The sequence below is a fragment of the Paeniglutamicibacter sp. NPDC012692 genome, assembly GCF_042901625.1.
Classification (GTDB): Bacteria; Actinomycetota; Actinomycetes; order Actinomycetales; family Micrococcaceae; genus Paeniglutamicibacter.
Genome location: NZ_JBIBDE010000008.1, coordinates 1 through 57,290 on the forward strand (window position 1 = coordinate 1; position 57,290 = coordinate 57,290).

Consider the following 57,290-nt stretch of genomic DNA (forward strand, 5'->3'; position numbering starts at 1 on the left):
AACCCGGAAGCTAAGACCCACAGCGCCGATGGTACTGCACTCGGGAGGGTGTGGGAGAGTAGGACACCGCCGGACAACCTGTCCCGGAACCCCCAGCCGTTGGCTGGGGGTTCCGATGTTTAACCACCCCGGTTCCCCGGCACACGCCAGGGGCCGGTTCATTTTCTCTTAGCGGCGTTTTACTGCCATTCTTTAGATATGGCAATAGGACTCACACCCATGGCTGTTTCGGAGTTGCCGGCTTGGCTGGCCTCGGTCAAGGCCGAATACGTCGAAAGTCGCATCCGAGCCGGCGAATCCCGAAATGAATCTCAAGCCAACGCGGATGCCAGCTTCAATAGATTCTTTCCTGGGGGAGTACCGGTTGAAGGACACCTGATATTCCGTGTTTGCCGCGAAGACGAAAGCGTCGGATATCTCTGGATAGGACCCCAGCTCGATTCCGGCCCGGACAAATGGTGGGTGTGGGATATCGAAATATACAAGCAGCATCAACGTCATGGATATGGCCGAGAGGCCATGATTCTGGCTGAGCGGACCGCAAAGCAGCTCGGTGCGAGCGAACTTGGCCTCAACGTCTTTGGATACAATACGTCGGCGCGCGCACTCTATGAATCACTGGGCTACGAGCCGACGTCCATCCGTATGGCGAAGGCACTCTGAGGGCCCGGCCGATAGTGGTGACGGGCATCACGGCGCCAATTGACCCCAGGATTCGCCCTGCCGCGATATCTCGGCTATAGTTGTAAACGAAGAACCACAGCATCAGTTGTGACTCACTAAAGCTACCAACAGCCTGAATAAGGAATGTTAGGTAATAGAGTTACGGCGGTCATAGCGTGGGGGAAACGCCCGGTCCCATACCGAACCCGGAAGCTAAGACCCACAGCGCCGATGGTACTGCACTCGGGAGGGTGTGGGAGAGTAGGACACCGCCGGACATAATTGTCCCAGAACCCCCAAGCCTCAGGCTTGGGGGTTCTGATGTTTAACACGGGTCGCCGAGCCTGCATCCAATTCTGTGCAACCGTTACTGTTGAGTCATGGACGGACTCTTTTCTCATGCTGCATCATCCGGTGACGACTCCGAAGAATCGGTGCCGCTCCCGGAACTCATCCATTCCATTTCAGTCCCGGTGCCGGTCGACCAGGCGTTTGAGGGATTCACCGACTACATCCACCTCTGGTGGCCCGTAAACGTCTACTCCCACTATGGTCCGGGTAGTCATGTGTCGTTTTCCCAGGGGCAACTCCTGGAGGAGTCGGAAGAGGGCCAGCAGCATCTTTGGGGATCGATCGTCGACCTCGAAGTGCCGGAGCACATCGTCCTGGATTTCAGCCTGGGGATGGAAAACTTCGCTCCAACCAGGCTCGCATTTGAATTTGCCGATTCGGGAACCGGAACTGCGGTGACGGTGCGACACGGCGGCTGGGCCCGGGGTTCCGCGGGCGAGGCGCAATATGAGCGTTATGTACGGTGGCCTGAAGTTATTGCATACTATGCTCGCTTCATGGGCGCTCAAGGCTGACCTCATCATGATGGGTCAGGCTGGTGCGTCGGACAAAACGAGAGCCACCGACCACTACTGAAGGGCTGACATGAGCCTGGCATGCACCGATGATGCATTGATTGAAGACCTGATCCAAGAAATCGGTTCGGGATCCGTGTCCACCGACCCCGAAGTGCTTGCCGAAAGCAGCCACGACTTCGGCAAGCTCACCTCCGACTACCAATTGCCACTCGCGGTGGTCTTCGCGGAGCGCGTGGAGGACGTCCAGGCGGCCCTGCGCCTTGCATCGGCGGCGGGAGTCAGCGTTGTGCCTCGCGGGGCCGGTACGGGCGTCTCAGGGGGCGCTAACACGATCACCCGGTGCATCGTGCTCTCCCTCGAGCGTATGAACCGGATTCTGGAGATCCGGGTGGACGACGAAGTCGCCGTCGTGGAACCCGGCGTCGTGAATGCGGACCTGAACAACGCCGTTGCCAAGCACGGGCTTATGTACGCACCCGATCCGGCCAGCTACCAGCAGTCGACCATCGGCGGAAACGTTGCAACCAATGCGGGTGGGCTGCGCTGCGCCAAGTACGGCGTCACCACGGACTCCGTCCTCGGACTGGAGGTGGTGCTTGCCGACGGCACGCTGATCTCCACCGGGCGCAACACCTTCAAGGGTGTTGCGGGCTACGACCTGACCTCGCTGCTGGTCGGTTCCGAAGGCACGCTGGGCATCGTGGTCTCCGTGACGGTTCGCCTGCGTTACCTCAGCGAGAAAACCTGCTCGATCGCGGCCGTGTTCACCGATGTGGCCCAGGCCGCCGCCGGCGTTGTTGCGATCGCCCGCGTGCGGGTTCAGCCGGCCATCCTGGAGCTGCTGGACATCGGGACGCTGCGCGTGCTCGATGCGATGTACGGATCGGACCTGAGCGCGCGCGGCGGGGCGCTGCTGCTGGTGCGCACCGATGGGCACGGGGCCGAGATCGAGGCCGCCATCATTCGCTCCGCCTTGGAGAACCTGGGTGCCCAGGTCACCGCCGCGGGCGACGAGCAGGCCGTCAAGCTCATTGAGATGCGGCGCGCCAGCCGCGGCGACGGGCAGGACGACCAGTACCGGGTGGGGGAGGACGTCGCCGTGCCGCGCTCGGCCATGGTCGAGTTCATGCGAACCCTCGGCCAGATCGCCTCACGCAACCGGGTGATGGTGCGCATCGTCGCCCACGCGGGCGACGGCAACCTGCACCCGACCTTCTGGGTGGATCCCGAGGACGGGCCCGCCGGCGTGGGCCGGCTTGATGCGGCGCTGGAGGAATCGGTGCGCGCGGCGCTGGCCGTCGGCGGGACCATCACCGGCGAGCACGGCGTCGGCACCGTGAAGCGCGAATGGCTGGGCTGGGAACAGTCGCCGGAAGTCGTTGAATTGCAGCGGAAAATCAAGGCAGTTTTCGATCCGCAGGGCATCCTGAACCCGGGCAAGGCCATCGTCTAAAACGGTCTGGTTGATCTCGATTAGGTGTTGGGGGGAAAAGTAGGTAAACTTTTTTCTCGTTGGTACAACACCGGGATATGGCGCAGCTTGGTAGCGCGCGTCGTTCGGGACGACGAGGTCGCAGGTTCAAATCCTGTTATCCCGACCAATGTGAGCCCCGCAAGAAACTTCGGTTTCTTGCGGGGCTCGTCCCATTTAACGGCCGCGTGCGGGCCTGGATGGGCGGGTGTGGCGCCGGCGCTGTCGGTGTTGTTCCCGTGGTGCATCCACGAACCACGCGGGTCTCATTGCGTGCCGCTGAACAAATCCACGTCGCCGCTCCACCTGATGTCGGGCCAACGCCGGGTGATCTCCTCGAGTTCGGGAGCATCCAAGCGGATCCCGGCCGGACCGGGTTCGGCGATGTCGCAGACCGCGATGTCCAACGCCACGGTTGCAAGAGTTGCGCCGGTGTCGAGTGCAATGGCGTGATCGATGTCGCGGATGGTGCCTTCGGCGGGATAGCCGTCGGAATCAACCACCAGGGCCACGATGCGAGGCGCCTGTGAAATCACGAAAATCTCCACCGGGTCGGTAAACAGCTGCGACTTAAGCCCGTCCATGAGTTCGCGGCGAAATTCCTCCAGCCATGGTGGCGGTGATGTCACGTTCGTGTTCATGGTTAGGGATCCTACCTGCCGGAGGGAAGCTCGCGGTGCCAGGGGCGTGGCGGAGGGGCTGGGCGAGCGTGTCGCCCCGCTGCACTCCTGTCGGCGGTTAAACGGCTGTGGGACCCGGCAATGCCGGGTCCCACAGCCGTATGAAGACTTGTTGCGGCGAAGTGGCTACTTCACCAGGTAGGTGCGCAGGTCGTCGAGGACGATCGAGGCGCCGGTCGGGCCGAGGCCCAGGAACCAGACGTCGTCGTTCACGCGCTGCACGTTGCCGGCCTTGACTGCCTCCAGCTTGCTCCAGATCGGGCCCTCGAGCGCGGCCTTCTCGCCGGTGGCCTCCGGGGTGCCGTAGGAGGTGTAGAAGATCCAGTCGGAGTCGGCCTCGGCCAGGTTCTCCGAGGAGATCTCGACGGCCAGGTCCTCGATGTTCTGGTTCTCCGGGCGGGAGAGGCCCGCGTCCTTGAGGATGACGCCGATCAGCGAGGCGTTGCCGTAGAGGCGGATCTTTTCCGGCAGGAAGCGCAGCAGCGAGATCTTCGGGTCGCCCGGGACGTCCTTGCCCAGCGCGGTGGCCTTGTCCTGGTAGGCGTTGAGCACCTCGACGGCCTTGGTTTCCTCGCCGAGCGCGGAGGCCGCCAGGCGGAAGTTTTCCTTCCACGGGAAGCCCGGGCGGATCGAGAAGACGGTCGGCGCGATCTGCGACAGCTGCGGGTAGAGCTTGTCGGCGCGCAGCTGGGAGCCGATGATCAGGTCCGGCTTCAGCGCGGCGATGGCCTCCATGTTCAGCTCCTGGATGGTGCCCACGGTCTTGGCGTCCTTGACGGCGTCGGCCAGGTAGCTGGGGATCGAGTTGGCGCCCTCGGTGGAGGGGATGCCGATGGGCGTGATGCCCAGGGAGAGCACCGCGTCGAGCTCGCCGGTGTCCAGAACGACGACGCGCTCGGGCTTCTTGGCGATCTCGGTCTGGCCGTTGGCATGGGTCAGCGTGCGCGGGAAGACGCCCGGTGCGACGTTGGCGCCGAACTTGGCGGTTTCCTCGTCGGCCGTGGAGAAGCGCTCGCCACCGATCGCGACATCTTTGTTGCCTGCGGCGGTGTCGGCGGCGCCGGTGGCACCGCATCCCGCGGTGAGGGCGATCAAGAGCAGTGCGGCTGTGGCCTTGGCCGCGCCGAAGCGGGGCTGGCGTAGGGAAGAAGTCAATTTCACCACGTAAATGTATCCTATTCTTCTTGCGTTGGCCTAAGCCGGTCGGGGTTCTCGTCCCGCCGCACCGAGCCGGCGCGGTAGTGTTGAACGGTTCAAAGCTAAGGAGGATGATTCGTGGCAGGCCCCACCTCCGCTGCGGCGAACCCCGAAAAACCCCAAGACGGCGCCGAAATGGCGGTTGCGTCTGGTGCCGCCGCGCGGGATGCGAAGGCACCCGCCGGCACGCCGTCTGCCGAGGGAGCGCGCACCAAGGTGCGACGCGCGTCACTGCTGGCCGGATGCGTGGTCGTGCTGGTCCTGCTGGCGCTGGCATCCCTGGCCGTGGGTTCCAAGCACATCGACCTGTCGACGGTGCTCGGTGCGCTGCTGCACCCGGACGACTCCGCGGACCACGCGATCATCCGCGAGTCCCGCGTGCCGCGGGCAGTCCTGGGCGTGCTGGCCGGAAGCGCGTTGGGCATCGCCGGGGCGCTGGTACAGTCGATGACCCGCAACGCGCTGGCGGAGCCCGGCATCCTGGGCGTCAACGCGGGCGCCTCGCTGGCGATCGTGATCGCCGTGGGAACCTTCGGCGTCAACGGCTTCGGCGGCTACGTGTGGTTCGCTTTCGGCGGCGCGGTGCTGGCGACCGGCGCCGTGTACCTGGTGGGCATGGCCGGGGCTCGGTCGAACGATCCCGTGCGGCTGGTGCTTGCCGGCGTGGCGCTGGGCGCCGTGCTCTCCGGGATCGGCACGGCCCTGGCGCTGGTCCATCCGGAGGCGTTCGACCAATTGCGGGCCTGGACCATCGGCTCGCTCGAGGGACGCTCGGCGGACGTGTTGGCCCCGCTGGCGCTCGCCGTGCTGGCTGGCGTCGTTCTTGCGGCCTTCACCGGCCGCTCGCTGAACGCCCTGGCGCTCGGCGACGACACCGCCCTGGCCCTGGGCTACAAGGTGGGCCGGGCGCGCGTGCTGATCCTGCTGGCCGTCACGGTGCTGGCGGGAGCCGCGACCGCTGCCGTGGGAGCCATCAGCTTCCTGGGACTCATGGCCCCGCACCTGGCCCGGCGGTTCTCCGGGCCGGACGCCCGCTGGATGCTGGCCTTCACCGCGGTGCTGGCCCCGATCATCCTGCTGCTGGCCGACGTGCTGGGCCGTGTGATCATCCCCGGCGAGCTCGAGGCCGGGGTCGTCTGCGCGTTCGTCGGCGCCCCCGTGCTGATCATGCTGGCCCGGCGCCGGAAGCCGGTGGCCGTATGAGCGCGGGGCCTGAAACCACGGCAGCGCACGACCGCAAGGCCAACGCCAGGCATGGCATGCGTTCCACGGGGCGCGTGCGCCGCGGCGGGCGCGAGATGCTGCTCTGCCTGGTACTGGCCGGTCTCGCCGCACTGACGGCCCTGCTGGTCATCGGCAGCGGCGACTACCCGATGGGTCCCGGGCAGATCCTGAACGTCCTGTTCGGCGGCGGGCAGGGCCTGGAAAACACGATCGTCTTCCAGTGGCGCGCCCCGCGCGCGGTGGCGGCGTTGGTGTTCGGCGCCGCGCTGGGCGTTGCGGGCGCGGTCTTCCAGTCGCTGACCCGCAACCCGCTGGGTTCGCCGGATGTCATCGGCTTCTCGACCGGAGCCTACACCGGCGCGCTGCTCGCGCTGACCCTGGTGGGCGGAAGCTTCGTCGCCACCTCGATCGGCGCGCTCGCCGGCGGGCTGCTCACGGCCCTGGCCGTGTACCTGCTGGCCTGGCGGCGAGGCTCGCACGGGTTCCGGCTCATCCTGGTGGGCATCGGCATCTCGGCGATGCTCGCCGCGCTGAACCAGTGGCTGGTGCTGCGCGCCGAGATCGAGGTGGCCATGGCCGCGGCGGTCTGGGGTGCCGGAACCCTCAACGGGGTCGGCTGGTCCACGATTCTGCCCGCGACACTCGTCATCCTCCCGGTGCTGGCCCTCACGCTGGCAGGCGGCAACCGGCTGCACATGCTGGAAATGGGCGACGACACCGCAACGGCCCTGGGCGTGCCGGTGGAGCGGACCCGGCTGGGCATGATCGTGCTGGCGGTGCTGCTCACCGCGGCCACCACGGCGATCGCCGGGCCGATCGCCTTCGTCGCGCTGGTGGCGCCCCAGCTGGCCAAGCGGCTGACCCGGGGCGCGGGCATGCGGCTGGCGCCGGCCGCCTGCATGGGCGCGCTGCTGCTGGTGCTCAGCGACCTGGTGGCACAGCGGCTCTTCGCCCCCGTGCAGCTGCCGGTGGGCGTGGTGACGGTGAGCATCGGCGGGATCTACCTGATCTGGCTGCTGGCCCGCGAGGGCCGCTCCCGCGGGCGCTAGGCCGGGCGGGAACGCCACGCGAACCCGGCTCAGGCGCGAATGATGCGCTTTTCGATCGCCACGGCCACCGCACCGGCGCGTGAATCCACGCCGAGTTTGGTGTACACGTGGGCCAGATGGGACTTCACGGTGCCCTCGGAGACAAAGAGTTCCCGGGCGATGTCCTTGTTCCCCAGGCCATTGGCCAGCAGGTCCAGGACCTGGACCTCGCGTTCGGTGATGCTCGCCCCGTTGTTGGAGGTGCGCCGGACCAGGGCGGCGGCGACGGTCGGTGCCAGCACGGTTTCCCCGCGTGCGGTGGCGCGGATGCCGGCAAACAGGTCGTTCGGAGGGGCGTCCTTGAGCAAGTAGCCACGGGCCCCGGCCTGCAGCGCACGCACGATGTCGGCCTCGGTGTCATACGTGGTCAGCACAAGCACCTCGGGCGCGTGCTCGAGCTCGCGCAATGCGGCGGTGATCTCGATGCCGCCCAGGTTTTCCGCGCCCAGATGCAGGTCCATCAGGGTGACATGCGGTTTGAACTCCAGGGCGGCGGCAACCGCATCGGCGAGGTTGCCGGCCTCCGCCACGACCTCGAGGTCCTCCTGCGAGTCGATCAGCGCACGCAATCCGGCGCGGACCACGGGGTGGTCGTCGACAAGCATCAGCCTGATCATGATTCCTCCAGGGTAAAGCGGACCGAGACGGTGGTGCCTTCGGCAGGTGCGGAGTCCATGTCAAAGATGCCGCCGAGCGACTCGACACGTTCGCGGATTCCGCGCAGCCCGTGGCCGCGCAGCCCGTGGCCGCGCAACGCGGGGATCGCCATGGACGCGGGGTCAAATCCGATTCCGTCGTCGCGAATGTCCAAGAGGATCTCGTCGCTGTTGTACGTGACGGTAACGGCCACGCGACTGGCGCGCGCATGTTCGCGCACATTGGCCAGGGCGCCGCGGGTGGTGAAGACCAATGCCTCGGTGACCTCGGGGGACACGGCCGGGGCCGTTCCAAATGCGTGAAACTCGACCGGCGTTTCCGGAATGGTTGCCGCGATTGCCTGCCTCAGTTGGTCATTCAGCGGGATCCCATGAACTGGATCCCCGTGCGCCGAGTCGGCGAAATCGCGCACCAGGCGGCGGATCGAATCCAGGCCCTCGCGTGCGGCCGCGGCCGCCATCGACACGTTTTCGCGGGCCTCCGTGGGGCGGGCCTCCCACGATTGATGTGCCGCCTGAAGCAGCAGATTGATGCTGGAAAGATCCTGTCCCACCGAATCGTGCATGTCGCGGGAGAGCCTGGCCCGCTCGGTGAGCGCCCCGGCACGCCGTTCGGCGCGGGCAAGTTCGTGCTGGGCCTTCGTCAGTTTCTCCAGCAGGACCTCGCGTTCGCGGGTTTGCCGCGTGAGCGCCCGAAACGACATGACGGTCACCAGCGCAACCCCCAGCGGGCCGACGATCAGCGTTGGATCGAGGTCGGTGCTGATGCGCGCCCAAGACAGTGCGATGGTGAGCATCATGGCCGCGAGCGTACCCATCGCCCACCCTTCGGGCAGCACGCTGAGTACGGCAAAGGCCACCGGTACCGCGCACCATGCGAAGGAAGGCGCGGCAACGGTCAGCGCCGCCCAGAGCAGCACCGTGGAGCCGGTCCACGCAATGAGCCACCCGGTGCGCCCGCGCGCCAGCGGTCGCATGGCGTAGAGGGCGATGAGGGTCGCGGCTCCGAGCACGATCGAGACGGCGTTGTCCGCCAGCCCGTGCCGTTCCAGGTAGCGCCAGGTGCTGGTCGCCACGAGCGCGAACAACACCAGATGCAGCCACGGCGCCAATAACGTGGCGGGGGCCAGGATGCCGCGCATTCCTTGCTCTGCGTGTGTACTCATGATTCCGTCCAGCCTAGAGGGGGAGCGGCGGCTTCGGCATCATCCATTTGGCTAGTCCACGCTGCCCGTATGCCGGATGCCGCAGCGGTGTGCCCAAGGGAAAACTGGTTGGTGAACGACGAAGAACTCGAAACCACGATTCTCAAGGAGAGAACATGTCGAAGAAATCCACCGGGCTGCTGGCTTCCGCGATCCTGGCCGGCACCATCCTTGCCGGGGGCATCGGCTCGGCCGCACTGGCGGCCCCGGCCAACGCCGCCCCGGACCACCGGGCAAAAACCTACACGATGACGGGCGACGAGGGCGGCTCGAAGTTCGAGGGCATCGGCGCCGACCAGCGACGTGGAACCTTCTACGTCAGTGAAGTCACCGGCGGGGAGATCCACCGCGGGGTTTCGGGCACGCCGCAGATGCGCGAATGGCTGGGCGGCAACGGCACCGATGGCCGCTTCACGGCCCGCGGCATCACCGTGGACCGCGCGGGCAACATCTACATTGCCGGAGGCCCCAACGGCATCGGCAACGACCGGCCCGACCTCTGGGTCTACAACGCCAAGGGCGAGCTGCAAGCCGCGCTGAAGGCCCCGGGCACGGACGTGTTCCTGAACGACGTGGTCATCGGAGCCGACGGCGCCGCATACTTCACCAACTCGAACGACGCGCAGATCTTCCGCGTGGCCGCATCCGGCGGCGAGTACAAGGCAACACTCTGGGCAGATGCCGGCACGACCATCGAACGCAAGGACGGGTTCAACCTCGGCGGGATCGAGCTGACGGCCGACAGGTCGGCCTTCGTGGTGGCCCAGGGCAACGCCGGCACGCTGTGGCGCTTTGACATCAAGACCCGCAAGGCCGCGGCCATCGACACCCTGGGCATCGACCTGGTCAACGCCGACGGGTTGCTGTTGCGCGGCAACACCCTCACCGTGGTGCAGAACTTCACCAAGAAGCTGACCACCTTGCGGTTGAGTGCCGATGGAAGCAGCGTTCGCCTGCTCGGCCAGCGGGCCACGGATCCGGATCGGGTGCTGACCACCGTGGCCCGGTTGCGCGGGCAGATCCTGTTTGTGGACTCGAAGTTCGACGAACAGGTGGCCTCCGGCCCGTACGAGGTCGTCACCAGCCCGCTGGCGCGTTAGCCACGGCCGTGCTCCCGTTGGCCCGCCACGTCGAGCCAACGGGAGCTTGGTCCCCGCCGGGGCGGAGTCCTCCTCGCCCGGCAATTCCATGATGCGGGGCACCGCCCGCCTGCCGTCGAGTTTCGCGACGGCGAGCGGGAGAATGTGGAGCATGACCGGGCATTCGAGGCACCGGGGGCGCTGGACGCCCCGCGTCGCACGGACGGCCAACGCCGGGCTCGACGTGGTCGCCGAGGCCATGCGCTGGAAGCGGACGGAGATCAACGTCCTGCGGATGGCCGTGGCCGGAGTATCGCTGGGGCTGCCCGTGACGATCGGCCTGCTGCTGGGGGAGCGGAACGCCGGGGTGCTGGCGGCGCTCGGGGCGCTGCTGGTCGCCGGCAGCGGGCACGTCGGCAACCTGCGAAGCAGGGCTAACGACCTGCTGGCCACGGCGGTGGTCGGCTCCGCGAGCCTCCTGGCGGGCATGCTGTGCTCCGGGGGAGGGCTTGCGGGAAGTGTCGTGGTCATCGCCGTCGCCGCGATCGGCGCCGTAACCGGCACCATCCGCACGTCGGTGGCCAAGGCCGGGACGCAGGCCGCGGTCTTCCTTATCATCGGCACCTCGCTGTCCGCGGGGGCCGAGCCGGTGGGGGCGCTGCTGGCGACGTTTGCCGCCGGCGTGCTGCTGGGCGCCGCGCTGACGCTGCTCAGCTACGGCATCGAATTCCACATCCTGGGGCGCAGGCCCCGCCCGCCGGTTGGCGTGCGCCCCTGGCGCGAGGACCTCGCCGCATGGCGCCGGGGCCTCTCGGGGCTGGACGGGTGGCGGTACGCGATCAGGCTGGCCTCCTGCATGCTGGTCGCCGAGCTCTTTGCGCACCTTGTCTCCGGCCGGCACCCCTATTGGATCCTGATGACCGTCGTCCTGGTGGTGCAGCGGGACCGTTCCGCGGCGCTCGTGCGGACCACCGAGCGCGCGCTGGGGACGGCGCTGGGCGTTCTTGTGGGTTGGTGGCTGCTGGGCCCGGTTCCGCCGGTGCTGCTGGTGGGCGTGGTTGCGCTCATCGGCGCCTGCAGGATGTATCTCAAGAGCGCCAACTACACGGCCTACGCGCTGGTCATGACGCCGCTGATCATCGTGCTCGGCGGCTCCGGGAGCCATCCGGACGCCGCGTTCCTGCGCGAACGCCTGGCGGACACGCTGATCGCCTGCCTGATCTCGCTGGTCATCGGGACGTTCCCGTGGACACGGTTCGGGCCGGAAGCCTCCCGTGCCCGGCACGCGGCCTAGGGTTCCGCTTCGGAAGCCGAGGGCGCGGGACTAGCCGGTTGCGGGCGGCGCGGTGGAGGTGCGCAGCACGAATTCGGTGGGGAAGAACTCCGGCGCGCTGCCGGCCGGGGCGGTGTCCTCCTCGCCCAGCAGTTCCATGATGCGGCGCACCGCGGCCTCGCCCTGGGCGTGCGGGTGCTGGGCGATCGTGGTCAGCCCGAAGAGGTCGCCGAGCTCGTGTCCGTCGATGCCGACCACCGAGAAGTCTCGGGGGACGTTCAGGCCGAGGTCGCGGGCGGCCATGATGGCGCCGAAGGCCATCTCGTCGGAGGCGCAGAGCAGCGCGGTGGGCCGTCCGCGCGGGTTGGACAGCAGGCTGCGGATCTTTTGGTAGGCGCCGGCGGTGGTGAAGTCGGCGTTGAGCAGCCACTGGGGGTTCACCCGGATCTCCGCCTGGTCCAGCGCGTACTCGAACCCGTCCAGACGGGCCGAGGGCAGCCGGAAGTCGATGTTGAATTCGTCGCTTCCGCCCAGGAAGGCGATGTCCCGGTGCCCCAGCGAGATCAGGTGCTCGGTGGCCAGGGCCGAGATGTTGAAGTCGTCCACCCGGATCGTCTGCACCTGCGGCAGCAGGCCGCCCAGGGCCACCAGCGGTTTGTTCACGGCCTGGAGCTGGTGCAGCTCCGGTGCCGTGAGCTTGAGCGTGACGGTGATGACCGCATCGAGGCGTTGGCGCATCAGCAGGTCCTGGAAGACCGCATCGCGGTGCCGCTGCTCGCCGCTGGTGTTGTACAGGGTCAGGTCGTAGCCGCGCTCGTTGAGCTCCTGGGTGGCACCCTGGAGCACGTTGGCGTAGTACCAGCGGGAGACGGTCGGCATGACCATGCCGATGTTGCGGCTGCGCCCGGAGGCCAGCGACGAGGCGTTGTAGGACAGGACGTAGCCCAGTTCCTTGGCGGCCTGGTGCACGGCGTCGCGGGAGGCCGCCGACACCTTGCCGTTGCCCGAGAGCGCGCGGGAGACGGTTGCCACCGAAACGCCGGCGCGTTGGGCCACGTCCTTAATGCTGGACATCTTCGCGCGTCTCCCTTGTTGCTCGCATGTTTGTGGTCTTGCTGCCTGTCGTACTGTTTGTCTTGCCCGGGGCACGGCGCCGGCCCGTCACGCGGGCAGAAGCCACACCGTCGAATCGGGATTCAACAACCGCCCCGTGGCATCGACCGCGGTGGCGGAACTGGCCTGCAGCACGGTTCCTTCCGGCAACGTGAACGGTGCGTTCCCCAGGTTCATGATGACCAGAAGGCCGCCGTTGGCGAAGCCAAGCACCTGCGGGGCTCCCGTGCCCACTAGCCAGCTTAGATCCCCGAGCCCCAGATTGCGGGCCCGACGCAGGGCCAGGGCGTTGCGGTACATCCACAGGGTCGAATCGGGATCCAGTTCCTGGGCCTCGCGGGTCAGGAACTGCCAGCTCGCCGGCTGCGGAAGCCAGGCCTCGGCGGCATCGCTGAATCCCAGCGTGGAGTTCCCGGTGTTCCAGGGCAGCGGGACGCGGCAGCCGTCGCGGCCCAGGCGCTCGCCGTTGGTCCGTGCGTAGGTGGGGTCCTGCCGAAGCGGGTGGGGGAGCTCGGTGTGGTCGCCCAGACCCAGTTCTTCGCCCTGGTACAGGTAGGCTCCTCCGGGCAGGCCCAGCATGAACAGCGTTGCGGCGCGGGCGCGGGCGCGGCCCAGGTCCAGGTCGGGTTGCGGGTCTTCCGGCCCCAGCCCGTCGCCCGGACGCGTTGCCGGTGCGACGGCGCCGAAACGGGTGGCGTGGCGGGCCACGTCGTGGTTGGAAAGCACCCAGGTGCTCGGCGCCCCCACGGCGTCGAACGCGTTCAGCGAACGGGTGATGATTCCCTTCAACGCCTCGGCGTCCCACTCGGTGTGGAGGAACGGGAAGTTGAAGGACTGGTGCATCTCGTCGCCGCGCACCCAGTCGGCCATGGCCTCGATCGGGCGGACGTTGGCCTCGGCGCACAGCACGCGCTCGCCGTCGTACCCGTCGCAGATTTCACGCCAGCGGCGGAACACGTCGTGAACCCCGGGACGGCCGAACATGGGGGCGTCGGAGAAGGGGAACCCGGGGGAGGGAGTGCCGTCGGGGGTTCCGCCCCAATCCGGGAGTGCCGCGTCCTTGACCAGGGCGTGGGCCACGTCCACCCGGAAGCCGCCCGCGCCGCGGTCCAGCCAGAACCGCAGGATGCGCTCGAATTCGTCGCCCACGGCCGGGTTGTCCCAGTTGAAGTCGGGCTGGCTGGAGTCAAAGAGGTGCAGGTAGTACTGGCCGGGGCTTCCGTCGGCTTCCGTGACGCGTGTCCAGGCGGGGCCGCCGAAGTGCGATTGCCAGTTGTTTGGCGGCATCTCTCCGCGCTCCCCGCGCCCGTCGCGGAAGATGAACATCTCCCGTGCTGCCGATCCGGGTCCCGCGGCAAGGGCCTGGACGAAGAGCCGGTGCTCGTTGGAGCAGTGGTTCGGTACGATGTCCACGAGGATCTTGACGCCCAAGCGGTTTGCCTCGGCGACGAGGTCGTCGAAGTCGCCAAGCGTCCCGAACAGGGGGTCCACCGCGCAGTAGTCGGAGACGTCGTAGCCGGCGTCGCGCTGCGGGGACGCGAAGAAGGGCGAAAGCCACAGGGCATCGACGCCGAGCGAGGCGATCTTCGGCAGCTCGCGTGTAATGCCCGGCAGGTCGCCGATGCCGTTGCCGGTGGTGTCCCGGAACGAGCGCGGGTAGACCTGGTAAATCACCGATCGGCGCCACCATTCATCATGCGTCGAGGCGTGGTGAACGGGCGATTCGAGCCGATGGTGCTGGACGGGCGGGGCGCTCTCGGCAAGCTCAGGAGTCTGTGGCATGCGCTCCATCATAGCGACGAAAACAGAAAAAGTGGAAGCGTTTACTCTCTTGCAGTGTTGTCGAAAGGAAACCGTGCGGACCCTGCCTGCGCTTCGAATACCCCTAATTCACGGCCAAGTAGACTGCCACGACCGAAGGGAGAAGGGGTGGCGTGGCGCGCGATGAAACCTATTTTTAACGTGATGTAGACGACATGAGTGGAAACGTTTACACTAAATTCACGATACAAGCGCCGATGGCCACAACGACCCCACGGGGCGAGGCGCGCGAGACTTGAAAGAGGAAGATCATGACGGGAACCACCAAACCCGGTGCACACTTCACGCGCCGCACATTCACCCTCGGAGCAGTGGGCGCGATTTCCGCGCTGGCCCTGACCGCCTGTGGCGGCGGCGGGGCTCCGGCAGCCAGCTCCGGCGCAGCCGCAACGAGCGCAGCCAGCAGCGCGCCTGCAACGACAACCAGCCTCACCATGTGGGTCGATGCCGAACGCGCCCCGGCGCTGAAGGACATCGCCGCGAAGTTCAAGGCCGAGAAGGGCATCGACGTCAAGCTGGTCGTCAAGGACTTCGCCGCGGTCCGCGACGACTTCATCACCCAGGCGCCCACCGGCAAGGGGCCCGACGTGTTGGTCGGCCCGCACGACTGGCTGGGCAAGCTGGTCCAAAACGGCGTGGTGGCCCCCGTGCAGCTGGGCGACAAGGCCAAGGACTTCGCCGAAAGCTCCATCAAGGCGGTGACCTACGACGGCCAGACCTACGCGGTGCCGTACTCGATCGAAAACGTCGCACTGATCCGCAACACGGCACTCGCGCCCGATGCCAAGACGACCCTCGACGAGGTGCTCGCCGAGGGCAAGAAGGCGGTCAGCGCCGGCAAGGCCAAGTTCCCGTTCCTGGTGGGCCTGGACCCCAAGCAGGCGGACCCGTACCACCTCTACCCGTTCCAGACCTCGATGGGCGCCCCGGTCTTCGCGCAGAATGCCGACGGCAGCTATGACGCCAGCAAGCTCACCATGGGCAACGAGGGCGGCCAGAAGTTCGCGCAGCTGCTTGCAGACCTGGGCGACAAGGGCGACAAGGTCCTCAACTCCAACATCACCGGCGACATCGCCAAGGAGAAGTTCCTTGCGGGTGAATCCCCGTACTTCGTGACCGGGCCGTGGAACGTGCCCGACATCGAAAAGAAGGGCATCAAGTTCTCCATCGACGCGCTTCCCACCGCGGGCTCGGATCCGGCCCAGCCGTTCATCGGGGTCAACGGCTTCTTCATCTCCGCCAAGTCCACCAACGCACTTGCGGCCAACGAATTCGTGGTGAACTACCTGTCGCAGGAAGCGGCACAGGAAGCGCTGTTCAAGGTCGGCGGACGCCCGCCGGCACTGACGGCAGCCTTCGACAAGGCTGCCAGCAACCCGGTGGTCAAGGCCTTCGGCGAGATCGGCGCCAACGGCGTGCCGATGCCGGCGGTTCCGGCCATGGACGCCGTCTGGGCCGACTGGGGAGCAACCCAGCTGAACCTGATCAAGGGCAAGGAATCCGATCCGGCTGCGGCCTGGACGAAGATGACGGCAAACATCGAGAAGAAGATCGCCGGCGGCAAGTAGTCCCGCAGCGTATCTTCACCACCGTCGGGGGTGATGGCGTGAAACCCGCCGTCACCCCCGACGCGTACCCCCATCCGTCGCACACCGGCGGGAAAGCATCAAAGGAAAGTTGTCGGATCCATGGTCGAAATCGATGAACAGGTGAACGTGGCAAAGCCGCGGCGCCAGGCGCCACCGCCGAGGAAAAGGTCCCACGGACCCGATTCCCTGGGCGGGACCCTGGCCAAGATCATCCTGCTGGGCATCACCGACGCGGTGGCCGCCTTCGTGCTTTTCCAATTGGCGCTCAGCGGGGAATGGCTGATCTTCGGGATCTCGCTGCTCACCACGCTGGCCATCAACTGGATCTACCTGCGCCGCGGCGGCCTGCCCGCCAAGTACCTGGCGCCGGGCGTGATCTTCCTGATGGTCTTCCAGGTCTTCGTGATGATCTTCTCCACCTACATCGCTTTCACCAACTACGGCGACGGGCACAACTCCACCAAGGCGGACGCGATCGCCTCGATCCAGCTTTCGGCCTCGGAGCGAGTCCCCGACTCCCCGCAATTCCCCACCTCGGTGCTGGAAAAGGACGGTTCCTACTTCCTGCTGGTCACGACCCCCGAGGGCGGGGCGAAGCTCGGCGGCACCGACCAGCCGCTGGCAACCGTCACCCCCAGCACCAGTTCCCCGACCGGGGCCGCGACAGGCGTCGAGGGGTACACGACCCTGGACTTCGCGACGCTGCTCCAGCACCAGGCGGAGATCACCGCCCTGAGCGTCCCGATCAGCGCGAATCCCGAGGACGGGTCGCTGAAGACCGCCGACGGGTCCACCTCCTACGTGTACACCCCCAAGCTGAAGTACGACGCGGCGGCGGACACCTTCACCGACACCCAAACCGGAGTGGTCTACTCGGACAACGGGCGCGGCTCCTTCGTGGCGCCGGACGGGACCAGCCTGAACACCGGGTGGAAGGTGAACGTGGGACTGGAGAACTTCCAGCGCGCCTTCACCGACCCCAACCTGCAGGGCCCCCTGGTCCAGGTGGTCCTCTGGACCTTCGCCTTCGCGATCCTGTCGGTGGCCACCACCTTCGCCCTCGGGCTCTTCCTGGCGATCACCTTCAACAAGGCGGACCTCAAGGGGAAGAAGCTCTACCGGATCCTGATGATCCTGCCCTACGCGTTCCCCGCGTTCCTCTCCGGCCTGGTGTGGTCGGGGTTGCTGAACCCCGAATTCGGCTTCATCAACAACGCGATCCTCGGCGGGGCCGACATCCCCTGGCTGACCGATCCGGTGCTGGCCAAGGTCTCGGTGCTCGTGGTGAACCTGTGGCTGGGCTACCCCTACATGTTCCTGGTCTGCACCGGCGCCCTGCAGTCGCTGCCGGAGGAGGTCGACGAGGCCGCGCGCATGGACGGGGCAAGCCCCTGGCGCATCTTCACGGCCATCAAGCTGCCGCTGCTGCTGGTCTCGCTGGCCCCGCTGCTGATCTCGTCGTTCGCCTTCAACTTCAACAACTTCAACGTCATCTACATGCTCACCGGGGGCGGGCCGCGCTTCGCCGACACCACCTTCGACATCGGCTCCACCGACATACTGATCACCATGGTCTACAAGATCGCCTTCGGCACCGGCACGGGGCGCGACTACGGCCTGGCCAGCGCCCTGGCCATCCTGATCTTCGTCATCGTGGCGGCCGTCTCGGCGCTGAGCTTCAAGAAGACCAAGGCCCTCGAGGAGATCAACTAATGACCACGGCATCCACGCACGCGGCGGAGCAGGCCCCGGCGCAAAACAAGCAAACCCCCGGGCACTGGTTCAAGACCAAGGGCTGGCGCCACCTGGTGGCAATCGTCGCCTCCGCCTTCTCGATCTTCCCGCTGCTCTACGTGCTCTCCGCGGCGCTGAACCCCACCGGCACCATGGCGGGGGCCAGCACGCTGTTCACCGAGGTCGGCTTCGGCAACTTCGAGGCGCTCTTCGCCAACCAGGAACGGCCCTTCGGGCGCTGGTTCGCCAACACGCTGGTGATCGGCACCGTGACCTCGGCGGCCACCGTTTTCCTGGGGGCGCTGGCCGCGTACGCGTTCTCCCGCATGCGCTTCACCGGCCGCCGGGCGGGGCTGCTGACGCTCCTGCTGCTGCAGATGTTCCCGCAGCTGCTCACCGTGGTGGCAATCTTCCTGCTGCTGAACTTCATCGGGGACATCATTCCCGCGCTCGGGCTCGGCTCGCAGCTGGGCCTGATCATGGTGTACCTCGGCGGGGCCCTGGGCGTGAACACCTACCTGATGTACGGGTTCTTCAACACCGTGCCGATCTCGCTGGACGAATCCGCGCGCATCGACGGCGCCAGCCACGTGCAGGTGTTCTTCAAGATCATCCTGCCGCTGGTCACCCCGATCCTCGCGGTCGTCGGCCTGCTGGCCTTCATCGGCATCTCCTCCGAGTTCGTGATCGCCTCCGTGGTGCTCACCGACCCCGAATCCCAGACCCTGGCCGTGGGCCTGTACTCCTACGTGGCCCAGCAGCGCAGCGAGAACTGGGGCGTCTTCGCCGCCGGCGCGGTGCTTGCCGCTGTCCCCGTCATGACGCTCTTCCTCTTCCTGCAGCGCTACATCACCTCCGGCCTGACGGCCGGCGGCGTCAAGGGCTAGGCCCGCACCCGAATCCACCCGCGAAGCACCCTCACCGAAAACACCCTCCCCGACAACACACCCAGGAGCAGCACATCATGTTGGCAGCAGACTCGGCGTTGATCCATGCCCCGCACCACGACGGATCCGGGCTCTACGTCCTGGGCCCGGGCAACCCCGGGGTGGGGGACGAAGTTCGGGTGAGGCTGCGCGTCCCGGCCGTGCCGGGCCGCACGGCCAAGGTCTGGCTGCGCAGCCTGCGCGACGGAGAACCGCACATCGAGCCGGCCGTCCGGACCGCTGACGACGGCGACGCCGCCTGGTTCGAGGCGCCGTTGTCGATGGTCAACCCGGTGCAGCGCTACAGGTGGTACCTGGCCTACACGGACGACGCCGGGACGACCGAGCACCGCTGGTTCAACGCCACCGGGCTGCACCGCCGGGACGTGCCGGACGCCAACGACTTCAGGATCCACGCCGGCCGCGGCACCCCGGACTGGGTCAAGGAATCGATCATGTACCAGGTGTTCCCCGACAGGTTCGCCAACTCCGGCGCCGAGAAGCCCGCGGCCGAATGGATGGTCGCCTGCGGCTGGGACACCCCGGTGGAGGGCAGCAGCGAAAACACCGGCCGCCAGTTCTACGGCGGGGACCTTCCCGGCATCGAGGCGCGCCTGGGCCACCTCGCGGAGCTGGGCGCCACCGTGCTGTACCTGACCCCGATCTTCCCCGCGGAATCGAACCACCGCTACGACGCCTCGAGCTTCGACACCGTCGATCCGCTGCTCGGCGGGGACGCGGCGCTCGTTTCGCTGGTCTCCGCGGCGCACGGCCTGGGCCTGCGCGTGGTGGGGGACTTGACCACCAACCACACGGGCGCCGGGCACGAGTGGTTCCTCAAGTCCCACCGGAACCCCGGGGCGCCCGAGGGGGAGTACTACTACTTCAACGACGACCACAGCGAGTACGAGTCCTGGCTGGGCGTGCCCTCGTTGCCCAAGCTCAACTGGAACTCGGACGCCCTGCGCCGGCGCTTCGTCCTGGACGAGGACTCGGTGGCGGTGCGCTGGCTGCAGGAGCCCTACAACCTCGACGGCTGGCGCATCGACGTGGGAAACATGACCGGCCGGCTGGGTGCCGACGACCTGAACCACGAGGTGGCGCGCATGTTGCGGGCCCGGCTGGAAGAGGTGAAGCCCGGCGCCATGCTGCTGGCCGAATCGACCTCCGACGCGGCCCCCGACGTGCCCGGCGACGGGTGGCAGGGAGCTGTCAGCTACACCAACTTCACCCGGCCGCTCTGGCAGTTCCTGGCCAGGGACCCGGACCCCGAGGCCCCCGGCTGGTTCTTCGGGCTGCCGCAGGCCGGGCCCGCGTGCATCGACGCGGCGGACTTCGTGGCAACCCACCGGGAGTTCTCCGCCGGGTACAGCTGGGAGGTGCGGCTGGCCAATGCCAACGCGCTGGACACCCATGACACGGCGCGGGCGGCCAGCCACGTGATCGAGGGCGGGCAGGAGATCGCCGCGTGCGCGCAGTTCAGCTTCCCCGGGATCCCTCTGGTGTTTGCCGGGGACGAATTCGGGCTCAAGGGGTTCAACGGCGAGGACTCGCGCACCCCCATGCCGTGGGATGCCCCGGAAAAGTGGGGTGCCGACCTGCGCGGGCTCTACGCCGACCTGGCCGCGCTGCGCACCGAACACCGCGCGCTGGTGGACGGGTCGCTGCGCTTCCTCCACGCCGAGGGTGACCTGCTGGCCTACGTGCGCGAACACGCGAGCGGATCCGTGCTCTGCGTGGTCAGCCGCGGGCCCGTGGCGGAAACCTCGCTCGGGACAGGGCTCCGGCTGGTCGGGGATACCACGGAGCCGCTCATGCAGGTGGGGATCGCACCGCACCTCGGAGTGAACGCGGCTGGCGAACTGCTCGTCGGTGCAAGGGGTGCGGGCGCGGCCCTTTACCTGGCGCCGGCACCCGTGCCCTGGAGCTAGGGCCTCGGGGCGGGTTCGCCGATCCTGACGAGGCTGCGCTCCGTTGCCGAGCTTCCGGCACTGAAAACCAGCATCGCGACAAGGACGGGCAGGAAACCGCCGAAACCGTCGTCCGCCGGGAGCCTGAGCTTCAGCGCGGCAAAGGCCGCCACCGCCACGGCAAGCCAGATGGCTCCCGCCAGCCACTTCTTGCTGCGTGGCACGCCTGCCCACAGGGGAACCTCACCCACTTCGGGTTCGCCATTCAGGCCAAGCCACTTCAACATCCGGACCGCTTTCCCTTCGCCGTAAACCGTTGCCGACACCCTGATGCCGCCGAGCCAGACACAATGGCTGATTGCGGGCTGACAAGCCAGTTCAAGACTATTGCACGGTGCTGTCCCATGCGCGGCAAGGTGTGGGCGGCGCCGTGAAGTGTGTACAAAGGTGCACACTTCACGGCCTCAAACGGCTAGTCGGCGGGCTCGGGGTCCAGCATCAGCCGGGCCTCGTCCCTCCGGTGGCGCAGCACCGCATCGACATAGGACGCCACCGCCTCCTCCATGGGCACGTTGGAACCGCGCGCCTCGGAAATGTACCAGCGGTGCTCCAGCACCTCGTGCACGATCTGCGCCGGCTCCAGCTTGCCGTGGAACTCGCGCGGGATGGCGCCGGTGATCCGGTCGAAGACGTTGGCCACCCAGTGCGCCGCCACCAGCTCCTCGTCGAGGTCCGGGTGCTTCTTGGCCCGGTAGGCGTCCATGTCGTTGAGCAGGCGCCGGGCCTGCCCTTCCTCCACGTCCAGGCCGGTGAGCCGCAGCAGGCGGCGGGTGTGGTGCCCGGCGTCGACCACCTTGGGCTGGATGACCAGCTGGCCGCCGTCGGGGGAGGTCTTGAGGCTGATTTCCTCCACGTCGAACCCCAGGTCGTTGAGCCTGCGGATGCGCTCGTCGACCCGCCAGCGTTCGGACAGGTCGAAGGATTCCTTCTCGTTCAGCTCGGCCCACAGCCCGCGGTAGGCGTGCAGGATCTGTTCGCTGGTGGCGACCGGGTCCACCTTGTCCTCGATGAGCCCCGCCTCCATGAGGTCCATGAGTTCCCCGGCGATGTTCACCCGCGCGATCTCCAGGTCGTACTCGCGCTGCCCGGAGGACAGCTCGGGGTAGAGCTCGCCGGTTTCCGCATCCACCAGGTACGCGGCAAAGGAACCGGCGTCGCGCCGGAACAGCGTGTTGGACAGGGACACGTCGCCCCAGTAGAAGCCGATCAGGTGCAGGCGCACCAGCAGCAGCGCCTGCGCGTCGATGAGCCGGGTGAGGGTGTCGCGGCGCAGCTTCTGGGAGAACAGCGCGCGGTAGGGCATCGAGTACTTCAGGTGCCGAGTGACAAGCACCGGCTCGAGGTCGTTGCCGTCGGTGTCCTTGCGCCCGGTGATCACCGCGACGGGCTCCACGCAGGGGGCCGCCAGCCGGCGCAGCTTGCGCAGCATGTGGTACTCGTGCCGGGCCACGTGTTCGCCGGTTTCCTTGATGGCGATCACCGAGCCGCCCATCATGGCGAAGCGCACCACGTGCCGGGAGATGCCGCGCGGCAGCGGTGCCAGGGTGTCGGCCGGCCAGTCCTCGAGCTGGATCTGCCACGGCAGGTCCAGCAACGCGGGATCGGCCGTGGCGGAGGTGATGGACAGGGAGCCTGCCACGGCGGGGCCGGCCGTGGCCGAGGCGTCGCGCGGAAGCTTCCCGGGCTGGACGTAGTTGGTGGGTTCGTCGTGCCATTGGGCGGTGTGGCGAATCATGGGGTGGAAACCGTCCCTTGTCGAAAGGCTCAGGTGCGCTGGATCAAACGCGGTGGCGATGGCAAAAGAATGCCGGATGTGCAAAAGCGGCCGCATCCATGTGAAGTGAATGCGGCCGCCGTTGGCACTTGGTCCGAGCTTACCGCCCGTGGTGACCGGGCTTAGACCTCGCTGGGAACCGGTGCCGCGTGGGCGCCCGGTGCCTTGACGTCAGCCAGGCGCTCGCCGGATGCGGTGTCGAAGAGGTGGACGTGTCCGACCTTCGGCAACACGTGAACGGTTTCGCCCTTGAACGGGGGCTTGCGGCCGTCGACGCGGACAACCATCTGGTATTCGGTGCCGCCGACGGTGGTGTGGCCGTAGACGTAGGCGTCGGCGCCGAGTTCCTCGACGACGTCGACGTTCACGGCCAGGCCCTCGCCCGCGGAAACCAGGTCCAGGTCCTCCGGGCGGACACCCAGGGTCACCGAGTTGCCGGTTGCGGCTTCGAGGGTTGCCGAGGACACCGGGTAGATGGTGCCGCCGAAGGCTACGCCGCCGTTGACTGCCGGCAGTTCCAGCAGGTTCATGGCGGGGGAGCCGATGAAGCCTGCGACGAAGACGTTCTGCGGGCGGTCGTAAAGCTCGCGCGGGGTGCCGACCTGCTGCAGCAGACCGTCCTTGAGGACCGCGACGCGGTCGCCCATGGTCAGTGCCTCGACCTGGTCGTGGGTCACGTACACGGTGGTGACACCGAGTCGGCGGGTCAGCGAGGCGATCTGCGTACGGGTCTGCACGCGCAGCTTGGCGTCGAGGTTGGACAGCGGCTCATCCATGAGGAAGACCTGTGGGCTGCGGACGATCGCGCGGCCCATGGCAACACGCTGGCGCTGGCCGCCGGAGAGTGCCTTCGGCTTGCGGTCCAGGTAGTCCTCGAGGTCAAGAAGCTTTGCGGCTTCCTGCACGCGGCGTGCACGCTCTTCCTTGTCGACGCCGGCGATCTTCAGGGCGAAGCCCATGTTGTCGCCAACGGTCATGTGCGGGTACAGCGCGTAGTTCTGGAAAACCATGGCGATGTCGCGGTCCTTGGGCGGAACGTTGGTGACGTCGCGGTCGCCGATGAGGATGCGGCCGGAGTTGACGTCTTCCAGGCCTGCGAGCATGCGCAGCGAGGTGGACTTGCCACAGCCGGAAGGACCGACCAAGACGAGGAATTCCCCGTCGGCGATTTCCAGTGAGAGCTTGTCAACGCTGGGCTTGGTGGCTCCGGGGTAGACGCGTGAAGCCTGGTCAAAAGTTACAGATGCCATGGGGCATTAATCCTTCCACGGGCAGGTACGTGCCCGACGATCCGTTGTGAATGGAATCACAAGCTTCTCATGTCGAGGACCAATTCCAAAAGGGTTGACAATTCCCCGGGCCCATTAAGTCGAAATTGCGCCCTTGTATTACCCGAACCGATTTTGACTCCGATGTCCCCGGGCCGCAGGACCGCGAAGGCGTCTTCGTCCGTGACGTCGTCCCCGGCGAAGAGCACGGTGGAGGCGTCCGCCACCTCGCGCAACCAGTCCAGACCCTCGCCCTTGGTGCCCGAGAGCACGGTGGCTTCAAGGACGGCCTTGCCGTCCAAGGTCCAGAGGTCCTTGACGTCCTCCAGTTTTTCGTTGGCCACACGCAGCGCCTTGGTGGCGACCTCGGGGGATGCCTGGCGCACATGCAACACCACGGAGGCCGGCTTGTATTCGAGGCTGGTGCCGGGGTACGCGGAGACGACCGTCTCCAGCACCTTGGTGGCCTTCTCCAGGGCCGCCGATTGCTTGACGTTGAGGTCGATATGTGTGGCATCCAGACCGAAGCTTTCCGGGGCCCAGCGTTCGGTGCCGTGGCTGCCCACCAGAAGTGTTTCCGTTGGCGGGTTTGCCACCGCGCGAAGGGACGCCAGATCGCGCCCCGAGATCAAGGCCGTGACGGTGTTTTCCGTGGATGCGAGCCTGGAGAGCAACTCCGCGGAGGCCGGCAGCGGCCGGGCGTCGTCGGGGTGGTCGACAAGCGGCGCCAAGGTTCCGTCGAAGTCGAGTGCCACAAGGAGTATCTGGGTTTCGGCCAGGGTTTCGATGGCGTCGGCGAGTTCTGGCGACAGGGGTCCCATGGGTTGTGCCTGGGTCCTTTCAAGGTTGGAGCGGAGAACACCCGGCTGGATGGCCAGCCAGGCGGCGTTGTCCAGGCCGCTGCTAGACGAGGGTGTCGACCGGCAGGGGCTGGGACAACGCGGTCAGGAACGTGTTGGACCATCGGGCCACGTCGTGTTCCTTGAGGTGCCGGCGCATCCTGCGCATGCGCCTGGATGACTCGAGCGGATCCATGTGCACGGCGCGCAGGATTCCGGTCTTCATGCCGTCGATGTCGTGCGGGTTCACCAGGACCGATTGCGTGAGCTGGTCCGCGGCCCCGGCGAATTCGGAGAGCACCAGCATGCCGCTGTTGTCGGTGTGGGCTGCCACGAATTCCTTGGCGACCAGGTTCATGCCGTCGCGCAGCGCGGTGACCAGCATGATGTCGGCGGCCAGGTACAGGGCAATCATTTCCCGCAACGGGTACGAATGGTGCAGGTAGCGCACGGCCGTGTGCCCCATGGTGTCGTGCTCGCCGTTGAGCGAACCGACCATGAGCTCCACCTGGTCCCGCAACTGGGCGTAGCGTTCAACGTTTTCACGGCTGGGGCTGGCGACCTGGACCAGGCAGGTCTGGCCCACGACCAGATCGCCGTCGGCCAGCAATTCGCCGTACGCCTTGAGCCGGTGCCTTAGTCCCTTGGTGTAATCGAGCCTGTCAACACCCAGAAGGACGGTCTCGGGGTTGCCCAATTCCTTGCGGATTTGTTTGGCCCGGGCAATGATCTCCGGGTCATGGGCCAGTTCGGCAACCTGCGCCGTGTCGATGGAGATCGGATGGGCCTCGGCGCGGCAGATGTTCCTGGTCGAGGCGCTGCCATCCAGTTGCGCGGGCGGGATCGCCCACGAGCCCTTGACCGTGCGGTCCGTGTAGCGGCGCATGCTGCGCAGGAAGTTGCTGGCATCCGCGGTCCGCTGGAAACCCACCAGGTCCGCCCCGGCAAGGCCCTCGAGGATCTGCCGCCGCCAGGGGAGCTGGGAAAAAATTTCGGGGGACGGGAACGGAATGTGGTTGAAGAAGCCGATGCGCAGGTCGGGGCGAAGCTCTCGCAGCATCTTGGGCACCAGCTGTAGCTGATAGTCCTGCACCCATACGGTGGCGCCCTTGTTGGCCACCTCGGCGGTGGCCTCGGCGAATCGCCGATTGACCTTCTTGTAGTTGTCCCACCACGCCCTGTGGAACTCCGGGGGAACGATGACGTCGTGGTACAGCGGCCAGAGCGTCGAGTTGGAGAAGCCCTCGTAGTACAGCTCGAAGTCCTCGTCATCCAGGGGGACCGGAATCAGGTGGATGTTCTCGTTCTCAAACGGTGCGAGTTCTTCGCCGGTGGCTCCGTGCCAGCCGACCCATGCGCCGTCGGATTCCTGCATGACCGGTGCGATGGCCGTGACCAAGCCACCAGGCGAGCGACGCCACAGCAGTTCTCCGTCTTCTCCCTCAACCCGGTCCACCGGCAATCGGTTGGCAACCACGATAAAGTCGTAGCCCCGATGTTCGGGGGCAGGTGAGGGCTCGTGATCTTGATCGGCCATCATAGTGATCCTCCAGTTCGCGAACGCCTAATTGTTCTTGAGCCTAGGTTAGCCACGGCATGTAAGCGACACTATGACGCCAAGGATCACCGTGTCAGTGCCCTAAACTGGTGAAGTTGGGGGAGTACCAAACCTACGTAAGGGACGATTGACCTATGGCATCCGATAGCCAGCGGCCGAACAAGGCCGAGCGCACCGCAAGTGCACGTGAGAAGGCGCAGCAGATGCGTGTTGCCCAGGAAGCCGCGGACAAGCGCAAATCACTGTTCATCAAGCTTGGCGTTCTCGTTGCAGTCCTGGCGGTGGTCGCCCTGGTCGCAGCCATCATCCTGCAGAACAACTCGGGCAAGGTCGCCGACGCAGGCAACGCACCCAAGGGTGGCAACGCCGCCGGCGGCATCACGCTGACCTCGGACAAGACGCTGGCCGACACCTCCGGTGTCAAGGTCGACATTGCCACGGTCGGCACTCCTCCGCAGCAGCAGGGCAACACGCCGCCGCCAGCGAAACCCCGCGACGCCAAGGCCGCAGCCAAGGGCGAGCCGGTCAACCTGATCATCTACGTGGACGTGAACTGCGTGCACTGCGCAGATTTCGAGGGCAGGTACGCCGACCAGATCGCCACCTGGCTTGCCGCCGGCGACGTCAACGTGGAATACCGCAACGTAGCCTTCCTTGACCGTGGTTCACCGACCAACTACTCCTCGCGCGGCGCCAACGCACTTGCCTGCGTTGCGGACGCAGCACCGGCTTCCTACCTGCCGTTCTCCAAGGCATTGTTCGCCCACTACCCGCAGGGCGAGATGAACAACAGTGCCCTGGCCCAGTTGGCCAAGGACAATGGCGCGGATGTCGCCACCTGCATCGAGAAGGGCACCTTCCGCCCGTTCGTGAAGTTCACCGATGCGGCGGCCCGCGTGGATGCCATCGGTGGCACCCCGAGCATCTTCATCCAGGGCAAGCTCTGGGACCAGACCGCGAACCCGGACTTCGTTTCCTTCGTGAACGAACAGATCGCTGCCAACAAGTAAACAAGTACACCGCATCTTCACGATGGCCGGGTTCAGGACCGCTTCGGGCGACCTGGAACCCGGCCATCCGTTTTCCTGCGTTGGGGCCGGGCCTTGTCGGTTTTATGCTGCGGGTAATTGTCGGCTACGCTTGGTTCTGCACTTGCGTTGCAAACACGCGATAAGTTGCACGCCTCCTTAGCTCAGTTGGCCAGAGCACCTGTCTTGTAAACAGGGGGTCACCGGTTCGAATCCGGTAGGAGGCTCCACCAAAATCCCCGTGATCTTGCGGCAGAAATGCCCGAAACCACGGGGATTTTTCGTTTCCGGGACGTTGTGCGACTTTCGCGTTTTTCCGATTCCCTTCCAGAGCTGCCATCCCTAAGTCGCCAACTTTCAACTGGCGGATGAGCCCTGCTCATCCGTGAGGAAAGGATGGGCCCCTTCGCGTCGTTCGGTGTTTGAGCGAACTAGTCATCCCGTATCGAGCAGGTCCGAGAGGGAAACATCATTCCGGAGGTACTCACTGGCCGGAAATCAATGCCTGGAGCCAAATTCATGGTTGGTATTGAACATTTGCCTCATCCTCGGACAGGGCCTGGCTGCTCTTCCTGTCGCGCATGGCCGGACTCGAAGCCTCTCCGAAAATACGTTTCGACTTGGTCTTTCGCGTAACAGTTACGTCTAAAAGTCTTGACTGAACACATTAACGCCGAACTGGTTCATACTGAACTTAATGCACAATACTAAACAAATCGAAGGGCGAAGCGATGATGAGTGAGGAACGACAAAACCGGATCCTTCGCGAACTGGCCCTTCGCGGATCGCTGAACGCCGCCGATTTTGCGCGCAGTCTTGGGATTTCGGGTATGACGGTCCGGCGAGATCTTGCACTCCTTGAAGAGCAGGGATCGCTGCAGCGGGTCCATGGCGGGGCAGTTGCGGTTACGGACCGCTACGGGGATTCTGGCAGGCAGGTCCAGCGGAATACCGGCAGAAACAGCAACAACCCCGGGTCGGTTTCCCTGGCGGGAAAGGCCAATCCACATGTGCCGGGGCAGAGGCCGCTTGCCACCATCGGAATGGTCGTACCGTCCGCAAAGTACTACTTCCCTGGGGTCATTCGGGGCGCCGAGGCTGCGGCCTCCGAGCTCGGCGTCAGACTCGTGCTCGGCGTCTCGAACTACTCGCCGGCTGAAGAGCAACGGCAAATACAGCGGTTGCTCCGTAGCGGTGTTGATGGCCTGTTGGTGACGCCAAGCGCGGAGCGCCTGGCCGGAACTCCCACCCTGGATCTCCTGGCAGCCGCTGAAGTGCCGGTCGTTATCGTTGAACGATCGATCGGCGAGGTCTTGGACGCCGGCAGGCTCGAATCCGTTCAGAGCGACCATGTCCGCGGGGCCGAGATCGCCGTGACACATCTTTTGTCGCTGGGGCATCGAAAAATCGCGTTGTGTACCCGACGGACCAGTCCCACGACCTCGCAAATCGAAGAGGGCTATCGCCTGGCCACGCGCAATGCGGGGCTTGCGCCGGATCCGGACCTGGCTGGGGTCATGCACGACACCAGCGACCCCGAGAAACTTCGCCAGCAAATGAGTGGCATCGTCGATCGGTTCGTGGAGGCCGGAGCCACCGCGGCCATCATCCACAACGACGAGGACGCACTCACGTTTGCCGACTTGTGCGACGCGCGAGGGCTCCGCATTCCCGAAGATCTTGCGGTGGTCGCCTACGACGACGAGGTTGCGTCCTTGGGCGCTGTGCCCCTGAGCGCGGTGGCTCCACCAAAGTTCGACGTCGGCTACCATGCCTTGCAGATGTGCTTGAACCGTCTGGGGCCTCGGCGTCGCTGGGAACTGGCTGTTCAGCGGGTCAGCCTGTCGCCGACGCTAGTCGTTAGGGAATCGACGGCAAAGTAGTGCTTTGAGCCGGGTTGCCCGGCGTTTTGCACGCTTTCTTGAATGTATTCGACCATGGGTGCGCACCCGACCCATGGTCTCTTCAGGGTGCCAAAGGGTGCCTGACCTGTGGATTCCAGTGGGTCTGGAGGGTCGTTTGTATCCCTCAGTGCGCCCGACGGTGTTCAATGTGGAACGCCCCCAATTGTTCATCTCTGTTCACTTTGTTTACTTCGTTCAGTTCTGCGTGTTTCATGGATTTAGTTCATTCGACGGTGATCACCGTCACTACCGCATCAGGGATTTCAAGGGAGAACTATGAAGCGTCGCAAACTGCTCATCGGGGTAGCCGGCTTGGCCAGCAGCGTCATGTTGCTTGCCGCCTGTGGATCGGCTTCCAGCCCGTCCGCGGCCCCCGTTCCAACCGGGGATCCCTCGGGGTCCATTACCTTCTGGTCGTCGCTGGCCGGGATGGATCAGGTGGCCGAGGCCTTCAACAAGAGCCAAAGCAAGATCAAGGTCAACTTCGAGACGGTTCCCAACGGCGCCAGTGGCGGCTACGCCAAGCTGTCCACTGCAATCAGCGCCGGCAACGGCCCCGACGTTGCGACCATCGAGTACCCCCAGCTGCCGCTGTTCGTCAGCAACAGCCAGGTCCAACCGCTGAACGGTCTGATCGACGAGGCCGAAACCGTTGACAAGTTGGCCGCCGAAATCCGCAGCCAGGTCGAAATCGGGGACAAGATCTATGGCCTGCCCTACGATGCGGCCCCCATGGTCATGTACTACCGCCAAGACATGCTCAAGAAGGCGGGCGCCGAGGTGCCCAAGACCTGGGCGGAATTTGAGGAGGTCGGCAAGAAACTCAAGAAGGTCGCCCCCGATTCATACCTGGCCAGCTTCAACCCGAACGAGGTCGCTGCAACCGCGGGTCTGGCCTGGCAGGCAGGCGGCAGCTGGTTCGATGTCGCCGACGACAGCTGGAAGATCGGCATCAACGATGCCGCCACCAAGAAGGTCACCGACTTCTGGCAACGGATGATCGACGCCGACCTCATCAAGGTCTCGCAGGCCTACAGCGACGAGTGGAGCCTTGACCTGTCGAATGGCACCGTCGTCGGCGTCGTCGGCGGCAACTGGAGTGCCTCGGGCATCCAGAAGCGCACCGAGGCCAGCGGCCAAAAGGGCAAGTGGATCGCCGCACAGCTTCCCAACTGGGATGCACCGGCCGGCGCCTTCTACGGCGGTTCCAGCTTCAACGTCACCAAGAGCAGCAAGAACCCCGCCGCTGCGGCCGAATTCATCAAGTACCTGACCACCAGCCCGGAGGCCATCAAGGCCCGCGGCAACACGGGTTCGGCATTCCTGGCCTTCCCCGGCCTGACCCCGGTGGCGCAGGAGGCCTTCGACGCCAGCTACTTCGGCAACGACATCTACGAGGTCTTCGAGTCTGCCTACAAGACGGTCCTTCCCGGCTGGCAGTGGGGCCCGAACTGGGACGTCACCAACACCGCGTTGAAGGACGCCTACGGGAAGATCGGCACCGGGGGAACCCTCGGCGAGGCAGTCGACACCGCCCAAACGGCGACGGTTGAAGGCCTGAAGCAAAGCGGCCTTTCCATCGCTGAATAGCACCACCCCTCTCCGGGTTGCCGCCGCACGGCGGCAACCCGGGCCAGTTAGGAGATCCCCATGGCCACCGAGGCCCCCACATCCGTTCGAAGCGCGAAGCGCTCCACGGTCACAGGCACGGGCGGCAGGACCGCTTCGCTGTTCCTGGTCCCGTTCTTCACCTTGTTCGCGGTCGCCATCATCGCGCCGGTCGTCTATTCGATAGTGCTCAGTTTCTACACGCAGCAGAAGTCGGGCCTTGGCTTCGGCGAGGCCGAGACCGTCTTCGTCGGGTTGGAAAACTACGCACAGGTCTTCGCCTCGGAGTCATTTGTCGGGGGCATCCTCCGTCTGGGGCTCTACTGCCTGATCTACATCCCCCTCATGGTGGGCGGGGCCATTGTCTTCGCATTGCTGCTTGACGCGACGGTGGCAAAAGCCCGCAAGCTCTTCCAGCTGTTGGTGTTCCTGCCGCACGCGGTACCCGGCGTCATCGCGGCCCTGATCTGGGCCTACCTCTACACCCCTGGCATCAGCCCGCTGGTCCAGGCGCTGGAAAGCGGCGGAATCCAGATCAACTTGCTTGATGCGAACATGGTCCTTCCCTCGATCGTGAACATCGGGGTATGGGAATGGACTGGCTACAACGTCATCATCATCTTCACCGCACTGCAGGCGGTCCCGCGCGAGGTCCTGGAGGCAGCACGGGTGGACGGCGCCGGGGACATCCGCATTGCATTGGGCATCAAGATGCCCATGATCCTGCCGGCGCTGAGCGTGATCATGCTCTTCACCATCATCGGCACCCTGCAGCTCTTCACGGAGCCAACCATCCTGGCCAAGGCCACACCGTCCATCACCAGCAGCTGGGTTCCCAACATGTGGGCCTACGACGCCGCCTTCATCAGGCACGACCTGAACCAGGCCGCGGCCGCATCGATCATTATCGCCGGGTTGGCAGCGCTGTTGTCGCTACTCGTCACCCGCTTGAGCTCCAGGATGAACAAATCATGAGCACGGATACCATGACCAAACCCGCCCCCGCACCCGCAAAACCCGCGCCCAAGGCGACCAAGCCACCAAGGGCGCAAGCCCACCGCAACGGGTTCATCAGCACTTTCACCGTCAACGGGCTGCTGATCCTCGGTTCGGCCTACATGGTCGTCCCCGTGCTGTGGCTGCTCTTCGCCTCCACCAAGAACACCACCGACCTCTACGGCACCGGCGCCTATTCCCTCGGCGACTTCTCGCTCTTTGAAAACTTCGGCAACGTGCTCGCCCAGGACAACGGGGTGTTCCTGCGCTGGATGGGCAACTCGGTACTCTACGCCGGCGTCGGGGCAGTGCTCGGCGGACTCATCTCCGTCATGGCTGGCTACGCGTTCGACAAGTTCGAGTTCCGCGGCAAGAACTCCCTCTTTGGATTCGTGCTGGTCGGGGTGCTGATCCCCAACACCGCAACGGTGCTGCCCATGTACCTGCTGGCCTCGGTGGTGGGTATGACCAACACCGTCTGGGCCGTGCTCATCCCGGTGATGTGCAATCCCTTCGGCGTCTATCTGGCCCGCGTCTACTCGGCGTCATACGTCCCCGCTGAAACGCTCGAGGCCGCCCGCATGGACGGCGCCGGACCCATCCGCTCGTTCTTCTCGCTGGCCCTGCCGATGATGATGCCCGGTTTCGTCACCATCGCGCTGTTCCAGTTCGTCGGGGTGTGGAACAACTTCATGCTTCCGCTGGTCATGCTCCAGGACCAGAACCTGCTGCCGGTCAGCGTGGGCATCTCGATCTGGCAGGGCTTCGCGGTTCCACAGCCCGACTTCGTGCCCATGGTGATCACCGGATCGCTGCTCTCGCTGATTCCGCTGTTGCTGGCCTTCATCTTCCTGCAGCGCTTCTGGAAGTCCGGGATGAACGCTGGGAGCATCAAATGAACGATCCATCATCCCGCCTGAACGTTGCCCTCGCGATGCCCCGGGACGTGGCCCGGAGGGTGTTCCCGGCCAGGCTCCTGGAAAGGCTCGAGCCCGAACTGAACCTGCTGAGCACCGATCCGCTCGAGGAATTCGGCTCGCCGCGTTCCAGCTCCTTGCTGGCACGCACCGACATCCTCATCACGGGATGGGGGTGCCCTAAGCTGGACGAAACCGTGCTCGATGCGGCGCCGAACCTGCGCTACATCCTGCACGCGGCCGGAAGTGCCAAGCACCACGTCGGCCAGGCCTGCTGGGACCGAGGCCTGCAGGTGAGCACCGCGGCGGAGGCGAATGCCGTTCCCGTCGCCGAGTACACGGTGGCCATGATCCTCCTGGCGAACAAGAACGTCCTGCAGCTGGCACGGATCGTGCACACGCTGCATGCGGCAGTGGAACCCGAGGACCACTTCCCGCAGCTCGGGAACTTCCGCAAGCGGGTCGGCATTATCGGGGCCTCGAAGATCGGCCGGCACGTGATCAGGTTGCTGCGCTCGTACGACCTGGAGGTCGTGGTCGCCGATCCGTTCCTGGAGCCCGCGGCTGCGGCAGAACTCGGTGCCGAGCTGGTCAGCCTCGACGAACTGGTGGCCAGCAGCGATGTCGTGTCCCTGCATGCGCCATCCCTTCCCTCGACGCGGCACATGATCGACGCCCGGCAAATCGCCCGGCTCCGTTCCGGGGCCACCTTCATCAACACGGCCCGCGGCGAACTGGTTGACCAGGATGCGTTGCTGCAGCGGATCGAACAGGGCGATCTCTACGCGGTGCTGGACGTGACCACGCCTTGGTCGTTGCCGCCGGACTCGGGGTTCTACGTGAACCCGAACGTGCTGCTGACCCCTCACGTGGCGGGTTCGCTGGGCAGCGAACTCGAGCGCATGGCCGCAAGCACTGTCGAGGAGGCACTCCGGCTTTCCCGCGGGGAACCGCTGCGGTTCCGGCTGCGCGCCGCGGAACTGGCCTTCACCGCCTAAAAGGGGAGCGCGCACCAGCCGGCCGAGACGCGCCAAGTTGCGCCTCCGGCCAACCGGGCGCGCCCCCGACAGACCGACCAAACAACAACCACCAACAACCCCATCACCATTGGCCCAGCCACCGCATGCGAAGCAAAGGACGATCCATGACGAACCCATATCTCAGCAGACGAACCCTCCTGCAGGCCGGCGGCACGGTCGGTTTGGCGGCGGCCCTGGGCCTGTCGGCCGGCGGGGCGGCCAATGCGTCCGGGCTGCCCGCCGGCCGCCACGGCGGCGAGGGAACCGAGATCCTTGACCTGGGTCCGGCGGTGGTCCAGTTTGCGCTGATGAGTTCGGTGCTGGTCGGGGACGTCCTGTACATCGGGTCGCGCAACGTCGACCCCGTGCAGATCGTCGCCTACCACGTGCCGACCGGCAAGGTCGTGGGGCAAACCGAGCTGGCCACCGGGCACACCATCCAAACCATGGCCGCGGACGCCACCGGCAGGTACCTCTACGCCGGTGTCCTGCAGAAGTCGACAGGTCCGCAGCCGAACCTCTACCGCTGGGACCTGGGATCGCTCGACACCCCGGCAACCCCGGTGGGTCGCATGGGGGACCGCGACGTCCGCGACCTCAGCGTTGCCCCGGACGGACGCCTCTACGCCGTCGGCGGGGGCAGCGGAACCGCTCCGGCGCTGTGGGAGTACGACCCTGCCACGTCCCTGGTCAAGAACCTCGGCATCCCGGATGCCGGTGCCACCCTGGCGCGGGCCGTCGCCGCGACCGACCACACGGTCTTCTTCGGCGCCGGCAGCACCCTCGGAGGCGGAGGCAGCGCAGGACGCGCCTGCCTGTACGCCTACGACCGGACAGCCGCGACCTTCACGCCGGTGACCCCCGAATCGATGCTGGCCGATCCCAGCATCAGGGACCTTGCAATCCTCGGCGACAAGCTTGTGGTCGGCACCGCGGCCTCGACCCGGGAATCCAGGGTCGCGCTGATGGACCTGGAGGAACCCGCCTCCCACGTCGTGGCAACCTCGATCGGCAAGACCGCCAAGAACTTCGCCGCCATCGGCGAGCACGTCTACTTCGCCAACGAGGCGGGGATCTGCGACTACTCGATCGCCGGGAACACCATCACCCAGTTGGCACTCGACGGGCCGTCGCTGGGCGAAATCTGGGGAGTCGACTCCCGGGACGGCAAGCTCCTTGTCACCTCCGGCTACGGATTCATTGCCGAGATCGACCCCGGGACCGGGGCCCTGAAGGCCAGCGACCTGGGCGAGGCCGGAGCCCAGGCGTCGGCGCAGACGGTCATGGGCATCGCGGCCGGCGGCGGCTTCATCTACGTCGGCGGCAACGGGGTCATTGCCCGCCGCGGCGCCAAGACGGGTGAGGTGACAAACCTGCAGGCCCAGGGCGAGGCCAAGGATGCCGTGGTGGTCGATGGCGTCCTGTACACGGGCCAATACAGTTCGCAGGGCATCTGGTCGTATGACCCGCGCAGCAGCAAGCCCATCCACCAGGCCGCGGACTTCCCGGCGGCGCAGAACAGGCCCTTGGATGTCTGCTGGGATGCGGAGAACCGGCTGGTGCTGGTTGCCGCGCAGTCGGACACCGAGGGCGGCGGGTCGTTCTGGACCTACAAACCGCGCACCGGAGCCAAGAAACACTTCATCAACCCGATCGACGACGTGCAGCTGCTGCGCGCGGTGGCCACCCGCAACGGGGTCGCGTTCCTCGGCGGCGGGCTGTCCTCGCTGGAGGGTGCGGGCACCGTTGTCGCCTTCGACCCCGTGGTGGGCAAGGAACTGTGGAGGATCGAACCGCAGATGGATGCGGGGCTCGCCGCCCTCGCGGTGCAGGGCCGGAACCTTTACGGGCTGACCCGCAAGGGCGGGCTCTTCGTCATCGACGTGCCCAAGCGCAGCATCGTGCACCGCTCGGACATCAGCGCGGTGTCCAGGGGCTTCGGTGCCCTGGTGGCCAACCGGGGCCGCATCTACGGCGTTTCGGACACCACGGTGTTCCGCTTCGACCCCAAGACCTTTGCGGTCTCCACCGTCATGGCCGACACCGGCGGCGCCTGGTACAGCGGATCGCACATCGCCAACGACGAATCCGGGTACCTGTACACCATGCGCGGGCGTAACCTTGTGCGGATCAACGACCGCCCGCGGCGCTGACGCCCCCGGGCGCCGTTGGTGCTGCAGGCGGACAGAACGAGGTTGAACCTTCCGCCGGAACCAGGAAGCAGAAACCCAGAAGCAGAAACCCAGAAGCAGAAACCCAGAACCGGGATCTCCCGGGTCCCCTTCACGAATGCGAGCGTCCCGATGATTTCTGTTCCGTACATACTGCCCGGCCGCGCAACGGACGACCGACCGGCGGCCTTGTTGGGCGCGGGTCTCTGCTCGGTGACGCTGCGCTCGCTGGACGTCGAGCAGGTGGTTGCCGCCGCGGCCGCGGCAGGGCTCTCGGGCATCGAATGGGGCAGCGACGTCCATGTTGTCGATGCCGCATCCGCCGACCTGGCGCGCGAGGCCTGCGCCGCGGCCGGACTGCGGGTCTTCTCGCTCGGCTCCTACTATCGGGCCGGCAGCTTCGGCGACTTTGACGCGGTGGCCGCGCTGGCGGCCCGCCTGGGGGCACCGCGCATCCGCATCTGGGCGGGGGAAACCGACCCCGCGGACGCCGACGCGGACACATGGGAGGCGGTGGTCGGGGACACCCGGCGCATCGCCGGGATCGCCGCGGCCCGGGGTCTCGAGCTGGCCTTCGAGTTCCACGGCGGATCGCTCACCAGCACCGTCGAATCGACCCTCGAGCTCCTGGCCCGGGTGGACCGCCCCAACGTCGGCACCTATTGGCAGCCGGCCGTGGGCCTCGGTGACCGGGAGGCGCTGGAATCGCTGCGCCGGGTGATCGGGCACGTCACGGGTGTCCACTGCTTTTCTTGGTGGCCGGCAACCGAGCGGCTTGCGTTGGAGGAACGCGACGGGCTCTGGCGCGACGTGGCCGCCGTGCTGCTGGCGCACGGGCGCGGGATGGACCTGATGCTCGAATTCGTCGCCGGGGACAGCCCGGATCAACTGTTCAACGATGCCGCCTTCCTGCGCAAGCTCGCCGAAGGGTCGGCACCCGCCTAGGCCCCGTTGGCCTGGCGGCCCGCCTAACTGCCGAGCTGGCCGCCAGAGGAGGTGCTGTGGCGCAGCACCACGGCACCCTCGACGGCGGAGGGCCCCGCCTCGCCGGTGATGGCGGCCAGGGTGGCAAGCCTGCCGAGCTCCTCCAACGGCAGGCCCACCGTGGACAGCGCCGGTTGGAAGTCCCGCAGCCATTCGATGTCGTCGAACCCAGCCAGCGCCGCATCCCGCGGAACCTCCAGCCCGTGTTCCCGGAACGCCGCTGCCACGCCTATCGCCATCACGTCGTTGCACGCGAAGATGCAGGGCCGCGGCGCCCCCTCGGCGACGAGCCTCCCGGCGATCCTGTGGCCTGCGTCGAAGCCGCCGTTCCTGTTGAAGTCGGTGTGCACCACGTCCGCCGCCGGCCGGCCCGCATCGGCCAGCCCCCGCTGGAATCCGCGGATCCGCTCGTCGGAGGTGGCCAGGCCCTCCGGCCCGCTCACGATCGCGAATGGACCTGCGTGGTCCAGGGCCAGGGCCAGGGCGAGCTCGCGAGAGAGCGCCTCGTTCGGGATTGCGACGGTGCGGAAACCCTCGGTTTCGACGGTCCCGGCGACAGGCTGGCCCAGCGTGCCGACGCGGCCCCCGTTGCGGCAATAGCGGTCGAGCTCGATGGCCAATTCGGCATTGGCGTCCGCGTCCTCGGGGCGCGTGGAACGCGACCCGGCCAGGATGATCGATTCCGCCCTCCGCCCGGCAAACGCCATGACCGCATCCTTTTCCGACGCCGGGGTGCCGTCGGTGGTGGCCAGCAGCACCATGCGGTGCTCCTGCCGCGCCGCGGCCTGGACACCCCGGGCGATGGCGGAGAAGTAGGGATCGGCGATGTCGTGGACGATCAGCCCGATGAGGCCCGTGCTGGACTTGGCTAGGGCCTGAGCCTGCGCGTTGGCCACGTAGCCCAGGGACGCGGCGGCGTCGCGGACGCGCTCGGCGATCCCGGCCGCGGGCTTCCTGGCGGAGCCGTTGAGGACCCGTGACGCGGTTGCCTGCGAGACTCCGGCCAACTTGGCCACTTCGGCCAACGTGCTTGCTGCCACGGGTTTTCCTTTCGGGAGGATTGCTGGAAACCACATTACGCGAGTCCGGGACGGATTTGGGAAAGCGCTTGCCCAAATGTCGCGGACGGTGCACACTGGACACATTGGGAATGCGCTTTCCCGATTTCCGACCCGCACACCGCCACGATTTCCGGAGGACCCACATGGGCATCGAAACCAAGACGATCCGCATCGCCATGAACGGCATCACCGGCCGCATGGGCTACCGCCAGCACCTGCTGCGCTCCATCCTTCCCATCCGCGACGCCGGGGGCTTCACGCTGGAGGACGGCACCAGGATCCAGGTCGAACCGATCCTGGTGGGCCGCAACGAGGCCAAGGTCCGCGAGCTGGCCGAGAAGCACAACGTCGCCGAATGGTCCACGGACCTCGACGCCGTGATCAACGACCCGAGCGTCGACGTCGTCTTCGACGCCTCGATGACCAGCCTGCGCGCCGCCACCCTGAAGAAGGCGATGATGGCCGGCAAGCACGTCTTCACCGAGAAGCCCACCGCCGAGACCCTCGAGGAGGCCGTCGAGCTGGCCCGCATCGGCAAGACCGCCGGAGTCACCGCCGGCGTGGTGCACGACAAGCTCTACCTGCCGGGCCTGGTCAAGCTGCGCCGCCTGGTGGACGACGGCTTCTTCGGCCGGGTCCTGTCCATCCGCGGCGAATTCGGCTACTGGGTCTTCGAGGGCGAGAACCAGGCGGCCCAGCGCCCGTCCTGGAACTACCGCAAGGAGGACGGCGGCGGCATGACCACCGACATGTTCTGCCACTGGAACTACGTGCTCGAGGGCATCATCGGCAAGGTCAAGAGCGTCAACGCCAAGACCGCCACCCACATCCCGGCCCGCTGGGACGAATCCGGCCGGGAGTACAAAGCCACGGCCGACGACGCCTCCTACGGCATCTTCGAGCTGGAAACCCCGGGCGGGGACCAGGTCGTCGGCCAGGTCAACTCCTCCTGGGCCGTGCGCGTCTACCGCGACGAGCTCGTGGAGTTCCAGGTCGACGGCACCCACGGCTCCGCCGTCGCGGGCCTGAACAAGTGCGTCGCCCAGCAGCGCGCCCACACGCCCAAGCCCGTCTGGAACCCGGACCTGCCGGTCACCGAATCCTTCCGCAGCCAGTGGCAGGAAGTCCCGGCCAACGCGGAGCTGGACAACGGCTTCAAGCTGCAGTGGGAGGAATTCCTGCGTGACGTGGTCGCCGGCCGCGAGCACCGCTTCGGCCTGCTTTCCGCGGCCCGCGGCGTCCAGCTCGCCGAGCTGGGACTGCGGTCCAACGACGAACGCCGCACCATCGACATCCCGGAGATCGCGCTCTGATGGCCACCCTGATCCTGCCGACCGCCGACGGCGGCACCCGCAAGTACACGCTGCAGCCGGCCACCGACTGGGCCAGGCCCGTCGCCCCGCTGACCGCACGCCGCGCCTACGCCGCGGCCCACGTCATCCCGGAGACCACCGCGGAAAACGTGCCAGGGGCACCGGCCCGCCTCGACTGGGACGCCACCCTCGCCTACCGGCACGAGCTCTGGTCCCACGGCCTGGGCGTCGCCGATGCCATGGACACCGCCCAGCGCGGCATGGGCCTGGACTGGGCCGCGACCCAACAGCTCATCAAGCGCACCGGCGCGGAGGCGGCCTCCGTCGTCGCCGCCGGCAACCCCGCCACCGCCGGCAAGTCCGTCCGGGACCTGGTGTCCTGCGGCGCCGGCACCGACCAGCTGGACCTCGAGACCCTGCCGTCGGGCCGGACCGGCCTCGATGCTGTGCTCGACGCCTACCGGGAGCAGATCGCCGCGGTCTCCGAGTCCGGGCCCAAGGTCATCCTGATGGCCTCCCGCGCACTGGCCAGGGTCGCCGAATCCGCGGAGGACTACCTGCACGTCTACTCCACGCTGCTCACCGAGGTGGACCAGCCGGTGATCCTGCACTGGCTGGGCACCATGTTCGACCCCGCGCTCGCCGGCTACTGGGGGTCCGACGACGTGGCCACGGCCACCGAAACGTTCCTCTGCCTGGTCCGCGGGCACGCGGATCAGGTGGACGGCGTCAAGGTCTCGCTGCTGGACGCCGCCCACGAGACCGCGCTCCGGGCCTCGCTTCCGGAGGGCGTGCGCCTGTACACCGGGGACGACTTCAACTACCCGGAGCTCATCGACGGGGACGGGACCCACCACTCGGACGCCCTGCTGGGCATCTTCGCGGCGATCTACCCGGCAGCCTCCGCGGCGCTGCAGAGCTACGACGCCGGCGACACCGCCCGGGCCCGCGCCATCCTGGACTCCACCCGCGAGCTGGGCCAGCACATCTTCAGCGCCCCCACGTTCTACTACAAGACGGGGATCGCGTTCATGTCCTGGCTCAACGGGCAGCAGGCCGGTTTCCAGATGGTCGGCGGCCTGCACTCGGGCCGCTCCGTGCTGCACCTGACCCGCACCCTCGAACTGGCAGACCAAGCCGGGCTGCTCAGGGACTCGGAGCTGGCGGCCTTCCGCATGGCCGGCTTCCTGCGGACCAACGGGGTGGGCGCATGAGCGACCACCTGGATGATTACGAGGGCGATTATTCGAGGCTCTCGCTGAACAGCGCGACCACCAAGAAGCTGACCCTGCCGCAGGCCGTCGACGCCTGCGTGGCGGCAGGCATCCCGGCCATCGGCCCGTGGCGCGACCGCGTGGCCGAGGTCGGCGTGGAAAACGCCGCCAGGCTCATCAAGGAGGCGGGCCTGCGCGTGTCCTCGCTGTGCCGCGGCGGCTTCCTCACCGCGCCCGACGCCGAGGGGCAGGCCGCGGCGCTGGAGGACAACCGCGCCGCCATCCTGGAGGCCGGGGCCCTGGAAACCACCGAGCTCTTTCTGGTGGTCGGTGGGCTGGCCCCGGGGGAGAAGGACGTCGTCGCCGCCCGCAACCGCGTCGCCGAACGCCTCGCGGACCTGGCGCCGTTCGCCGCGGAGCACGGCATCCGCCTGGTGCTCGAGCCGCTGCACCCGATGTACGCGGCGGACCGCGCGCTGATCTCCACGCTGGGCCAGGCGCTTGACCTCGCCGCCCCCTACGCTGCCTCGGCCGTCGGCGTCGCGGTGGACACCTTCCACGTCTGGTGGGACCCGGACCTGCGGGCCCAGATCGAGCGCGCCGGCCGGGAGAACCGGATCGCCTCCTACCAGGTGTGCGACTTCAACCTGCCGATCGCGGCCGACGCCTTGCTCTCGCGCGGCATGATGGGCGACGGGGTCATCGACTTCGCGACCATCGGAGGCTGGGTGCGCGACGCCGGCTACACCGGCGACATCGAGGTGGAGATCTTCAACCAGGACATCTGGGACGCCGACGCGGACACCGTCCTGGCCACCATGAAGGAACGCTATGCCGAGCTGGTGCTCCCGCATGCCTGAGGCCGGCCGGCCCCTGCGCGTCCTGGTGGCGCCGGACAAGTTCAAGGGATCGCTCACCGCCACCGAGGCGGCCGCGGCGATGGCCGAGGGCGTGCTGCGCGTGCATCCGGAGGCGGTGGTGACACGCTTCCCGGTTGCCGACGGTGGCGAGGGGACCCTGGATGCGGCGGTGAACGCCGGCTACGAGCTGCGCTTTGACACCGTCACGGGCCCGCTCGGCCAGGAAATCATCGCGCACTGGGCGCTGCACCGGGAACCCGGCGGGGCGGCGCGTGCAGTCATCGAAACGGCCCAGGCCTCCGGCCTTGCCGCCTCGGCCCGGACCCCGGAGGGTGCGTTGTGCGCCCACAGCTACGGGTGCGGGGAACTGGTCCTCCGGGCGCTCGACGCCGGCGCCACCGAGATCGTCATCGGCCTTGGCGGGTCCGCCATGACCGATGGCGGCAGCGGCGCCCTGCTGGCCCTGGGGCTCGGGCTCCTCGACGCCCACGGCGATCCGGTGGGCCTGGGCGGCGGGCACCTGGCCGACGTCGCGTCGGTGGATGCCTCCGGGCTCGACCCCCGGCTGGAGAAGGTGCGGATCCGGCTGGCCGTCGACGTCGGCAACCCGCTGCTGGGGCCCGACGGGAGCGCCGCCGTCTTCGCCACGCAGAAGGGGGCCGACGCCTCGGCGGTGGCCGTGCTCGAGGCTGGCCTGCGCCATTGGTCCCGGGTGCTGCGCGGGGCGACGGGCCGGGACGTCAACGTCCCCGGCGCCGGGGCCGCCGGCGGCTTCCCCGCGGCATTCCTGGCCTTCACCGAGGCTGTGCTGGAGCCGGGCTTCCGGCGGGTGGCGGAGATCAGCGGGCTCGCCGCGCAGCTGGATTCGGTCGACCTGGTGATCACGGGGGAGGGATCCCTGGACGCCCAGTCCTTCGAGGGAAAGGCGCCCATCGCGTTGGCCGAGGTGGCCAGGGTGCGGAACCTGCCCGTCCTGGTGGTCGCCGGACGCATTGCGGCGACGCCGGAGCAGCTGGAACGCTACGGAATCAGCGGCGCGGTCCAGCTGCTTGATTTCGCGCGCGGGACCTCCGGAACGCCGGATCCCACGGATGCCATGGCCAACGCCGCGCTCTACCTCCGCAGTGCCACGGCCCGGGTGCTTTCCGATGCGCTGAAACCGGCCGCCCGCGTTTAGGCGGTGGCGCCGCGGGGCGGCGCGGTGCTCTTGCGGACCATGAGGCGCGTGGGCACGCTGACATCGTGCGCCGGGGTGTCGCCCGCGATCTGCTGGAGCAGGTTCTCGATGCTCAGGCGTCCCACCGCGTGGAAGTCCTGGCGGATCGTGGTCAGCGGCGGCCAGAACGAGGCCGCCTCCTCGAGGTCGTCGAATCCCACGATGCTGACGTCCCCGGGGATGGCCCGGCCCAGCTCGTGCATGGCCCGCATGGCGCCGAGCGCCATTTGGTCGTTCGCGGCGAAGATGGCGCTCGCCGTTTTGTCCTTGCCCAGTTCCAGCCCGATCCGGTAGCCCGATTCCGCGGACCAGTCGCCGTGGAGCACGGGAGGCGCTTGGATCCCGGCTTGCTCGAGCGTCCGTTTCCAGGACTCCGCCCGGTGCGACGCGGAGAATGACGAGGCGGGGCCGCCGATGTGCCAGACCTGTCGGTGGCCGAGCCCGAGCAGGTGCTCGGTGGCCAGCCGGGCGCCCTGCTGCTGGTCCGTGTCCACCACCGAATAGCCGGAGCCGGCATTCGAGTCGATCACGACCGCAGGAAGGTCCTCCGGAAGGGCGATGTCGGCATGGTCGAGCAAATGGGCCTCGAAGATGATGACCACGCCGTCCACCTGCTGCTCGCGCAACTGGTGGTACGCGCCGGAGACCTTGCCCGTGGTGGGGTCGGTTAGCGGGATGAGCGTGACGGAGTAGCCGGCGCGCGACGCGGCCGTGGCGATCGCGTCAAGGGTGCGCATGTTGCCGAAGGTCGAAAGCGTGAACATGATGACGCCGATGGACTTGAACCGTCCGCTCTTCAGCGCCCGGGCGGCCCGGTTCGGCCGGTAGCCCAGTTTCTGCATCGCATCCAGGACCCGTTTCTTGGTCGATTCCTCGACATTGCTGAGCCCGTTTGCAACGCGGGACACCGTCTGGGAGGACACGCCGGCCTCCTTGGCGACGTCCGCCATTGAGGGGCCACGCGTGGTGCGGGCGTGGTGCGAAGCTGCGGATCCATCCCCGAGGTCGGGGAAGCCGGAATGTGAATGTGTCATTTTTCCCTTTTCCTCTTGCATGTTTACCTAAACATGCTACTTTTGTTTCCACAATGTTTGCGTAAACATATCAGGATGAGACTAAGGATACTTATGACAACGACGTCGAGCGCGACGGTTGCCACCCGGTCCCTTCGGCCACGGCGGCGCAGCGGCAGGTGGACGGGGTGGGCGTTTGTCGGCCCCTTCATGCTGGTCTTTGCATTGGTGTTCCTTGCCCCGGTCGTTTACGCCATCTACCTGAGCCTTTTCCAGAACCAGATGGTGGGCGGCAACAAGTTCGTCGGCGGAGCCAACTACGTCCAGGCGTTGACCGATCCGCAGTTCTGGGACGCGGTGCGCCGGGTGGGTCTGTTCCTGGTGGTGCAGGTGCCCATCATGCTGTGCGTGGCGATGGCCGCGGCGCTGGCCATCGACAGTTCCCGCCTGCGGTTCTCGTCGTTCTTCCGCATCTCGATCTTCCTGCCGTACGCGGTCCCCGCCGTCGTGGCGACCCTGATGTGGGGGTTCATCTACGGACCGCGCTTCGGCCTGGTGGGGAACCTCAATGAACTCTTTGGTTGGGCGATCCCGGATCCGCTGTCCAGCCACTGGATCCTCGCCGCGATCGGCAACATCACGACGTGGGAATTCACCGGGTACAACATGCTGATCTTCTACGCGGCACTCAAGACCATTCCCTCGGACCTCTACGAGGCGGCAAGCCTGGACGGGGCCGGCGCGCTGAGTGTCATCCGGAACATCAAGATCCCCTCCATCCGCGGAGCCATCGGCATCGCCACGATCTTCTCGGTCATCGGCAGCTTCCAGCTGTTCAACGAGCCGAACATCCTCAAGGCGCTGGCCCCGAACTCGATCAGCTCCTACTTCACCCCGAACATGTACGCCTACAACCTGTCCTTCGCCGGCCAGCAGTTCAACTACGCGGCGGCCATAGCCATGATCATGGGCCTGCTGACGATGATCGTGGCCTACATCGTCCAGCTCTCCGGTTCTCGAAAGGATGCCTAGCCCATGTCGCTGCAACTGAGTCCTCTCGAGACCCCGACCGCCCCGCCCGTGAAAAGCCGCACGGCACCCCGGTTCAGCGCCGGACCGCGCCGCGGAGTGACGCACAAGCGCAAGTCGATCCTCCTGACCATCGTCATGGGCCTGATGGCCGTCTACGCACTGCTCCCGCTCTTCTGGCTTTTCGTGAACTCCACCAAGACCCAGCCGGCGCTCTTCAGCTCCTTCGGCCTGTGGTTCTCCGGGGACTTCGCGCTGTGGGAAAACATCAGCCAAACCCTGACGTACAACGACGGTGAATTCCTGCGTTGGCTGGCCAACACCGTGCTCTACGTGGTGGTGGGCGCCGGCGGAGCCACCTTCCTGGCAACCCTGGCCGGCTACGGACTGGCGAAGTTCGACTTCCCCGGGAAGCGCGCGGTCTTCGCGGTGGTCCTGGGCGCGGTCGCCATTCCCGGAACCGCCCTGGCCGTGCCGACCTTCCTGATGTTCAGCGAACTCGGCCTGACCAACACGCCGTGGTCGGTCATCATCCCGTCCCTGATCAGCCCCTTCGGCCTCTACCTGGTGTGGATCTACGCGCTCGAGTCCGTTCCCACCGAGGTGCTCGAGGCGGCCCGCATGGACGGCGCCGGGGAGTTCCGGACATTCTTCACCATCTCCCTGAGGATGCTTGCGCCCGGTTTCGTCACCGTCCTGCTGTTCACCGTCGTGGCGACGTGGAACAACTACTTCCTCCCGCTGATCATGCTGAGCGAATCCACCTGGTACCCGCTGACGGTGGGGCTCAACAACTGGAACGCGCAGGCCACCACCGCCGGCGGGGACGCCATCTACAACCTTGTCATCACCGGATCCCTGCTCACCATCGTTCCCATCGTCGTCGCGTTCCTCTTCCTGCAGCGCTACTGGCAGTCCGGTTTGGCGGCCGGGAGCGTCAAGTAGCCACGGCCCCGCAAGGGAACACTGAACGACCTCCAACCAGTTCCACTCGTCTCATAAGCAATGAAGTGAAAGGCATCAAACCCATGAAAATCAGTCATCGTTTACGCCGCGCGGCAACTGTCGTCACGGCGGGTCTTCTGGTCAGCACCCTTGCAGCCTGCGGTGGTTCCACCGCCAAGGGAAATGCCGGCACCGAAGGGGTCAGCGCAGAAGAAATCGCAACCGCCCTGCAGACCGAGACGACCCTCACCGTCTGGGGGTGGGCCCCGCAGCTCGAGCCGATCGTGGAAGCCTTCGAGGCGAAATATCCCAAGGTCAAGGTCAACCTGGAAAACGTGGGCACCGGCAACGACCACTACACAAAGATCCAGAACGCGGTCAAGGCCGGAAGCGGCGCACCGGACGTGGCCCAGATCGAATATGCGGCACTGCCGCAGTTCGCACTCTCCGATGCGTTGGTCGACCTGAAGGCATACGGCGCGGGGGAACTGCAGGCCAACTACACCCCTTCGACGTGGGGTTCGGTGAACCTCAACGGCGGCATCTACGCACTCCCGCAGGACTCGGGTCCCATGGCCATGTTCTACCGGGCGGACGTCTTTGAAAAGCACGGCATCGAGGTGCCAACCACTTGGGACGAATACATTGCCGCCGGAAAGAAGCTTCACGCAGCCGATCCCAAGGCCTACATCACCAACGACATCGGCGATGCGGGCTTCACCACGAGCATGATCTGGCAGGCCGGAGGCCAGCCTTACAAGGTCGAAGGCTCCACGAACGTGCAGATCAACCTCCAGGACGAGGGATCCAAGGCCTGGACCCAAAACTGGAACCAGCTGGTCGAAGGAAAGCTGGTGGCGCCCGTCGCCTCGTGGAGCGACGAATGGTACAAGGGGCTTTCCGACGGAAACATTGCAACCCTCATCATCGGTGCCTGGATGCCCGCCAACCTGGAATCGGGTGCCGCCGATGGCAGCGGCAAGTGGCGCGTGGCTCCCATGCCGACCTATGGAAAGGGCAAGCCCGCAGCCGCGGAAAACGGCGGTGGCGGCGACGCCGTGCTCAAGCAGAGCAAGAACAAGGCTGCGGCCTACGGCTTCCTCCAGTTCAGCAACGGCCCCGAGGGCTCCAAGATCCACGCCGCAAACGGCGGATTCCCCTCCACCACCGCGGACCTGCAGGACCCCGCATTCCTCGGTGCCGAGAGCAAGTACTTCGGCGGCCAGAAGATCAATGAGGTCCTCGTCCAGGCTTCGAAGGATGTAGTCCCGGGATGGTCGTACCTGCCATTCCAGACCTACGCCAACAGCATCTTCAGCGACACCGTGGGCCAGGCCTACGGGTCCAACAGCGACCTGAACGCCGGGCTGGTTGCTTGGCAGGACGCGAGCATCAAGTACGGAAACCAGCAAGGATTCACCGTTTCCGCCAAGTAGGACACCGGGCGGTCCGAAAGCCGTCCGTCGCCGGCTTTCGGACCGCCCACCCATGTGAGAAAAGGATCTCTTTGACATGCCCACTTTGACCATCGGAGAGCACGACTTTCTGCTCGACGGCCGCCCCCACCGCATCCTTTCCGGAGCACTCCACTACTTCCGGGTCCACCCCGATCTGTGGGCGGACCGGATCCGCAAGGCACGGCAGATGGGCCTGAACACCATCGAAACCTACGTTGCCTGGAACGCCCACGCACCCGCCAGGGGAACCTTCGACACCGCCGGGATCCTGGACCTGGGCCGCTTCCTGGACCTGGTCGCCGCCGAGGGCATGCACGCGATCGTGCGCCCCGGCCCGTACATTTGCGCCGAATGGGACAACGGGGGACTGCCCGCATGGCTCTTCGGAAGCGGCGCGGAAACAATCCGTTCCGACGACCCCGTCTACATGGCCGCGGTATCCGAATACTTCGAACAACTCGCGCCCATCCTGGTCCCCCGCCAAGCGCACCTCGGGGGACCGATCGTCCTGGTCCAGATCGAGAACGAGTACGGCGCCTACGGGACCGACGGCTCCTACCTTGAAAAGCTCGTCAAGATCAACAGGGAAATCGGGCTCACGGTGCCATTCACCACCGTCGACCAGCCCCAGGGTGACATGCTCGCCAATGGCAGCCTGCCCGGCCTGCACAAGACCGGGTCCTTCGGATCCCGGTCCGCCGAGCGCCTCGACACGCTTCGCCTCCACCAGCCCACCGGACCGCTCATGTGCTCGGAATTCTGGGTGGGATGGTTCGACCACTGGGGCGCCCACCATCACACCACCAGCGTGGAGCATTCCGCGGGGGAACTCGAAACCATGCTTGCCCGCGGCGCGTCGGTGAACATCTACATGTTCCACGGCGGCACCAACTTCGGATTCAGCAACGGCGCAAACGACAAGGGCGTCTACCAGCCCATCGTGACCAGTTACGACTATGACGCGCCCCTGGACGAGGCAGGCAATCCGACGCCGAAGTACTGGGCCTTCCGCGAGGTGCTTGCGCGGTACACGGACCTTGCCGAGCACGACGCCCCCGCCCCGCCCGCCCCGGCTCCCGAGCTGGTTGTTCCGTTGACCGGCACCCTTCCGCTGTGGGACCTCGTCGACGCTTCGGACCGCTGGACCTCCTCAGGGGAAGGGCCTCTGCCCACCGACGCAGTCGGCCACTTCTCCGGGTTCAGTGTCTACCGGACCCGGATCGAGGTCTCCGGCCCAGCGGTGCTGGTCCTCGACGAAGTGCGGGACAGGGCGCAGGTGTTCCTCAATCGCCGGGGAATCGGAACACTTTCGCGCGACAACCACGACCGCACCCTGGTGTTGCCCGACGACGCCAGCGGGACGCTGGAGATCCTCGTGGAGGACCAGGGCCGCGTGGACTACGGCCCGCGGCTCGGCGAACCCAAGGGCCTGATCGGCGAGGCAAAGGTCAACGGGGTGCCCGTTCGCGAGTGGGATCTTCTCCCGCTGAATCTCGAGGACATGGGTCCCGTGGCCGAACGCTTCGTACGCTCCGAGTCGCGCCCCGTCACTCTTTTGGCAGGGCCGTCCTTCGCGCACGCAACCTTCGACCTTCCCGAGGTTGCCGACATGTTCCTGGACATCAGCGGTTGGGGCAAGGGCGTGGCCTGGGTCAACGGCTTCTGCCTCGGACGGTACTGGTCGAGGGGCCCCCAGCGGACGCTCTACATCCCGGGGCCCCTGCTGCGACCCCACTCGAATGAGGTCATCGTCCTTGAATTGCAGGCTGCCGTCAGCCCGGTGGTTTCATTCGTTTCGGTCCCGGGCCTGGGCCACACCGAGTTCTGACCCCGGGCCACAACGGGGCAACAACCACTGAACGGGTCATTCCGCGGTGCCTGGAACCGTGCGGATGACGGCACCTGCGCCGTCGGACGGACGGCGCATCGATGAGACGCCGGACGGGAATCCGGCCCCGAATCGTGGACCGGGGCCGGGCTAGGCCAGAACCGTCGACCCGCGGACCATGAGCGAGCTGTCCAACGTCAGCTGCGGCATTTCGAGGTCTTCCCCGTTGATGAGCTTGAGTAATTGCTCGGCGGCGCGCCGGCCCAGCAGCTCAGCGGGCAGGTTCACGCTGGTCAGTCCCGGGTTGCTGTTGGCGGAGTACGGCAGGTCGTCGAAGCCGGTGACCGCGAGCTCGCCCGGGACCGAGATCCCGGCGACGCGGGCCTCCTGCAGCACGCCGTAGGCGTGGGTGTCCGTTGCGCAGACCACCGCCGTGACTCCGGCCTTCTTCCATTCCGGCCAGGCATTCGCGAAGGCGTCAGCCGCCAGTCCCACATCGATGGTCGTGGCGGCCTGGGCGCCGTCGGGAACGCTCATGCCCAGCGAGGCGGCGGCCTCCAGGAAGGCTGTCCGGCGCAACTCGAACGTTGTGGTCCCGGTGATGCCGTCAAGGTATGCAATCTTGGTGTGGCCGGCCGCGGCAAGGTGGGCGGCCAGATCGCGGGCGCCCTGTGCGACGTCGAGGTTCACGGCCGGGACGTCTTCCCCGAAGCCGGGGGCATCGAGCAATACCAGGGGGCCGGTGGCCGAAAGCTCTTCAAGGAACGACGGATCCGGGGCATCGACCAGCAGGCCCGCGGGCCGGAGCCCCAGCAGACGTCGGGTGTCGGCCGCACTGGGCAGCTGGCCCGCGTCGGTGACCGAAAGCAGCAGCTGGTAATTCGATCCGAGTGCGCTGCGCACCCCGGCGATGACCTTGGCGAAGAACGGGTTGGAGATATCGGGTGCCACCATAATGATGGTGGTGCTGACGCCGCGGGAGAGCGAGCTGCCGATGCTGTCGATGACGTAGCCGAGTTGGCTGATCGCGGCCAAGACCTTGGCCTCGTTGGCCGCCGAAACCCGGCCCTGGGTCTTGCCGTTGGCAACCAGGGACACGGTTGCCGTGGAAACACCAGCGTGTTCGGCCACCATCGCGGCAGTGACGCGCCGTCTCATGGGCGCAGTGATGCGCGGCAAATCCGTAGAATCCATGGCTTTAATCCTAGTCGAGACCGTGCGCCATTGTGTCGAAACGCGTTAAGCGTTTGACCTGATGGTATGCGCACGGCACGTTAAGCGTTTGACGTGAGCCCGGAAAAGGTGCCAGACTTCCTATGAAACCCCCGTTCCTGTTTCGTGTCCAAGGGCACAGCAGTTCCCCCAAAGATGTGGAGAAAACCATGGGCGAACCCTCAGTGGAAGCCGCGCCGCGCAAGATCATCCTTGACTGCGACCCCGGCCATGACGATGCAGTTGCCATCCTTCTGGCACACGGCAGCCCGGCCATCGAGCTGCTTGCCGTGACCACGGTCGTCGGCAACCAGACCCTCGAAAAGGTCACCAAGAACGCCCTTGCCGTGGGCACCATCGCGGGCATCACCGGCGTCCCGTTCGCCGCCGGTTGCGCCCGCCCCCTGGTGCGCACCATTGAGAACGCCCCGGACATCCACGGCGAATCCGGCATGGACGGCCCCGCGCAGCCGGAGTCGAGCATCGAGCTGGACCCGCGACACGCGGTGGACCTGATCATCGAGACCGTCATGGCCCACGAGCCGGGCACCGTCACCCTGGTGCCGACCGGCGGCCTGACCAATATTGCGCTGGCGGCCCGCAAGGAACCCCGCATTGTTGAGCGCGTGAAGGAAGTCGTCCTCATGGGCGGCGGCTACCACGTGGGCAACTGGAGCGCCGTGGCCGAATTCAACATCATCATCGACCCCGAGGCCGCACACATCGTCTTCAACGAGAAGTGGCCCGTGGTCATGGTCGGGCTCGACCTGACCCATCAGGCGCTGGCCACCGACGAGGTAGTCGCACAGATCGAGGCAGTGGGCACCGGCCCGGCCAAGTTCGTGCGGGAACTCATGGACTTCTTCAAGGCGACCTACAAGGACGCCCAAGGCTTCGACTTCCCGCCGGTGCACGATCCGTGCGCCGTCGCCTACGTGATCGACCCGAGCATCGTTTCCACCCGCAAGGTGCCCGTTGACATCGAGTTGCAGGGCAAGCTGACCCTGGGCATGACGGTCGCGGACTTCCGCGCGCCGGCCCCTGCCGACTGCCACACCTCGGTTGCCGTGGACCTTGACCACAAGCGCTTCTGGGACCTGGTCACCGACGCACTCGTGCGCATCGGAGAGGTCGAGGTAAAGACCGCATGAGCACCGTGATCGACAAGGGCACCATGACCCGCGGCGGCACCGCCGCCCTCACCGCCGCGCTGCTGACCGCCTGCGTGGCCTTCCAGCTCAACGCCTCCATGCTCAGCCCCGCGCTGGTCACCATGGGCGAGGAACTGAACACCAACCAGGCCGCGATCGGCCTGTCGCAGACCTGGTTCTTCACCACGGCCGCACTCTTCTCCCTGTTCCTGCCGCGTCTTTCCGACGTCGTGGGCCGCAAGCGCATCCTGGTCATCATGATGCTGATGACCGCCGTCGGCTCCGTAGTCGCGGCGCTTGCACCGAACATCGGCTGGCTGTTCGCCGGACGAATCATCCAGGGCATCTCCGGCCCCACGGTGCCGCTGGCACTGTTGATGCTGCGCAGCGCGGTCCCGAACCCGAAGCGCTACGGCGCGCTCATGGGCCTGATCCTGGCCGTCAACGGCGGCGTCGCCGGCGTCGACTCCTTCCTGGGCGGCTACCTGGCCGAGAACCACGGATTCCGTTCCATCTTCTGGTTCATGGTGGTCCTGGCCGTTCTTGCGGCGCTGGCCGTCGCCCTGCTGACGCGTGAAACCAAGCCGCAGGCCGGCACCAAGATGGACTGGCGCGGCGTCTTCTTCATCGTCGTTGCCGTCGGGTCCTTGCTGACCGCGCTCAACGAAGCCTCCAAGCTTGTCAGCGGCATGTCCTCCCAAACATTGCTGCTTTCGCTGGTGCTGCTGGCCGTGGCCGCCGCCGCTTTCTACGGTTTCTGGACCACGGAAAAGCGCGTGGCCGAACCGATGGTGCAGATCGAACACCTGCGCCAGCGCGCCACCTGGGCGCCGCTGCTGACCACCACGCTGACCATGACCGGCATCTTTGCGGTCATCAACGGCATCGTCCCGGCCTACGTCCAGGCCGCGGCACCCGGGTTCGGCGTCGGCCCCACGCAGACCGCGCTGCTGATCCTCACCCCGTACGCGCTGCTGGGCTGGGTCTTCGGCCCGATCAGCGGCCGCCTGGCTCCTGTGCTCGGCTACAACAAGGTGCTGCGCATCGGCATGCTCGGCAGCATTGCCGCCTTGCTGATCATCGTTTTCTTCGGGCTGAATTCCCTGCCGGTGATGATTGCCGGCACCGCGTTGCTGGGCATCATGTACGCCGGAACGGCCAACATCATGCTCAACGGCCTGGGCGTCGTGCTCTCGCCGCCGGGCAACCCCGGCTTCCTGCCGGGCATGAACGCGGGCGCCTTCAACCTGGGCGCCGGTCTGAGCTTCCTTGTCCTGCCCGCAGTGCTTGTGGGAACCTCTAACCTGGGCGACCACGCTTCCTACTTCACGGTGGTCATGGTCGGCCTGGTCATTACGGTCGCGGCATTCGCCGCTTCACTCTTGATCCCCAAACCAGTCGACGCAGAGGTGCAGTAATTGAACCAGCAAACCCCCAGCAATGAAACAGGCCGGATCGTGGTGGTCGGCTCGCTCAACGCGGACCTGACCATCTACACCGAGCGGCTCCCGCAACCGGGGGAGACCCTGCATGGCGAGGGCTTCACCGTGAACCCGGGCGGAAAGAGCGCCAACCAGGCGGTTGCCGCAGGTCGGCTCGGCGGTGCTGTTTCGCTGGTGGGTGCCGTGGGCCAGGATTCCAACGGCGACATGCTGCTGGCTTCCTGCTCTGCGGCCGGCGTGGACGTCACGCAGGTGAACCATGTTGCCGGTGTCGAGACCGGGGTGGCCGTGGTGACCGTCGATGCGCACGGCGAGAACAGCATTGTCATCTCCGCCGGTGCCAACGGAACGCTGCGTCCCGCCGACGTGGCCGCCGCCCAGGCCGCTTTCGAGGGTTCCTCGGTGGTCTGCCTGTGCCTCGAGGTCGGGCTGGACACCGTCCAGGCAGCCGCCCAGGCCGGGCACGATGCCGGTGCAACCGTGCTGCTGAATCTTTCCCCGTACGCACCGGTGGCGCCCGAGCTCGCATCCCTCGCGGACGTGTTGCTTGTCAACGCACACGAGGCCTCGCAATTCCTGGGCGGGGAAGAAATCCCCGCGCCGGATGCGCCGACCTGTGACTGGGAGCCGGTGCTCGAGCACTTCGCCGCCCGCGGGCTTGACCGCGCGGTCGTGACGCTGGGGGCCAACGGCTCGGTGGTCCTTGACGGACTGGCCGGGGCCGAAGGCCGTGTTGTCCGCATTGCACCGACCAAGGTCGATGCGATCGATACGACCGGTGCCGGAGATGCCTTCACCGGCGCATTGGCGGCACGCCTTGCCGCCGGCGATTCGCTGTACACCGCTGCGGCCTTCGCCTCGGTGAGCGCCGCGTTGGCCGCGACGAAGAAGGGTACGCAGGCCGCGTACCCCGATGAAGCCGGCGTGAACGCAGTGCTCGGCAACAAGCAGTAGCTTTCCCGGGGCCACGGCCCAGAACCGAAACGGCCGTCGCAACATCCGCATTCGCGGTGTTGCGGCGGCCGTTTTCGTTTTCCTGGACGCGGCCCGCTTTCCATATGCTGTCTGGCCCGCCCACGGGTCCGAAAACCTTCGATTCCCGGTCTGCTGACACCCGGCAACGAAGAACCTCCCTGGATGTTGATTCGGCATTGCGATCGTCATCCGAATGTAAGGAAACTTCCGAGTCAGGACGGAAATTCGGGATCCTTCGGGCTGGGCCGAATCTGCATCGAGTTGCGAAATAGTACAAATCTGCGATAATTGAAGATCGACAAGTTCGTTTCTAGAAGAAAACAAGTGCCTTGGATTGTGTCCAAGTGCCACCAGATACCTAGTTCAAACTGCTTGGCGTGATCAGCTGGACCGAGATGCCTTCGCTTGTGTCGAAATCGACGGCAAGAAATCCTATGGCTCTGTTGCCAGCTGAACGGAATTGTGCGGCATCAAGCCGGACCGAGGTGCCTGAAAAGACACCTCGTGCATGGTTCCAGACGTTCGAAGCGGCTCGCTTCGAATACCAAACGAACAGCCTTTACGGGCCGGTTCGCACCGCAACACACGGGAAAGGTGTCCAAGAAATTTTATGGACGCACCCAATCGGCAGGTCTTCGGGAACCCGACCCCGCAGGCTTTGCCGCACTTTAGAGAGAGGATGATTCAAAAATGACTCCAGGCCACGAAACCTTGGTTATTACAGCCTTTTCGATGATCGCAATGCTCAGCGTCGTGACGTTTGCAATGGTTGCCCGCTACCGCAAGGCCCACTCGTTGGGCGAAGGCGCCGGCACGTCCGAAAAGGCATAACAGCTCGTAGCTATACGACATGACAGTGAGGGGCGGTCCGAAAGGACCGCTCCTCTCTGTGTCTCCGGGATATGCTCCGGCCCTCTTCGGGGCAGAGGAAAGCAGGCATCCCGAAAATCCCCTGGGGATTGAGAAGTGCCGTGGAACTCTGGAATGAGGCACCCGTTAAGGGATATGCTCCGATCATCATGAAAACCTGCGGCGACTAGGTATTCACTGCGAAGTGGGCCGTTGCGGACCAATTAAATAATCTGTGCAAAACCTTTGTGACTCGCGCTTTCCCTTGAGCAGGAGTAGGTCAATGACAGCTAATCCCACATCTCCACATCAGCACAGCATCGCAGAGAAAGCCTCTTGGCTGCCATTGATCGTTGTGGTGCTCACCCAGATCCAAGCCTCATTCGCGGTGAACGCGCTGACCGTCTCCATGGCAGGCATCACCACCGACCTGGACACCCCTGCAACCTCCGTCGGCACGGCGATCACTGCCGGCACCTTCTCGATGGCCGCCTTCATCCTGCTCGGCGCAAAGATCGGAGCCCGCTTCGGAACCCGAAAGGTCTTCCAGATCGCGGTGGCGATCCACGCAGCGGCCATGGCATGCGTGGCGCTGAGCGTCAGCCCCGCCATGCTGTTCATCGCCCAGGCATCCTCCGGCGCGGTCATCGCGCTGGTCGCCCCGGCACTGACCGTCTTCATTGCCACCAACTACAAGGACGCCCAACAAGCCAAGGCCATCGGGCTGTTGGCTGCCGCGATCCCGGCAGCCGGCGTGCTGGCATTGCTGCTTGCCGGCTGGTTTGCCACCACCATCGGCTGGCGCTACTCGTTCGGCCTCATGGTTGTCCTCGGCGCGATCAACCTGTTGCTGAGCTTCAGGCTCAAGACGATCCCGGCGCAGCCTGCGCTGAAGATCGACTGGACCGGCGCCATCATCGCAGCCGTTTCCATCATCTTCCTCAGCTTCGGGTTCAGCGGCCTCTCCGGCTGGGGTATCTGGTTCGCCACCGAGCAGGCACCGTTCAACATCATGGGCCTCTCACCGGCCCCGCTGCTCATCCTGCTTGGCCTGATCGGCGGCCAGGTCTTCTTCTCCTGGATCCGCAAGCGCCAGGACGCCAAATTGCCGCGTATCTTTGACCTGCGGGTGCTGGCGTCCAGCTCAGAACTGGCCATCACCGCCTGCATGGCCATCATGCTCTTCGTTGGAACCGCAGCGAACTTCCTGATCCCGCTGTACATGCAAATGGTGCAGGGACGAAGCGGCATCCAGACCTCGTTCTCGCTGATTCCCTACACGCTGAGCATCTTCCTGGCCAGCACTTTCGTGGCGTTCCTCTACAGCAAGTTCACGCCGAGCCTCATCGCCCGCGTGGGATTCGTGGTTGTCGCCGGGGCCCTGTGCCTGATCGCCTTCACCATCCGCAACGACTGGGGCCAGCTCTTCGTGGTCCTGGGCTTGGTCCTGCTCGGCCTGGGACAGGGCGCCATCGTCGCGCTGGTCTTCAACACGCTGCTCAGCTCCGTGCCGAAGCCGCTGGCCGGCGACGTCGGCGCCTGGCGCGGTTTGGTGCATAACCTCTCTGGCTCCGTGGGCATCGCCGTGGCCAGCGCCTTCGCCGTGGGAATGCTCGCCTCGCTGATCGCCTCCGGTGCCGCCGCGCACCCGGAGATTTCCGACCAACTGATTTCGGAGGTCAACATCAGCGATGCGGACTTCATGACCAACGCGCAGCTCGAGGCGGCCATCGGGGAGCGCGCCGGCAGCCCCGAGGAACTGGCCGCGGCCGTTGAGGTCAACGCGGAGGCCCGGCTGCGTTCCCTGCAGCTCTCGCTGCTGGGGCTCGCCGGGTTGGCGCTGCTGGCGATCGTCCCGGCAGGGCGCATGCCAAAGCGCTTGCAGGACGGCCTGCCCGCACAGATGGAGCCCGACGACCCCGACGCACTGGACCTCGACAGCCCGGAAGCAACAAAGGAGAACCCGTGAAACTCGACGCATACAAACTGATCCCCGAGGATTTTTCACCGGTGCCCTCGCTGCACGCGGGCGACCCCGTCATCGACTGGGTGGACGCCTTTGCCGGGGTCGAGGCGGTGGCCGTGCTGGTGTGCAGCGACGGGGACGTCCCCGCCGAACTGGGCCTGGATCGCGAGGCGCTCGGCAGGGCCGGGTTCACCGGCGCGGCCGGCGGCACGCTGCTTGTCCCGACCGCGGACGGGCCCCTGCTGGTTGCCGTGGGCGTGGGAGTGCTCGCCGACCTGGACCAGCACGCACTGCGCGATGCCGCGGCCAACGCCACCCGCGCGACCAAGGGCAAGGCCCGGTTCGGGCTGCGGATTCCGGACACTGAGTTGGACGCCGAAACCCTGGGCCGCGTCGTCTCCGAGGGCATCCTGCTGGCCCGCTACGCCTTCACCCCGCTGAAGAACGGCGGGGCCTACACCGCGTTGGAACTCGTGCAGGTCTGCGCGGACGGCACCGACCCTGCCCAGGCCGCGGACGGCACCGGGATCGGACGGATCAACGCCCGCGCCGCAAATATCGCCCGCGACCTGTGCAACGCCCCGCCCAGCCACCTGACCGCCGTGGCATTGGCGGGGGTGGCCAGGGAACTCGGGGAGCGCTTCGGGTTCGAGGTGCAGGAATTCGACCGCGAGGAACTCATCGCGATGCGCTGCGGCGGCCTCCTCGGGGTCAACGCGGGCAGCGCCCAGGAACCACGCATGATCAAGCTCCACTACGCGCCCCCGGCCAAGGCCACGGGGCACCTGGGGCTGGTAGGCAAGGGCATCATGTACGACTCGGGCGGCGTGAGCTTGAAGCCCAGCGACCCGATGCACCTGCTCATGAAGATGGACATGGGCGGGGCCGCCTCGGTGCTGGCCACGTTCACCGCGCTGCGCGACCTGGGTGCCGGCGCGGAGGTCACCGGCTTCCTGATGTGCACCGACAACATGCCCGACGGCTCGGCCTACAAGCTCGGGGACGTGCTCACCACCCGCAGCGGGCTGACCATCGAGGTCAAGAACACCGACGCCGAGGGCCGCCTGGTCATGTGCGACGGACTCACCCTGGCCCTCGAGGACGAGGTGGACGCGGTGGTGGACATCGCCACGCT

At 66.3% G+C, this 57,290-nt stretch carries 47 protein-coding genes, 2 tRNA genes, 1 rRNA gene and 1 pseudogene (1 of these 51 running past the window's edge); 37 read left to right on the top strand and 14 right to left on the bottom strand.

The features are described 5' to 3' along the window. Nucleotides 1-219: 219 nt before the first annotated feature. From ACFY5D_RS20090 to ACFY5D_RS20110, 5 genes are all read left to right on the top strand, one after another. Complete coding sequence (locus ACFY5D_RS20090; RefSeq protein WP_387534002.1) at nt 220-663, top strand: GNAT family N-acetyltransferase; 444 nt, start codon at nt 220-222, stop codon at nt 661-663. A 161-nt stretch (nt 664-824) separates the two neighbouring features. Next, nucleotides 825-941: ribosomal RNA gene (gene rrf, locus ACFY5D_RS20095) — 5S ribosomal RNA — on the top strand. Nucleotides 942-1,043: 102 nt separating this feature from the next. Next, nucleotides 1,044-1,529, top strand: coding sequence for an SRPBCC domain-containing protein (locus ACFY5D_RS20100; protein WP_387534004.1), 486 nt, complete (start codon nt 1,044-1,046; stop codon nt 1,527-1,529). Nucleotides 1,530-1,599: 70 nt separating this feature from the next. Then, nucleotides 1,600-2,985 carry an FAD-binding oxidoreductase gene (locus ACFY5D_RS20105; RefSeq protein ID WP_387534006.1) on the top strand — a complete coding sequence of 462 codons (1,386 nt, stop codon included), beginning with the start codon at nt 1,600-1,602 and terminating at the stop codon, nt 2,983-2,985. Between the two features lie 71 nt (nt 2,986-3,056). Then, a tRNA-Pro gene (locus ACFY5D_RS20110) sits at nt 3,057-3,133 on the top strand. Between the two features lie 136 nt (nt 3,134-3,269). Here ACFY5D_RS20110 and ACFY5D_RS20115 read toward each other — a convergent pair. Both ACFY5D_RS20115 and ACFY5D_RS20120 read right to left on the bottom strand, forming a co-directional pair. Continuing rightward, nucleotides 3,270-3,644 carry a hypothetical protein gene (locus ACFY5D_RS20115; protein WP_387534008.1) on the bottom strand — a complete coding sequence of 125 codons (375 nt, stop codon included), beginning with the start codon at nt 3,642-3,644 and terminating at the stop codon, nt 3,270-3,272. A 165-nt stretch (nt 3,645-3,809) separates the two neighbouring features. Beyond that, complete coding sequence (locus ACFY5D_RS20120) at nt 3,810-4,778, bottom strand: ABC transporter substrate-binding protein (protein ID WP_387534277.1); 969 nt, start codon at nt 4,776-4,778, stop codon at nt 3,810-3,812. Between the two features lie 180 nt (nt 4,779-4,958). On the opposite strand from ACFY5D_RS20120, the gene ACFY5D_RS20125 reads away from it, so the two are divergent. Both ACFY5D_RS20125 and ACFY5D_RS20130 read left to right on the top strand, forming a co-directional pair. After that, a complete protein-coding gene (locus ACFY5D_RS20125) occupies nt 4,959-6,083 on the top strand; it encodes an iron chelate uptake ABC transporter family permease subunit (protein WP_387534010.1) in 1,125 nt (374 codons plus the stop codon). Continuing rightward, complete coding sequence (locus tag ACFY5D_RS20130; RefSeq protein ID WP_387534012.1) at nt 6,080-7,153, top strand: FecCD family ABC transporter permease; 1,074 nt, start codon at nt 6,080-6,082, stop codon at nt 7,151-7,153. Before ACFY5D_RS20125 ends, ACFY5D_RS20130 begins: the two co-directional genes overlap by 4 nt. 29 nt (nt 7,154-7,182) lie before the next feature. On the opposite strand, the gene ACFY5D_RS20135 is transcribed toward ACFY5D_RS20130, so the two are convergent. Together ACFY5D_RS20135 and ACFY5D_RS20140 are read right to left on the bottom strand one after the other, a co-directional pair. Further along, a complete protein-coding gene (locus tag ACFY5D_RS20135; RefSeq protein WP_387534014.1) occupies nt 7,183-7,809 on the bottom strand; it encodes a response regulator in 627 nt (208 codons plus the stop codon). Further along, nucleotides 7,806-9,014 (bottom strand): sensor histidine kinase, encoded by a 1,209-nt coding sequence (locus tag ACFY5D_RS20140; protein ID WP_387534016.1) that lies wholly within the window; start codon nt 9,012-9,014, stop codon nt 7,806-7,808. The genes ACFY5D_RS20135 and ACFY5D_RS20140 overlap by 4 nt, the downstream gene beginning before the upstream one ends. A gap of 155 nt (nt 9,015-9,169) precedes the next feature. Here ACFY5D_RS20140 and ACFY5D_RS20145 point away from each other — a divergent pair, with 155 nt between their 5' ends. Beyond that, complete coding sequence (locus ACFY5D_RS20145; RefSeq protein WP_387534018.1) at nt 9,170-10,153, top strand: SBBP repeat-containing protein; 984 nt, start codon at nt 9,170-9,172, stop codon at nt 10,151-10,153. Nucleotides 10,154-10,304: 151 nt separating this feature from the next. Next, nucleotides 10,305-11,426, top strand: a complete 1,122-nt coding sequence (locus ACFY5D_RS20150) for an FUSC family protein (RefSeq protein WP_387534020.1) — start codon at nt 10,305-10,307, stop codon at nt 11,424-11,426. Between the two features lie 30 nt (nt 11,427-11,456). Here ACFY5D_RS20150 and ACFY5D_RS20155 read toward each other — a convergent pair whose 3' ends face one another. Beyond that, entirely contained in the window at nt 11,457-12,479 is a 1,023-nt protein-coding gene (locus ACFY5D_RS20155) for a LacI family DNA-binding transcriptional regulator (protein WP_387534022.1), read from the bottom strand. 87 nt (nt 12,480-12,566) lie between these two features. Continuing rightward, nucleotides 12,567-14,300, bottom strand: a complete 1,734-nt coding sequence (locus ACFY5D_RS20160; protein ID WP_387534024.1) for a glycoside hydrolase family 13 protein — start codon at nt 14,298-14,300, stop codon at nt 12,567-12,569. A gap of 290 nt (nt 14,301-14,590) precedes the next feature. On the opposite strand from ACFY5D_RS20160, the gene ACFY5D_RS20165 reads away from it, so the two are divergent. The 4 genes from ACFY5D_RS20165 (at nt 14,591) to ACFY5D_RS20180 (ending at nt 20,519) form a co-directional block, all read left to right on the top strand. Next, the gene (locus ACFY5D_RS20165; protein ID WP_387534026.1) at nt 14,591-15,907 is read left to right on the top strand and encodes an extracellular solute-binding protein; all 1,317 of its coding nucleotides are present in this window, start codon (nt 14,591-14,593) and stop codon (nt 15,905-15,907) included. 120 nt (nt 15,908-16,027) lie between these two features. Continuing rightward, complete coding sequence (locus ACFY5D_RS20170) at nt 16,028-17,641, top strand: ABC transporter permease subunit (protein ID WP_387534028.1); 1,614 nt, start codon at nt 16,028-16,030, stop codon at nt 17,639-17,641. Then, the gene (locus tag ACFY5D_RS20175; RefSeq protein ID WP_387534030.1) at nt 17,641-18,549 is read left to right on the top strand and encodes a sugar ABC transporter permease; all 909 of its coding nucleotides are present in this window, start codon (nt 17,641-17,643) and stop codon (nt 18,547-18,549) included. The genes ACFY5D_RS20170 and ACFY5D_RS20175 overlap by 1 nt, the downstream gene beginning before the upstream one ends. A gap of 77 nt (nt 18,550-18,626) precedes the next feature. Next, nucleotides 18,627-20,519 (top strand): glycoside hydrolase family 13 protein, encoded by a 1,893-nt coding sequence (locus ACFY5D_RS20180; RefSeq protein WP_387534032.1) that lies wholly within the window; start codon nt 18,627-18,629, stop codon nt 20,517-20,519. Here the strand turns inward: ACFY5D_RS20180 and ACFY5D_RS20185 are convergent. The 5 genes from ACFY5D_RS20185 to ACFY5D_RS20205 form a co-directional block, all read right to left on the bottom strand. After that, nucleotides 20,516-20,785 (bottom strand): hypothetical protein, encoded by a 270-nt coding sequence (locus tag ACFY5D_RS20185; RefSeq protein ID WP_387534034.1) that lies wholly within the window; start codon nt 20,783-20,785, stop codon nt 20,516-20,518. The genes ACFY5D_RS20180 and ACFY5D_RS20185 overlap by 4 nt on opposite strands. A 185-nt stretch (nt 20,786-20,970) precedes the next feature. Continuing rightward, nucleotides 20,971-22,293, bottom strand: a complete 1,323-nt coding sequence (locus ACFY5D_RS20190) for a DUF4032 domain-containing protein (RefSeq protein ID WP_387534036.1) — start codon at nt 22,291-22,293, stop codon at nt 20,971-20,973. Nucleotides 22,294-22,454: 161 nt separating this feature from the next. Beyond that, the gene (locus tag ACFY5D_RS20195; protein WP_387534038.1) at nt 22,455-23,582 is read right to left on the bottom strand and encodes an ABC transporter ATP-binding protein; all 1,128 of its coding nucleotides are present in this window, start codon (nt 23,580-23,582) and stop codon (nt 22,455-22,457) included. A gap of 56 nt (nt 23,583-23,638) precedes the next feature. Then, complete coding sequence (gene otsB, locus ACFY5D_RS20200) at nt 23,639-24,421, bottom strand: trehalose-phosphatase (RefSeq protein WP_387534040.1); 783 nt, start codon at nt 24,419-24,421, stop codon at nt 23,639-23,641. Nucleotides 24,422-24,503: 82 nt separating this feature from the next. After that, entirely contained in the window at nt 24,504-25,979 is a 1,476-nt protein-coding gene (locus ACFY5D_RS20205) for a trehalose-6-phosphate synthase (protein ID WP_387534042.1), read from the bottom strand. Nucleotides 25,980-26,131: 152 nt separating this feature from the next. Between ACFY5D_RS20205 and ACFY5D_RS20210 the strand changes: the two genes are divergently transcribed. The 10 genes and pseudogenes from ACFY5D_RS20210 (at nt 26,132) to ACFY5D_RS20255 (ending at nt 36,585) form a co-directional block, all read left to right on the top strand. Further along, nucleotides 26,132-27,007, top strand: a complete 876-nt coding sequence (locus tag ACFY5D_RS20210) for a DsbA family protein (protein WP_387534044.1) — start codon at nt 26,132-26,134, stop codon at nt 27,005-27,007. Between the two features lie 171 nt (nt 27,008-27,178). Then, nucleotides 27,179-27,255 (top strand) — tRNA-Thr (locus ACFY5D_RS20215). Nucleotides 27,256-27,759: 504 nt separating this feature from the next. Continuing rightward, nucleotides 27,760-27,876, top strand: a pseudogene (locus ACFY5D_RS20220) (DeoR family transcriptional regulator); the annotation flags it as partial. A gap of 192 nt (nt 27,877-28,068) precedes the next feature. Further along, the gene (locus tag ACFY5D_RS20225; protein WP_387534279.1) at nt 28,069-28,908 is read left to right on the top strand and encodes a substrate-binding domain-containing protein; all 840 of its coding nucleotides are present in this window, start codon (nt 28,069-28,071) and stop codon (nt 28,906-28,908) included. Nucleotides 28,909-29,205: 297 nt separating this feature from the next. After that, nucleotides 29,206-30,519 carry an ABC transporter substrate-binding protein gene (locus ACFY5D_RS20230; protein WP_387534046.1) on the top strand — a complete coding sequence of 438 codons (1,314 nt, stop codon included), beginning with the start codon at nt 29,206-29,208 and terminating at the stop codon, nt 30,517-30,519. Nucleotides 30,520-30,579: 60 nt separating this feature from the next. Next, the gene (locus ACFY5D_RS20235) at nt 30,580-31,512 is read left to right on the top strand and encodes a carbohydrate ABC transporter permease (protein WP_387534048.1); all 933 of its coding nucleotides are present in this window, start codon (nt 30,580-30,582) and stop codon (nt 31,510-31,512) included. Then, nucleotides 31,509-32,432, top strand: a complete 924-nt coding sequence (locus ACFY5D_RS20240; RefSeq protein ID WP_387534050.1) for a carbohydrate ABC transporter permease — start codon at nt 31,509-31,511, stop codon at nt 32,430-32,432. Before ACFY5D_RS20235 ends, ACFY5D_RS20240 begins: the two co-directional genes overlap by 4 nt. Continuing rightward, nucleotides 32,429-33,448 (top strand): hydroxyacid dehydrogenase, encoded by a 1,020-nt coding sequence (locus ACFY5D_RS20245; RefSeq protein ID WP_387534052.1) that lies wholly within the window; start codon nt 32,429-32,431, stop codon nt 33,446-33,448. Before ACFY5D_RS20240 ends, ACFY5D_RS20245 begins: the two co-directional genes overlap by 4 nt. A 146-nt stretch (nt 33,449-33,594) precedes the next feature. Further along, on the top strand, nt 33,595-35,622 hold the full coding sequence (locus ACFY5D_RS20250; protein ID WP_387534053.1) for a PQQ-binding-like beta-propeller repeat protein: 2,028 nt from the start codon (nt 33,595-33,597) through the stop codon (nt 35,620-35,622). Between the two features lie 150 nt (nt 35,623-35,772). After that, complete coding sequence (locus ACFY5D_RS20255; protein WP_387534055.1) at nt 35,773-36,585, top strand: sugar phosphate isomerase/epimerase family protein; 813 nt, start codon at nt 35,773-35,775, stop codon at nt 36,583-36,585. A gap of 23 nt (nt 36,586-36,608) precedes the next feature. Here the strand turns inward: ACFY5D_RS20255 and ACFY5D_RS20260 are convergent, their stop codons facing one another. Continuing rightward, nucleotides 36,609-37,664 carry a LacI family DNA-binding transcriptional regulator gene (locus ACFY5D_RS20260; RefSeq protein ID WP_387534057.1) on the bottom strand — a complete coding sequence of 352 codons (1,056 nt, stop codon included), beginning with the start codon at nt 37,662-37,664 and terminating at the stop codon, nt 36,609-36,611. A 164-nt stretch (nt 37,665-37,828) separates the two neighbouring features. On the opposite strand from ACFY5D_RS20260, the gene ACFY5D_RS20265 reads away from it, so the two are divergent. Genes ACFY5D_RS20265 through ACFY5D_RS20280 form a run of 4 tightly spaced genes read left to right on the top strand, consistent with a single transcriptional unit; the run spans nt 37,829 to nt 42,249 of the window. Continuing rightward, nucleotides 37,829-38,998, top strand: a complete 1,170-nt coding sequence (locus ACFY5D_RS20265; protein WP_387534059.1) for a Gfo/Idh/MocA family protein — start codon at nt 37,829-37,831, stop codon at nt 38,996-38,998. Beyond that, on the top strand, nt 38,998-40,212 hold the full coding sequence (locus tag ACFY5D_RS20270) for a dihydrodipicolinate synthase family protein (RefSeq protein ID WP_387534061.1): 1,215 nt from the start codon (nt 38,998-39,000) through the stop codon (nt 40,210-40,212). The genes ACFY5D_RS20265 and ACFY5D_RS20270 overlap by 1 nt, the downstream gene beginning before the upstream one ends. After that, complete coding sequence (locus ACFY5D_RS20275) at nt 40,209-41,072, top strand: sugar phosphate isomerase/epimerase family protein (protein ID WP_387534063.1); 864 nt, start codon at nt 40,209-40,211, stop codon at nt 41,070-41,072. The genes ACFY5D_RS20270 and ACFY5D_RS20275 overlap by 4 nt, the downstream gene beginning before the upstream one ends. Before the next feature lie 13 nt (nt 41,073-41,085). Further along, on the top strand, nt 41,086-42,249 hold the full coding sequence (locus tag ACFY5D_RS20280; protein ID WP_387534280.1) for a glycerate kinase: 1,164 nt from the start codon (nt 41,086-41,088) through the stop codon (nt 42,247-42,249). Here the strand turns inward: ACFY5D_RS20280 and ACFY5D_RS20285 are convergent. Next, complete coding sequence (locus ACFY5D_RS20285) at nt 42,246-43,322, bottom strand: LacI family DNA-binding transcriptional regulator (protein ID WP_387534065.1); 1,077 nt, start codon at nt 43,320-43,322, stop codon at nt 42,246-42,248. The two genes, ACFY5D_RS20280 and ACFY5D_RS20285, sit on opposite strands and share 4 nt — an antisense overlap. 93 nt (nt 43,323-43,415) lie before the next feature. Here ACFY5D_RS20285 and ACFY5D_RS20290 point away from each other — a divergent pair, with 93 nt between their 5' ends. From ACFY5D_RS20290 to ACFY5D_RS20305, 4 genes are all read left to right on the top strand, one after another. Further along, nucleotides 43,416-44,333, top strand: a complete 918-nt coding sequence (locus tag ACFY5D_RS20290) for a carbohydrate ABC transporter permease (protein WP_387534067.1) — start codon at nt 43,416-43,418, stop codon at nt 44,331-44,333. Between the two features lie 3 nt (nt 44,334-44,336). Next, on the top strand, nt 44,337-45,275 hold the full coding sequence (locus tag ACFY5D_RS20295) for a carbohydrate ABC transporter permease (protein ID WP_387534069.1): 939 nt from the start codon (nt 44,337-44,339) through the stop codon (nt 45,273-45,275). Between the two features lie 83 nt (nt 45,276-45,358). After that, complete coding sequence (locus ACFY5D_RS20300) at nt 45,359-46,711, top strand: ABC transporter substrate-binding protein (RefSeq protein WP_387534071.1); 1,353 nt, start codon at nt 45,359-45,361, stop codon at nt 46,709-46,711. A 76-nt stretch (nt 46,712-46,787) separates the two neighbouring features. Beyond that, nucleotides 46,788-48,560, top strand: a complete 1,773-nt coding sequence (locus tag ACFY5D_RS20305; RefSeq protein WP_387534073.1) for a beta-galactosidase family protein — start codon at nt 46,788-46,790, stop codon at nt 48,558-48,560. 150 nt (nt 48,561-48,710) lie between these two features. On the opposite strand, the gene ACFY5D_RS20310 is transcribed toward ACFY5D_RS20305, so the two are convergent. Then, the gene (locus ACFY5D_RS20310) at nt 48,711-49,754 is read right to left on the bottom strand and encodes a LacI family DNA-binding transcriptional regulator (RefSeq protein ID WP_387534075.1); all 1,044 of its coding nucleotides are present in this window, start codon (nt 49,752-49,754) and stop codon (nt 48,711-48,713) included. A gap of 188 nt (nt 49,755-49,942) precedes the next feature. On the opposite strand from ACFY5D_RS20310, the gene ACFY5D_RS20315 reads away from it, so the two are divergent. The 6 genes from ACFY5D_RS20315 to ACFY5D_RS20340 all read left to right on the top strand — a co-directional run. Next, complete coding sequence (locus ACFY5D_RS20315; protein ID WP_387534077.1) at nt 49,943-50,923, top strand: nucleoside hydrolase; 981 nt, start codon at nt 49,943-49,945, stop codon at nt 50,921-50,923. Beyond that, nucleotides 50,920-52,341, top strand: coding sequence for an MFS transporter (locus ACFY5D_RS20320; RefSeq protein WP_387534079.1), 1,422 nt, complete (start codon nt 50,920-50,922; stop codon nt 52,339-52,341). Before ACFY5D_RS20315 ends, ACFY5D_RS20320 begins: the two co-directional genes overlap by 4 nt. After that, entirely contained in the window at nt 52,342-53,319 is a 978-nt protein-coding gene (locus tag ACFY5D_RS20325; RefSeq protein ID WP_387534081.1) for a ribokinase, read from the top strand. Between the two features lie 711 nt (nt 53,320-54,030). Continuing rightward, nucleotides 54,031-54,171 carry a hypothetical protein gene (locus ACFY5D_RS20330; protein WP_387534083.1) on the top strand — a complete coding sequence of 47 codons (141 nt, stop codon included), beginning with the start codon at nt 54,031-54,033 and terminating at the stop codon, nt 54,169-54,171. 301 nt (nt 54,172-54,472) lie between these two features. Beyond that, the gene (locus ACFY5D_RS20335) at nt 54,473-56,158 is read left to right on the top strand and encodes an MFS transporter (RefSeq protein ID WP_387534085.1); all 1,686 of its coding nucleotides are present in this window, start codon (nt 54,473-54,475) and stop codon (nt 56,156-56,158) included. Then, nucleotides 56,155-57,290 carry the 5' portion of a leucyl aminopeptidase gene (locus ACFY5D_RS20340; protein ID WP_387534087.1) on the top strand. 373 nt of this gene lie beyond the right edge of the window, so only the first 1,136 of its 1,509 coding nucleotides appear in the window; the start codon lies at nt 56,155-56,157; its stop codon lies off the right edge, out of view. Before ACFY5D_RS20335 ends, ACFY5D_RS20340 begins: the two co-directional genes overlap by 4 nt.

Coding starts and splice junctions, on each gene's coding strand:
- ACFY5D_RS20140 (WP_387534016.1), bottom strand. CDS start 9,014: ATGAGTACACACGCAGAGCAAGGAATGCGCGGCATCCTGGCCCCCGCC.
- ACFY5D_RS20180 (WP_387534032.1), top strand. CDS start 18,627: ATGTTGGCAGCAGACTCGGCGTTGATCCATGCCCCGCACCACGACGGA.
- ACFY5D_RS20175 (WP_387534030.1), top strand. CDS start 17,641: ATGACCACGGCATCCACGCACGCGGCGGAGCAGGCCCCGGCGCAAAAC.
- ACFY5D_RS20195 (WP_387534038.1), bottom strand. CDS start 23,582: ATGGCATCTGTAACTTTTGACCAGGCTTCACGCGTCTACCCCGGAGCC.
- ACFY5D_RS20255 (WP_387534055.1), top strand. CDS start 35,773: ATGATTTCTGTTCCGTACATACTGCCCGGCCGCGCAACGGACGACCGA.
- ACFY5D_RS20115 (WP_387534008.1), bottom strand. CDS start 3,644: ATGAACACGAACGTGACATCACCGCCACCATGGCTGGAGGAATTTCGC.
- ACFY5D_RS20270 (WP_387534061.1), top strand. CDS start 38,998: ATGGCCACCCTGATCCTGCCGACCGCCGACGGCGGCACCCGCAAGTAC.
- ACFY5D_RS20285 (WP_387534065.1), bottom strand. CDS start 43,322: ATGACACATTCACATTCCGGCTTCCCCGACCTCGGGGATGGATCCGCA.
- ACFY5D_RS20155 (WP_387534022.1), bottom strand. CDS start 12,479: ATGTCCAGCATTAAGGACGTGGCCCAACGCGCCGGCGTTTCGGTGGCA.
- ACFY5D_RS20290 (WP_387534067.1), top strand. CDS start 43,416: ATGACAACGACGTCGAGCGCGACGGTTGCCACCCGGTCCCTTCGGCCA.
- ACFY5D_RS20135 (WP_387534014.1), bottom strand. CDS start 7,809: ATGATCAGGCTGATGCTTGTCGACGACCACCCCGTGGTCCGCGCCGGA.
- ACFY5D_RS20335 (WP_387534085.1), top strand. CDS start 54,473: ATGACAGCTAATCCCACATCTCCACATCAGCACAGCATCGCAGAGAAA.
- ACFY5D_RS20305 (WP_387534073.1), top strand. CDS start 46,788: ATGCCCACTTTGACCATCGGAGAGCACGACTTTCTGCTCGACGGCCGC.
- ACFY5D_RS20225 (WP_387534279.1), top strand. CDS start 28,069: ATGGTCGTACCGTCCGCAAAGTACTACTTCCCTGGGGTCATTCGGGGC.
- ACFY5D_RS20090 (WP_387534002.1), top strand. CDS start 220: ATGGCTGTTTCGGAGTTGCCGGCTTGGCTGGCCTCGGTCAAGGCCGAA.
- ACFY5D_RS20240 (WP_387534050.1), top strand. CDS start 31,509: ATGAGCACGGATACCATGACCAAACCCGCCCCCGCACCCGCAAAACCC.
- ACFY5D_RS20150 (WP_387534020.1), top strand. CDS start 10,305: ATGACCGGGCATTCGAGGCACCGGGGGCGCTGGACGCCCCGCGTCGCA.
- ACFY5D_RS20330 (WP_387534083.1), top strand. CDS start 54,031: ATGACTCCAGGCCACGAAACCTTGGTTATTACAGCCTTTTCGATGATC.
- ACFY5D_RS20100 (WP_387534004.1), top strand. CDS start 1,044: ATGGACGGACTCTTTTCTCATGCTGCATCATCCGGTGACGACTCCGAA.
- ACFY5D_RS20315 (WP_387534077.1), top strand. CDS start 49,943: ATGGGCGAACCCTCAGTGGAAGCCGCGCCGCGCAAGATCATCCTTGAC.
- ACFY5D_RS20295 (WP_387534069.1), top strand. CDS start 44,337: ATGTCGCTGCAACTGAGTCCTCTCGAGACCCCGACCGCCCCGCCCGTG.
- ACFY5D_RS20300 (WP_387534071.1), top strand. CDS start 45,359: ATGAAAATCAGTCATCGTTTACGCCGCGCGGCAACTGTCGTCACGGCG.
- otsB (WP_387534040.1), bottom strand. CDS start 24,421: ATGGGACCCCTGTCGCCAGAACTCGCCGACGCCATCGAAACCCTGGCC.
- ACFY5D_RS20265 (WP_387534059.1), top strand. CDS start 37,829: ATGGGCATCGAAACCAAGACGATCCGCATCGCCATGAACGGCATCACC.
- ACFY5D_RS20145 (WP_387534018.1), top strand. CDS start 9,170: ATGTCGAAGAAATCCACCGGGCTGCTGGCTTCCGCGATCCTGGCCGGC.
- ACFY5D_RS20310 (WP_387534075.1), bottom strand. CDS start 49,754: ATGGATTCTACGGATTTGCCGCGCATCACTGCGCCCATGAGACGGCGC.
- ACFY5D_RS20245 (WP_387534052.1), top strand. CDS start 32,429: ATGAACGATCCATCATCCCGCCTGAACGTTGCCCTCGCGATGCCCCGG.
- ACFY5D_RS20130 (WP_387534012.1), top strand. CDS start 6,080: ATGAGCGCGGGGCCTGAAACCACGGCAGCGCACGACCGCAAGGCCAAC.
- ACFY5D_RS20205 (WP_387534042.1), bottom strand. CDS start 25,979: ATGATGGCCGATCAAGATCACGAGCCCTCACCTGCCCCCGAACATCGG.
- ACFY5D_RS20185 (WP_387534034.1), bottom strand. CDS start 20,785: ATGTTGAAGTGGCTTGGCCTGAATGGCGAACCCGAAGTGGGTGAGGTT.
- ACFY5D_RS20160 (WP_387534024.1), bottom strand. CDS start 14,300: ATGCCACAGACTCCTGAGCTTGCCGAGAGCGCCCCGCCCGTCCAGCAC.
- ACFY5D_RS20275 (WP_387534063.1), top strand. CDS start 40,209: ATGAGCGACCACCTGGATGATTACGAGGGCGATTATTCGAGGCTCTCG.
- ACFY5D_RS20320 (WP_387534079.1), top strand. CDS start 50,920: ATGAGCACCGTGATCGACAAGGGCACCATGACCCGCGGCGGCACCGCC.
- ACFY5D_RS20230 (WP_387534046.1), top strand. CDS start 29,206: ATGAAGCGTCGCAAACTGCTCATCGGGGTAGCCGGCTTGGCCAGCAGC.
- ACFY5D_RS20170 (WP_387534028.1), top strand. CDS start 16,028: ATGGTCGAAATCGATGAACAGGTGAACGTGGCAAAGCCGCGGCGCCAG.
- ACFY5D_RS20235 (WP_387534048.1), top strand. CDS start 30,580: ATGGCCACCGAGGCCCCCACATCCGTTCGAAGCGCGAAGCGCTCCACG.
- ACFY5D_RS20105 (WP_387534006.1), top strand. CDS start 1,600: ATGAGCCTGGCATGCACCGATGATGCATTGATTGAAGACCTGATCCAA.
- ACFY5D_RS20165 (WP_387534026.1), top strand. CDS start 14,591: ATGACGGGAACCACCAAACCCGGTGCACACTTCACGCGCCGCACATTC.
- ACFY5D_RS20210 (WP_387534044.1), top strand. CDS start 26,132: ATGGCATCCGATAGCCAGCGGCCGAACAAGGCCGAGCGCACCGCAAGT.
- ACFY5D_RS20250 (WP_387534053.1), top strand. CDS start 33,595: ATGACGAACCCATATCTCAGCAGACGAACCCTCCTGCAGGCCGGCGGC.
- ACFY5D_RS20190 (WP_387534036.1), bottom strand. CDS start 22,293: ATGATTCGCCACACCGCCCAATGGCACGACGAACCCACCAACTACGTC.